The organism is Streptomyces carminius, assembly GCF_002794255.1.
GTDB lineage: Bacteria > Actinomycetota > Actinomycetes > Streptomycetales > Streptomycetaceae > Streptomyces > Streptomyces carminius.
Genome location: NZ_PGGW01000069.1, coordinates 427421 through 484004 on the forward strand (window position 1 = coordinate 427421; position 56584 = coordinate 484004).

The window sequence follows — 56584 nt, forward strand, 5'->3', positions numbered from 1 at the left end:
TCGGGTTTCAGTGCCACCAGGTCGGTGAATCCGTCACCGGTTGCGTCGGCTGCGATGATGCGGTCGAAGTTGTTCCAGCCGTGGCCGATTTGGCGGCCGCTGCCGTATGGTGCGCCGTCGTCGCGGATGAAGTTGTTGGAGTACAGCCACATTGTGCCGTCGGGTTTCAGTGCCACCAGGTCGGTGAATCCGTCACCGGTTGCGTCGGCTGCGATGATGCGGTCGAAGTTGTTCCAGCCGTGGCCGATCTGGCGGCCGCTGCCGTACGGCGCGCCGTCGTCACGCAGGAAGTTGTTGGAGTACAGCCACATCGTGCCGTCCGGCTTCGACGCCACCAGGTCGGTGAAGGAGTCACCCGTCACGCTGTGAGTGGTCCTTCCGGGCTCCTCCCACTGCCACCAGCTTGTCTGCTTGCGGGCACCAGCCCAGCTGAGACTGAAGTGGATGTGGTCCCTGTGCGGATTGCTGCCGTTGTACTCCCGCCACCCGTCCGCGGCTCGGCTCGACGACCAGATCTGGTCGTTCCAGATCAGGTACATGATCCCGAGCCGCCGGGCGTTGGCGTGCTTGTTGCCGTGCCTGTCCGTCTTCAGCAGCCAGGTGAGGATGTCCTCGGCGACGGCGCGCTCACCGGAGTCGTGGTAGTTGAGCATGTAGTCCAGCGCACGGCCTTCCTTGTGCTCACTCGTGCCACCGTCGTCGCAGGCGCGGGTGAAGTAGGAAGTGTGAGAGCCGTACGCCTCGTTGAGCAGGTCCCGGAGACCCAGAGCGCCCGGCTTGACTGTCGGATCACAGGTGTCCTGGGGGTCGTTGGCGGCATACGCGTCGATGGCCGGCCCGAAGTCCGGGGTGGACGGCGCGGCCAACGCGGGCGTCGCCACGAGGATCGTCGCCATGGCGACGACGAGCCCCACCATCCAGGCTCTCAGCGCGGTGGCCGGCCGCCACCGGCTCCATGGGCGCGGACCGGCGGACGGTATCGAGTCCGCCTGGGGTCTTGCTCTCGTTCTGAACACGGCACTCCTTCGGTCGAGTTTCCCGGGAGGGCGTGCCGGCCGGTTCGCTACGCCCTGGTTGGTGATGTGCACGGTGCCCCTGTTGAGCTCGTTGCCTTGGTTCTGTGCTGACGCGCTCGTCGCCATGGACCCGGCTGCTGACTGCGCGACTCGCCGTGCACCGGCCTTGCGGCATCCGACGGCACAGTCTGGGGCGCTTTCGTCGCGTGGAGTACCTGTAACTTTTCAGGGTGCTTGCCGTCGCGTGGAGATCGGGGTGCTGACCGTCCGCGGGCGCATGCGGCCAGACGGACAAAGAACGATCCCGCGTTCGCCGGCGGCCCGAATGAGGGTGGTGAACTCCGTGGCCGTGCCCAGAGCGCACCAACCAGCTCCGCTCCTCAGGTCCAGAAGCAGGTTTTGCTGCCGGCTGTCGCCGGAGTGATCTCCAGTACGCCGCCGATGTCGGGAACGACGCAGCGTGTCCTCATGCGTGCTCGCCTTCCGTTCCGTGCCGGACGGGGCGGGGACCGGGCACGGTCCGATGCGGGCCTGCCCGTCGGCCTGCTGTTGGCAGGGGTTGTTGCCGCACATGCCGGCCTCGCCTCGCCCGACTCAGCCGGGTCCGCCGGCCGACGGGGCCTCGCGGGTCATGGGCAGGGTGGGCATTCTTCCTCGCCAGAGGTAACGCTCACCCGCGATCTCGAAGCCGTGGCGCCGGTAGAACCGGATGGCGCGTTCGTTGTAGTCGGCGACTCCCAGGCGGATGCGCGCAGGTCCTGCCCAGGCGAGGAACTCGGTCATCATGCGGCCGCCGAGCCCGTGGCCCTGGGCGTGGTCCAGCAGATACATCGGTCCGAGGGTGACCGTCTCCTCCCGGTGGCCGCGGAGATAGCCGACGATCTCCGGCCCGGACCGGACGACACGGCAGAAGCGCAGGTCGGGGTACCGGCTCGTCCCCTCGATGAACTCCCGCCACTCCGCGATGCCCTCCGTCGTGGCGGACGAACCGCGATGCTCCCGGATCCAGGACTCGTCGATCCCGGCATCCGGATTGAGGTAGGTCCGCAACCAGTTCCGCAGGTGCAGGGGACCCAGCGTCTCGGCGTCCTCGGGGCGAGCGTCAGTGATCACGTAGGCCATGTCGGATGGTACTGCCGACCGGCCGGGCCGCCGTACGACTGCTCCGGCGGGCTCCTCGGCCCCGGTCCGGACCGTACGGCGTCACGGGCCGGGGGTGACGAGGGTGATCGCCCGGCTCGGGCAGAGGTCCGCCGCCCGGCGGACGGCGGGCAGCAGGTGTTCGGGCGGCTCCGGGCGGCGCAGCCGTACGCTGCCGTCCTCCCCGGACTGGTCGAAGACCTCCGGCGCGGTCAGTACGCACATCCCCGAGCAGCAGCAGCGCTCCGGATCGACGTGCACGAACGCCGCCGCGCGCCCCGTCACCAGGTGACCGGCAGTGTGTTGGGGCCGGCTACCACCGCCTGGTCGTGGATGACGATCTCCTCCGGCACGGCGGCCAGGCGCAGACCCGGGAAGCGGCGCAGCAGACCGCCCAGCGCCACCTGGAGCTCGACCCGGGCCAGGGCCTGGCCGATGCACTGGTGGATGCCGTAGCCGAAGCCGACATGGCCGCGGGGATCGCGGTGCGGATCGAACCGGCCGGGCTCGGGGAAGACCTCGCCGTCGTGGTTGGCGCCGCACAGTTCCACGATGACGCCCTCGCCCGCCGCGACCACCGTGTCGCTCAGCCGGACGTCCGCGGTGGCCACCCGGGTGATGGCGTTGCGCACGACGCTGAGGTAGCGCATCAGCTCCTCCACCGCCGGCCGGAGCAGCTCCGGTGCGGCGCGCAGCTCCTCGGCCCGCTCCGGCTCCCGCAGCAGGGTCAGCACGGACATGCCGATCATGTCGGCCATCGTCCCGTGCCCCGCCACGAGCATCAGCCGGGCCATGGCGATGATCTCCTCGTCGGTGACCGCCGCGGCCTTCTGCTGGGCCAGCACCAGGCTGATCAGGTCGTCGCCGGGGCGGGCATGCCTGGCCGCAAGCAGCTCCGCGAAGTACCGCTCCATGCGGTCGGCGGACGCGAGAGCCGTCTCCTGGGGGATGTCCGTCGCCGTGATGTTCCGGCTGTGCTCCTGGAACATCGGGTGGTCCTCGTAGGGCACGCCCAGCAGGCGGCAGATGACCAGGGAGGGAAGCGGCAGCGCGAAGCACTCGACGAGATCCGCCGGAGGGCCGCTCTCCGCCATGGCGTCCAGCAGTCCGTCCGTGACCCGTTCGACCTCGGGGCGCAGCGTCTCGCTGCGGCGGACGGTGAAGTGCGCGGTCAGCGTCCGCCGCAGCACGGTGTGGCGCGGCGGGTCCATCCGCAGGAAGGACAGCCAGCCCGGAGCGGGCGGCAGCGAGATGATGCGGGGGAAACCGGGCCGCTGGTCGTCCGCGGAGAAGCGGGGGTCCGACAGGACGGTGCGCACGTCCGCGTAGCGGCTGACCACCCAGGGCCGGCTGCCGTCCGGGAGGGTGACCCGCGTCGCGGGGCCGGGGAGCCGGGGCGTGAACCGCGCGGCGGTGAGAGGGGATTCGGCCATGGGTGTCCCTTCGCTGCGGGTGCCGGTGCGGGGTGCGGTGGGTGTCCGGGGCGGACACGCCCCGGACAGCGAAGCAGCGGACCGGGCCGGGCGCACCCGGAGCCCCGGGGGCGTACGGAAGCAGAAGGGCGTGCACCCCGGGCGCGCCCGGCGGGATGCGCTCATATCGCCCTGAGGGCGCCGAGGGCGTTCTCGACGAGGGTGCGGGAGGCGGCGGGGCTGTGGGCCTGGGCGCGGAGGGCGGCGTAGCGCTGCTGGAGGGTGCGGACGGTGGTGCGGTTTGTGGTGAGGCGGCCGCCGGTACGGGCGACGGTGGCGTGTGCGCCGACCGGTTCCAGCAGGGTGAAGGGGCCCTCGGCGGCGGCGTGGTCGGTCACGGCGGTGGGGAGGATCTGCACCTCCACATGCCGCTGCCGGGCGGCCTCCAGCAGGTGGGCGAGCTGGTCGCGCAGGATGCGGGGGCCGCCGCAGGGGCGGTGCAGGACGGCCTCCTCCAGCACACAGCTCAACTGTGCGGCCGGGGGCCGGGCGGACTGGGCGGCCGGCGCTGTTCGATGGCGGGCTCGTCCAGCAGGGGACGGACCATCTCCAGGACGGCACGGGCGTAGGCGGGGGTGCGCAGCGGCTCGGGGACGGTCAGAGCGGCGTACTCCTGCCGGACGGCCACCTGTTCGGGCTCCCCGCTGACGGGGCTGCCGATGCGGAGGTACGCGACCAGGTCGGTGACGGCGCCCAGCGCGCCGCCGGTGTCCAGGGCGGCGTCGGCACCGGTGAGGAACTCCGGCTGTGGGACGCGCCGCCCCAGTTCGACGGCGGCGACCTGGGAGGCGCTGTAGCCGATCTTCTCGCCCAGCTCCTGGCGCTCCAGCTTCGTGCGGCGGCGCAGCGCCTTGACCTGCCGTCCGAGGCGGCGCAGCACCTCGTCCCCGGGAACCTCGCCGGAGACGGCCGGCGGTGTGGGGGCGGTCACCGGTCGGCCTCCCGGCGCTGTCCGGGCTGCCGCCCGTGCCGGTCCCGCTGCTGTGCGCGGTAGTGGTGGAGCAGTGTGCGGCAGTCCCGGGCGAGCGCGGTGACCTGGGTGTGCGCGGAGACCAGTCCGTCGCCCAGACCGTGGGCGAGGCGGACGCGTACCCCGTCCAGCCAGGCCCGGCGCCGGTACCGGTCCACCGCGCCGCGCGGCAGCCGCGTAGTGGCCGCCGCCACGTGCGGCAGCAGCGCCTCGATGTGCCCGCACAGCGCCCGCTCCAGCGCCGCGTACTCCTCGTGCCGCCGCAGCGGACCCTGCACCGGCGCCCGGTCGATCACCCGCCGCACAGCGGCCACATCAACGGGGGCGGTGTCCGGGGAGGGACCGGTCTCGTCCGGTACTCCGGTCCGCATGCGTTCATCAGCGTTCATGCGGTGACCGTACGGTTGCTCCGTGTCGCGTCCAATGGCACTTCGACGGATCTCGGATCGAGGTGCCAGTAGCTGTTACAGCGGCACGCCGATCGCGTCGGCCAGCTCTCTCGTCTGCGGCGTCAGGGTACGTCGCCGGTTGACGACGCGGCTCAGGATGTCCCGGGCATAGCGCTGGTTCGGCAGCCACTGCGGAGACGCGGCGTGGAGACCGGTGAGAACATCGACTGCCTCGGCGTACTGCCGCATTGCGGTGTGCGCGTTCGCCACGTCCAGCAGATGCCTGTTGCGGTTGTTGGAGGTGGTCCGCATACCGTTGACCGGGATGGCCGCGGCGAGCTTGAGGACCTGATCCGGCCGGTCCGTGACCGAGGCGTTCTCCGCCCGTTTGAAAGCCACCGTCATCGGGCCGAACGTGCGCAGGAAGTCACCGGCGGGGGTGTGCTCATGGCCGAGCGCGGCCGCTGCTGCCCGGGCCAGACGCAGGGCGTCCTCGGCCTTGTCGGGGCGGTTGTCCCGTACCGCCGCGGCGGACAGCCGCAGCAGCAGCCAGCCCCAGGTGCTCAACTCGGATGGAGTGGCCCGGGACAGGCGCGGCTCCAGATCATCGGCCCACCGGGCGGCCAGGGCACGTGCCTGATCGAGCTGCCCCTGCCGGAGCAGCAACCAGCACCGGGTGCTGACGGTCGTCGCGGCCTGCAAACGGTCGTCGCAGATCTCCAGAGAGCGCTCCAGTGCCTGCGACGCGGCCGCGTACTGGCGGTTCTGGGTGAGCAGCCAGCCGGTCAGCTGCAGCAGACGGCTCCGCGCGGCGCGCGCGCTCCCATCAGCCTCCGCAAGGGCTTCGGCATCGTGCAGCAGCGGGGGCAGGACCTCGGCGAGTTCGGCGAACCGGTCGTCGGTGAACAACGGCATCGCGGCTTGGAGCGTGTCGCATACTCCCCGCGCCGTGGGCTCCTCGTCCGGCTCGGCGGACGGGGCGGGACTCGTCAGAGCCCGCCGTACGGGATCCCACCGGTCGGCCGTGGCGGCGTCCGCGCGGTCCGCGTCGCGGACGATGAGCCGCGAGGTGGGGACATGAAGCGCGACTGCCAGCCGCCGGGCGGTCTCCAGGCGGGTGGCCCGCAGCTCCCCCTGCTCCAGCTTGCGGATCAGGGACAGGGAGACACCGGAGGCGGCAGCCAGCCTTCGCTGCGTGAGACCGCGCCGCTTCCGCACCTCGCGCAGTCGGCTGCCGATGTACGTGTCCGCGTCTCCAGCCATGATGACCCCACCCGTTCTGAACGACCCTGACCCTCAGAACGGTATTCCCGCCATTGCGGTGACGCAGCGATCGCGGGTCCGCTCACCCGGCAGAGGGAACACGACGCCGCCGTGCCGCGCTCAGCGGCGCAGGGACGCGGTGTCGCCCATCACCACCACCGGGTTCAGGTCCGGGTCGAGGGCGCGCAGCAGCTCCTTCATGTGGGTTTTGGCCAGGCTGACGCAGCCCTTGGTGGGGCCCTCGTGGTCCACGTGGATCCAGATGCCGCCGCCCTTGTGCGCGCCCAGGGGGCGGGTCCAGTCCAGTGGGGAGGTGCCCGGTGCGCGGTTGTAGTCGATGGCCACCACGTAGTCGAAGGAGCCCGCCAGCGGCTCGCCCTCGAAGCCGGTGCCGTCGATGGTGAAGGCGCCGGAGCGGTCGTACGGCAGCTCGGTGCCCGGGTCCGGGAGACGGCCGCCGGCGTCGCTGAGGGTGAACACGCCGATGGGGGAGCGCAGATCGCCCAGGCGGTGGTCGTCGGTCCAGCCCTTCAGCGCGTTGTGCGCGGGCCACTCCTTGCCGGCCCGCCAGCCGTCGGCGGTGCGCTCGTAGAGGACGACGGCGGACTTCGGCGAGTCCCGGTCCTCGCCGGTCACCACCACGGCCTGGCGGGTGTCCGCCGGCACCTGGGCCAGGGTCTTCGGACCCAGGCCGGGCAGTTGCCGGTGCAGCCGCTCCGCCTCGGCCGGGGCGGAGCCCGCGGATCCCCCCTCGGCCGGGACGACGGCGGACAGGGGCCGGTCCTGGACCGCGGCGTCACTGTCGCCGCTGCCGCAGCCGGACAGCAGGCCCAGGGCGGCCGCGGTCAGCAGAACGACGGGGACACGTGCGGACATAGCGGACATCGATGAGGTGCCTTTCCGGAGGAGGGGCGAACGAGTGGTCGGTCGGGGGATCGGTGGGAGGGGAAGAAGGGCGTCAGCTGTTCTCCACCCCGGGAGGGGCGATTGTGGGGGCGTTGGGGAAGGTGGCGCCTCCCTCGGGCGGAACGGGTGCCGGGACACCGTGGAAGGTGGCGGTGGCGAGGATCTTCCTGACCTCGGCGAGCGTCCTGTCCGACGCGCCGCCGAGGCAGACGCGGGCCTGGAAGAGGGCGGGTTCGTCCGCGCCGGTGAGGACCTCGGCCCAGGCGGTCAGCTCCCGGTCGCCGCCCAGGACACGGCAGTCCTTCTCGGGTGGGCGCGGCTCCCCGGCCGTGAACGTCCCCTTCGGCGCCACGTCCTCGCCGCCGGGCGGCGCGGTCATCTGCTGGAAGGCGATCAGTGCCCCGTTCGGGGCCAGTGCGGGGACGGGGGCGCAGTCGAGTACGTAGGCGCGGGCGGCCGGGCAGGGGCCGCCACCGCTCAGCGGCCGGTCGGCGGCGAAGCCCAGCGCCGCCCGGGTGCCCGGCACCGTCCCGGCGTGCCAGCCGCCGGGCAGCCGCAGCCGCAGCTCGAAGGTGCCGGACAGGCGGAGCGCCGCCTCCCCGGCACCGGCCGACGAGGAGGCGGCCGGCGCCACCCGATCGTCCGGCACCCCGTCGGTGACCACCGGGCGCAGCGACACGGCGAGCACGACGGCCGCCGCGGCGCTCGCCGCGGCCGTCAGCACCGCCACCCGGCGGCGGCGCCGCAGCGCCACCCGCCGGCGTACCCGTCCCATCCGCTCCGCCGGTGCGGCCGGCTGCGGGACCCCGCGCTCCAGCAGCAGCCGCAGCTCCCGTTCCGCGCCCTCGGGCGGCTCCGGATCAGCGCCGTGCACAGCGGTCACCGCCTTCCGTGTCCGAGGTGGCGCCGGTGCCCAGGTGCGGGGCCAGCCGGCCGTGCAGGACGCGCAGGGCCTTGGCGGCCTGACTCTTGACCGTGCCCGGCCGGCAGCCCAGCAGCCGCGCGGTCTCGGCCACGCTCAGGTCCTCGAAATAGCGCAGCACGATCACCGCCCGCTGTCGAGGCGGCAGCAGCCGTACGGCCGCGGCCAGCGAGTGCTCCAGATCGACCGCCGCGAAGGCGTCGTCCGCGGCCCGTTCCGGCAGCTCGCCGTGGGGCAGCTCGCCGTGCCAGCGGCGCTGCCACCACGAGGTGCTGGTGTTCACCAGGGCCTTGCGGGCGTACGCCTCCGGGTTCTCGTCCGCGATCCGGTGCCATCTGGGCCACATCCTGGCCAGCACCGTCTGCAGCAGGTCCTCCGCCAGATGGGCGTCGCCCGTCAGCAGCCAGGCGACCCGCAGCAGCCGGGGGCCGCGCGCCGTGACGAACTCCTCGAAGCCCGGCGCCGCGTCCGTCACCACGGTGTCCCCGGCTGTGTCCCTGCCATCGCGTTCCTGTCCGTGCGGTCCCTCTCACAACCGGTTCAACAGGGTGGGGTGGGGGTGGGGTTGCCCTCCGGGGCGGAGAAATCCAGTGCGATTTTCCGCGCCTCACTCCTTCGGGTGAGGCGCGATGCCTCACCCCCGGTGGCACAGCGCCTGGTTCGCCGGGGCGGCGCAGGGCAGCAGGCCGTGGGCGCGCAGGATGTTCTGCGCGGTGCCGCCGCCCAGGTAGTCGAGGAACTTCGAGGTCAGCGAGTCGGCGGGCGGCTGGGTGTAGGTGTGGGCGTACTCGACCTCCCAGTAGGGGTACGGCTTGCCGCCCGCGTCCTGGCTGTCCCGCCCGCCCTGTGCGCCCTGCCGCCGGTTCGGGCCGATCGCCCCGGTGTCCGGCGCGGTGCCGTCCAGCCGGAGCAGGGTGACGCCCTCGGTGCCGGTGGCCGCCCGGAGCTCGGCGTAGCCGATCGCCCCCGGCACCCGCCGTACGGTCTCCAGCACCTGCCGGGTGTCACCGCGCTCGCAGCGGAGGACCCTGGCGCGGGGGTCGTCCCGGCGGCGGCAGTCGCCGGAGGAGACACCGGGCTCGAAGCCGTCGAGCACCCGCCGCTGGAAGGCGCTCCGGGTGCCGGACTCCGAGTCCCGGCTGACCAGGCTGACCGGGAGGTCCGCCCCGCCGACCTCCCGCCAGTTGCGGACCTCCCCCGAGTAGAGGCGGCGCAGCTCGGCCGTGGAGATGTCCCGCACCCCGGTCCGCTCGTTGACCACCACCGCGAACACGGTCACCGCCACCGGGTGCGCGCGCAGCCGCGGGTAGCCGTCCGGGGCGGGGCCGTCGGACAGCGCGACGGCGGGCGGGGCGCCGTCCTTCGCGGCGCGGCCGAGGGAGTCGAGCCGGCGTATGCCGCCGAGGCTGCCCTCGGCCGCCACGGTGATCCCGGCGCCCTCGCAGTCCTCCTCGTACGCCCTGCCGACCTCCGCCACCACCGGGGCGAACGCGGTGGAGCCCAGCACGGTGAGCTCGCCGGTGGTGCACTCCAGTGGGGGAGGCGGGCCCTCCAGTTGCATCCCGGTGCCGACGCCGGTGATCAGGATGAGGAAAGCGGCGAGCCCGAGGTAGAGGGCGCGCGGACCGCGGTACTGGCGGTTGGGCCGGATGCGGCCCTCGTTGACCGTGCCCTCCAGCCGTACGTCGCCGTCCAGTCCGCCGCCGGTGAGCAGGACCAGCAGCTTGAAGTGGTCCCCGGTGTTCAGCGGGACGTTGGGGACACGGACCCGGCCGCCCTCGTAGCGCAGGCCGTTCTCGGGAGTGAGCCGTTCCATCAGCCCGGGCGGGCTGGGATCGGTGACGGCGACCCCGAGCACCCGGCGGCCGGTGAACACCGCGCACAGCGGCACCTCGTAGTCGGCCCGGGCGATGTCCTTGACCCCGTCGTTCTCGATGCGCAGCAGCACCAGGGTGGCGTCGGTCAGCTCCCGGTCGTCGCCGAACAGGCCGAGCCGGGCGCCGGCCCGGCCGGGGCGGGTGTCGGAGCCGATCGCGGTGTCCATCTGGACGCGGTAGCCGATGCGGCGGCGGCCCGGCCGGAGCCGGTCGTAGGCCATGACGGTGACGGTCGCGACGATGCCGAGGGTGCCGAGCACGGTCTCGGCGGACAGCCACTCCACGGGGTACCTCGCACTGGTGGTCGGAAGGGGGAGTGGGGGGCGGGACGGGGGTGAGGGGAATGTACGTCCGCCGGTCGCCGTGGAAACCGGGGTGCCCCAGGCTTCACCGGGGGTTCACCGGAGGGCCGGGCTCCGTCACCGGCCCGTCGCCCGGCAAACCGTTTCCCGGCCCGGGGGACGGTGTGCCAGGGTCGGAGGGTGGAATCGTCCCGACGTGATCTGCTGCGCCGGCAGTTCGACCTGACCTGGGCGCTGCTGGAGTACCACCTGGAGCGGCTGGTGGAGGAGGACTTCCGGTGGGAGCCCGCGGCCCACTGCTGGACGGTGCGCCGGGATCCCGGGGGCCGCTGGGTGCCGGACTGGGCGGAGACCGAGCCCGATCCCGTACCGGTCCCCACGATCGCCTGGCTCAGCTGGCACATCGGCTGGTGGTGGGGCACGGCCGCCGACCACGCGGCGGGGCGGACGCCGCGGGAGCGGACCGAGGTCGTCTGGCCGGGGAGCGGGCGGGCCGCCGTGGAGTGGCTGCGCGGCCTGCGCGCGGAGTGGCTGGTGGTGCTGGACCGGCTCACCGACGCGGAGCTGGACGCCACCGCCCCCTTCCCCTGGCAGGGCGACCCCGCTCGTACGGTCGCCGACACGGCGGCCTGGGTGAACGCGGAGCTGATGAAGAACGCCGCCGAGATCGGCCAGCTCCGGCTGCTGCGCGCGGCGTCCGCCGGGACGGGCGCACCGGGCGGGACGGGGGAGCGGGGCTGATCCGGACGCGCCGCTCCTCGCGCGGCGCGCCCGGGTCAGTCCCGTTCCAGCCAGCCCTCGTACTCCGCGGCGAGGGCGTCCAGCCCGGCCGGGTCGTACGCGCCGCCGGGGTCGTCGAGGACGAGGAGCCACTGGGCGTCCTCGGCGTCGTCCTCGCCGGCCAGCGCCTCGCGTATCGGGCGCGGTTCCTCCGGCAGGCCGAGCCGGTCGGCCAGTTCCCCGGCCGCCTCCTCGGCGGTGTCGCGGTCGGGGAGCACCAGGATGTGTCGTACGGGTCGGGTGTCGCTGCTCACCGCGCCATTGTGGGACAGGGCGTGGCGCCGCCGAGGTGCGGGGCCGCCGGGGCGTGGGATGCTGTCGGCGATGGCAGCCAGAACATCCAGGAAGTCCGTATCCGGCGATCCGCTCGCCCCCGTCACGCTCGCGGTGGGCCAGGAGGACCTGCTGCTCGACCGCGCGGTGCGCGAGGTGGTCGACGCGGCCCGCGCCGCCGACGCCGACACCGACGTGCGCGAGCTGGCCTCCCCCGACCTGCGGCCCGGCACCCTCGCCGAGCTGACCAGCCCCTCGCTGTTCGCCGAGCGCAAGGTCGTGGTCGTGCGGGACGCGCAGGATCTGGCGGCGGACACCGTCAAGGACGTCAAGGAGTATCTGAAGGCCCCGGCCGAGGAGATCACCCTGGTGCTGCTGCACGCGGGCGGCGCCCGGGGCAAGGGGTTGCTGGACGCCGCGCGCAAGGCGGGCGCCCGCGAGGTGGCCTGTCCGAAGATGACCAAGCCCGCCGACCGGCAGGCGTTCGTGCGGGGCGAGTTCCGGGCCTTCGGCCGCTCGGCCACCCCCGAGGCGTGCCAGGCGCTGGTGGACGCCCTCGGCAGCGATCTGCGCGAGCTGGCCGGCGCCTGCTCCCAGCTCGTCGCCGACATCGAGGGCACCATCGACGAGGCCGTCGTCGCCCGCTACTACAGCGGCCGGGCCGAGGCGTCCAGTTTCACCATCGCCGACCGGGCGGTGGAGGGCCGGCTGCCCGAGGCGCTGGAGGCGCTGCGCTGGTCGCTGTCCACGGGGGTCGCCCCGGTGCTGGTCGTCAGCGCCCTGGCGCAGGGGGTGCGGGCCATCGGCAAGCTGCTGGACGCCCCGCGCGGCATGCGCCCCGGCGATCTGGCCCGGGAGCTGGGCATGCCGCCGTGGAAGATCGACCGGGTCCGCCAGCAGTTGCGCGGCTGGTCGGCGGACGGGGTGGCCGTGGCGCTGCGCGCGGTGGCGGAGGCGGACGGGGCGGTCAAGGGCGGCGGGGACGATCCGGAGTACGCCCTGGAGAAGGCGGTCATGGCCGTCGCCCGGGCGGCACGCTCCCGCTGAGGGCGCGCCCCGCGGGCGAGGCCGCGCCCCGCCTGGGGACGAAGCCCCGGCGGGACGCGCCCCCGGCGGGACGCGCCCCCCGGCGGGCGCCCTCAGACGCCGGGCGCCCGCAGGTCGAGCCGGGCGAGGCGCTCGGGGTCGGTGAGGGAGTCGATCGCGGTGATCCTTCCGCGCGTGACCGTGAACGCCATGACGGAGACCGGCCGTCCCTCCGCGACCGCGACGAATCCGGCGACCCCGTTGACGAGCGCGGGGTACGCGGCCCGGGCGAACCTCGCGTAGGTGACCGCCTGTCCGGCCACGGCCGCCGCGCCGCGGACCGGACCACCCCGGTCGGACCGGGCCACGACGTCCGGGTCGAGGACCGCGACGAGCGCCTCCAGATCGCCGCCGCGGGCGGCGGTGAGGAAGGCGTCGACGACCTCGCGCTGGCGGACGGGACCGGCGTCGGGTGCCGGAGCCTCGCCCCGCACGCGCCGCCGGGCGCGGCTGGCGAGCTGCCGGGCCGCGGCCGGGCTGCGGCCGACGACGGGTGCGATCTCGTCGAAGGGCACGGCGAACAGGTCGTGGAGGACGAAGGCGAGGCGCTCGGCGGGTGACAGGGACTCCAGGACCACGAGCAGTGCCAGACCGACCGAGTCGGCGATCAGCGCCCGGTGCTCGGGATCGGTGCCGTCCGGGCCGTCGACGACGGGGTCGGGCATGCGCACCCCCATCGGCTCCTCGCGCCGCGAGGAGCGCGAGCGGAGCATGTCCAGACACACCCGCCCGACCACCGTCGTCAGCCAGCCGCCCAGGTTCCCGACGCCGTCGCCGCCGGTGCGGCTGAGCCTGAACCAGGCCTCCTGGACGGCGTCGTCCGCCTCGCTCAGCGAACCGAGCATCCGGTAGGCCACCGCCCGCAGGTGGGCGCGGTGCTCCTCGAAACGCCGGGCCAGGAGTTCGTCCTCGCTCACCGGTACCGTCACCGTCCTCTCGTCGTGCCGGGGCCCGTGCCGGGTGCGGGCCCGCGCCGGATCAGGACTGCTCCCAGGACTGCTGTCCGGCCGTCTGCCGGGTGACGGCGTTGAGACGGTTGAAGAGGTTGGTCACGCCGATCATGAGGACGAGGGAGGCCAGTCCCCGCTCGTCGTAGTGCCGGGCGGCCTCGTCCCAGACCGGGTCCGGCACCGGGTCGGCCGTGTCGCCGAGCCGGGTGGCGGCCTCCGCCAGCGCCAGCGCGGCACGCTCGGCGCCGGTGAAGAAGGGCGTCTCCCGCCAGGCCGCCAGCGCGGCGAGCCGGTCCTCGTCCACGCCCGCCTTCCGGGCACTGCGTACGCCTCCCACCACGCAGACGCCGCAGCCGTTGATCTGGCTGGCGCGCAGGTGCACCAGTTCCAGGGTGCTCTGCGCCACTCCTCCCGACCCGATGGCCCGCATCAGCGCGGGAACGGCCTTCCCGGCCTCGGGGATGACCACGGCCGGGTTCTTCATACGTGTCCGCACGATCTCTCTCCTTACGCGTCGCCGTGTCGCGACGCTTTCGGATACCGCCGCTGATCGCGGTGGCGCGGATGTCATCCGCCGTCTCTCTGACGTACGGGAGTGCGGGAGTGTGACCGGGTGGGGGGAGGGCGGGGGCACGAAACGCGTACCGCCCGCCGTGGGGGATCACGGCGGGCGGTACGGGCGGGCCCTTCGGCCCGGTGCTCTGTGGTGCGCCGCACCCGCGTGGCGAACGCAGGCCGCGTGCGGCGCGGGGTGGGCCGGTACGGAGCGGTGAGAGGGTCCGCTGAGATCCGTACGGCCCCGGGCCGGGAAGGCCGGTCCCGAGGGGCCCCGAGGAATCAGCCCTGGAGAGCGGAGACCTTCTGGGCGAGCGCCGACTTCTTGTTGGCGGCCTGGTTCTTGTGGATGACGCCCTTGCTGGCGGCCTTGTCGAGCTTCCGGCCCGCCACGCGCGCGGCCTCGACGGCCTTCTCCGCGTCACCGGCGGCGATCGCCTCACGGGTGCGGCGGATCGCGGTCTTCAGCTCGGACTTGACCGCCTTGTTGCGCTGGCGGGCCTTCTCGTTGGTCTTGATCCGCTTGATCTGGGACTTGATGTTCGCCACGAAGGAGCCTTCTCAGAAAAGTGGGTTGGGTGTGGTGCGGTGCCCTGGCACGGTGGCCGCGCCCCTCCCGTCCGGCCGTCTCCCGGCGCGTCCTGCCGCACCGGAGCCGGTGCCGCGAGGGCACAAGACACAGTGGGTCAGGCTACCAGCAGGCCTGATCGCCGCCCAAACCGGACCGGACGCGCCGCTCGTGGGACGATGGGGGAGACGTATCGACCCGAGCCATGACCCGACAGGACCCTGCGTTGCCCGCGACCCCTTCGAACGTGCCGGAGCCGAGCCGTACCGACCCGGCGCTGATCCGCAACTTCTGCATCATCGCGCACATCGACCACGGCAAGTCGACTCTCGCCGACCGGATGCTCCAGCTCACCGGCGTCGTCGAGCAGCGCCAGATGCGTGCCCAGTACCTCGACCGCATGGACATCGAGCGTGAGCGCGGCATCACGATCAAGTCCCAGGCGGTCCGTCTGCCGTGGGCGCCCTCCGAGGGCGAGGACAAGGGGACCACCCACATCCTCAACATGATCGACACCCCGGGACACGTCGACTTCACCTACGAGGTGTCCCGCTCGCTGGCCGCCTGCGAGGGATGCATCCTGCTGGTGGACGCCGCCCAGGGCATCGAGGCCCAGACGCTGGCCAACCTCTACCTGGCGATGGAGAACGACCTCACGATCATCCCGGTCCTCAACAAGATCGACCTGCCGGCCGCCCAGCCGGAGAAGTTCGCCGCCGAGCTGGCGCACCTCATCGGCTGCGACCCGGCGGAGGTGCTGAAGGTCTCCGCCAAGACCGGCGAGGGCGTCGAGGCGCTGCTGAACGAGGTCGTCCGGCAGGTCCCGGCCCCGGTCGGCGTCGCCGACGCCCCCGCCCGCGCGATGATCTTCGACTCGGTCTACGACGCCTACCGCGGCGTGGTGACCTATGTGAAGGTCGTCGACGGGAAGCTCTCCCGGCGCGAGCGCATCAGGATGATGTCCACCAACGCCACCCACGAGCTGCTGGAGATCGGCACCAACAGCCCGGAGATGCTGCCCGCCGACGGGCTGTCCGTCGGCGAGGTGGGCTATCTGATCACCGGGGTGAAGGACGTCCGCCAGTCCAAGGTCGGCGACACCATCACCCAGTTCTCCAAGGGGGCCACCGAGGCGCTGGGCGGCTACAAGGACCCCAAGCCGATGGTGTACTCCGGGCTGTACCCGCTGGACGGCTCGGACTACCCCGAGCTGCGCGACGCCCTGGACAAGCTCCAGCTCAACGACGCCGCGCTGGTCTACGAGCCGGAGACGTCCGCCGCGCTGGGCTTCGGCTTCCGGGTGGGCTTCCTGGGCCTGCTGCACCTGGAGGTGATCCGCGAGCGGCTGGAGCGCGAGTTCGGCCTCGACCTGATCGCCACCGCGCCCAACGTGATCTACCGCGTGGACATGGAGGACGGCACCGAGCACGTCGTCACCAACCCCAGCGAGTACCCCACGGGCAAGGTCGCCCAGGTGCACGAGCCGGTGGTCCGCGCGACGGTCCTGACCCCCAACGACTTCGTCGGCGCGGTCATGGAGCTGTGCCAGTCCCGGCGCGGCAACCTGCTGGGCATGGACTACCTCTCCGAGGAGCGCGTCGAGCTGCGCTACACCCTCCCGCTGGCGGAGATCGTCTTCGACTTCTTCGACGCGCTCAAGTCCAAGACCCGCGGCTACGCCTCGCTGGACTACGAGCCCACCGGGGAGCAGACCGCCGACCTGGTGAAGGTCGACATCCTGCTGCACGGCGACAAGGTGGACGCCTTCTCGGCCATCGTCCACAAGGACAAGGCGTACAGCTACGGGGTCAGGATGGCCTCCAAGCTGCGCGAGCTCATCCCGCGGCAGCAGTTCGAGGTGCCCATCCAGGCCGCCATCGGCTCGCGCGTCATCGCCCGCGAGACGGTGCGGGCCATCCGCAAGGACGTGCTCGCCAAGTGCTACGGCGGCGACATCTCCCGCAAGCGGAAGCTGCTGGAGAAGCAGAAGGAGGGCAAGAAGCGCATGAAGGTGGTGGGCCGGGTGGAGGTCCCCCAGGAGGCCTTCATCGCCGCGCTCTCCTCCGACTCCGACGGCGGCGGCGGCGACAGCAAGGGCAAGAAGTAGCGGAGGGCGGGCGGCGGACGCCGTACCGGGGCCGGGCCGGGGGCACCGGCGCGGGGCACGGATCCGCCCGCCGGCGGCAGGCGCCCGTTCGCCCGGAAGGGCGAGCGGGCGCCTTCGTACGGTGGCCCGCACCCCTCCGACCGGGCAGACCATCGGGTATGCCGGGTATGTATCGCGGAGGTCACGGCTTCGGGGAGGCCGCGCGCGGGCTCTTTCACGGTGCGGTCTTCCCGCTTAGGCTGACCATCCGCTCGGTGGTTACTCGTGAGTCACCTCAGTGCGCGGCACGGACCCCGTACAGAACCCATACCGACCCCTTCACCGCACCCCGGTACTCCGGGTACACCGAGCCTTGGAGCCACCCCCCTGCACCGTCGCGGGCCCCGGAGGATGTTGTGAGCGACAACCAGTCCCTGATCGAGAACCGTCCGCCCTCGGTGGCGAACCTCTTCCTGGAGCGCGTCGAGGAGACCCCGGACGGCGAGGCGTACCGCTACCCGGTGCCCTCCGCCTCCGGCGAGGGGCCCGACGACTGGCGCTCCTACACCTGGGCGGAGGCCGCACAGCGGGTCTTCGCGGTCGCCGCGGGACTGATGGACCTGGGGGTGCGGCCGGAGGAGCGGGTGGCCATCGCCTCCAACACCCGGGTCGACTGGATCCTGTGCGACTTCGGCATCCTGTGCGCCGGAGCGGCCACCACCACCGTCTACCCCACCACCAACGCGGAGGAGACGGCCTACATCCTCGCCGACTCCGACAGCCGGGTGCTGATCGCCGAGGACGCCGAGCAACTGGCCAAGGCGCGCGAGCGCCGCGCCGAGCTGCCCGACCTGGCCCATGTGGTCGTCATCGAGGCCGCCGACGCGGTGGCCGCCGAGGACGACCCGGAGGACTGGGTGCTCTCCCTGGACGAGTTGCGGCGGCGCGGCGCGGCGTACCTGGAGAAGAACCCCGAGGCCGTCCGCAAGAGCGTCGCCGCCCTCCGCTCCGACCAGCTCGCCACCCTGATCTACACCTCCGGCACCACCGGCCGTCCCAAGGGCGTGCGGCTGCCGCACGACGCCTGGGCCTACATGGGCAAGGCCATCCCCGCGACCGGTCTGGTACGGCCCGACGACCTGCAGTACCTGTGGCTGCCGCTGGCGCACGTCTTCGGCAAGGTGCTCACCGCGGCGCAGATCGAGGTCGGCCACGCCACCGCCGTGGACGGCCGGGTCGACAAGATCATCGAGAACCTGCCGGTGGTGCGGCCCACCTACATGGCCGCCGTGCCCCGGATCTTCGAGAAGGTCTACAACGGGGTCTCGGCCAAGGCCCGGGCGGGCGGCGGCGCCAAGTACAAGATCTTCACGTGGGCCTCCGCGGTGGCGCGCGAGTACGCCAGGACCACCCAGGACAACTTCCGCCGCACCGGGACGGCCTCCGCCCCGGCCGGGCTGCGGGCCAAACACGCGGTCGCCGACAAGCTCGTCTACGCCAAGATCCGCGAGGCGTTCGGCGGCAGGCTGCGCGCCTGCATCTCCGGCTCCGCCGCCCTCGCCCCGGACATCGGCTTCTTCTTCTCCGGGGCCGGTATCCACGTCCTGGAGGGCTACGGCCTCACCGAGTCCAGCGCCGCCAGCTTCGTCAACCCCGGCGAGGCGTACCGCACCGGCACGGTCGGCAAGCCGCTGCCCGGCACCGAGGTGCGGATCGCCGAGGACGGCGAGATCCTGCTGCGCGGCCCCGGCATCATGCAGGGCTACCACGGGCTGCCGGAGAAGACCGAGGAGGTCCTGGAGCCGGACGGCTGGCTGCACACCGGGGACATCGGCGAGCTGTCGGCCGACGGCTACCTGCGGATCACCGACCGCAAGAAGGACCTGATCAAGACCTCGGGCGGCAAGTACATCGCCCCGGCCGAGATCGAGGGCCAGTTCAAGGCCGTCTGCCCGTACGTCTCCAACATCCTGGTGTACGGCGCCGACCGGAACTACTGCACCGCGCTCATCGCGCTCGACGAGCCCGCCCTGATGGGCTGGGCGGCCGAGCACGGGATGGAGCAGCGCGGCTACGCGGAGGTCGTCGCCTCCGAGGAGGTGCGCGAGCTGGTCGACGGCTATGTGCGGCAGCTCAACGAGGGACTCCAGCGCTGGCAGACGATCAAGAAGTTCCGCGTCCTGCCCCGCGACCTGGACATCGAGCACGGCGAGCTCACCCCGAGCCTGAAGCTGAAGCGGCCCGCGGTGGAGAAGAAGTTCGGCCACCTCATCGAGGAGATGTACGAGGGCGCCCGCGAGAAGTGAGCCGGGCGGCGGCGCCCGGCGCGGGCGCCGCCGCGTCCAGCCCCGCGCCGGGCGCCGCCGCCCCTCAGCCGATGGTGACGACACGGGCCCAGGACGGCGGGGCGCCCGGGACGTACTCGGGGTCCTCCTCGTCCACGGCGGGGGAGGGACGGGGGAAGAGGCCGACGACGGTACGGCAGGGCGGTCGCGCGGAGGGCCACGGCGTCTGGCCGTCCGTCAGGGCGACGACCACGTCCGGGCGGGGCCGGGAGCGGAGCGCCCGGGTGAAACCGGAGCGCAGGTCCGTTCCGCCGCCGCCGACCAGTTCGATGTCCTCGGCGCGGCAGAGCGGGACGGCGATCCCGGCCGCCGCGTCGCAGGAGATCACCGAGACCAGGTCGCGCCGCCCGCCCACCGCCCGTGAGATCGCCGCCACCTCCAGCAGCGCGCCGCCCAGCTCGGCGTCACTCACCGACCCGGAGGTGTCGATCACGACGCAGACCCGGGGCGGCGTACGGCGCAGGCTCGGCAGCAGCACCCCGGGGACGCCGGCCGAGCGCCGGGACGGACGCCGGTAACTGTGGTCCTCGCCCGCCCCCGGCGCGCCCATCGCCGAGCGGACCGCCGCCCCCAGCAGCTGCCGCCACGGCTGCGGCGGGTGGAACGCCTCGTCCGCCCACCGGCGCCAGCCCTCCGGGGCGTCGCCCGGCCGGCCCCTGATCCCCTCCGCGATCCGGAAGCGGACCGCGTCCCGCTGCTGCCTGCTCAGCCCGTGCGCCCCGGCGGGCCCCAGGTCCCACGGCCGGTCCTGCCCGTCGGCGCCGCTGCCGCAGTCCAGCCAGGCCGGCTCCGCGGTGAGCCCCGACAGCGACGCCGTCCGCAGGTACTCCTCCATCAGCAGCCCGTCGGAAAGCCCCAGCAGCGACGGGAGCACCGCCCCGGTGGGCAGGGGCAGGCCGTCGCCGTAGATGTCGTCGTTGATCTCGAAGTCGGCGGCGATGTTCCGGCGCAGCCTCCCCTGGTCCCCGGCCGGGGGGATCCCCGGCCCGCCCCGACCGCCCGGTCCCTGCTCCCGGTGCTCCCGCGCGTACCTCTCGCCCCGCCCGTGGTGGTCCCGGAGCAGATGGGAGACCTCGTGCACCCAGACGCCCGCCAGCTCCTCCACCGGGGTGCGCGCCACGAAGCCGGGGGAGACGTAGCAGCGCCAGTGCGCGTCCACCGCCATCGTCGGCACCGACCGGTCCGCCACCACGTGCAGCGCGAAGAGCGCGTCGGCCAGGTAGGGGCGGACCGTCACCGCGTGCAGCCGGGCGGCCAGCAGCTTCTCCGTGTCCAGCGGGAGGCCGGTCCCGGCGGGGCGGCCGGAGCCGGCCGGTTCCGGTACGGCGGCCCGCACCGGGCGCGGCGGCGCGGGACGGGGCACCGGGCGCGGCAGCGGGCGCTCCGCGGCCCCCGTCACCGGCGCACCCCCGCCGCGGGCCCGGTACCGGACGCCGCCACCCGCTCCACCGACCGGTCCGCCCGCCGGGCGAGACCGACCACGCCGGCCAGCCGCTCCACCGCCTCGGGCACCTCCCAGTCGTCGCGCCGCAGCGCGGCCAGCGCCTTCGCCGGGGCGACCAGCAGATCCGGGGCACCGGTCTCCAGGGCCCGGACCAGCACCGCCCAGCCCGCCTCCCACCGGGCCCGCTCCGGCCGCGCCCCGACGGCGGCCACCACCGCCTCCAGCGCCGCCTGACGCAGGTCGCCCCGCGCCGGCAGCTCGGCGGCGGCCGGATCGGCCAGCAGCGACTCCGGGTCCGGCAGATCCATCCGGTCCAGGTGGGCGAGGAGTTCGAGCCCCGGCCCGTCCCCCACCGCGCCCCGCACCAGCAGTGCCAGCACCTCCCGGGAGACACCGGCCGCCGTGGCGAAGGCCAGCAGGGTCAGCGCGGCTTCCCAGCTCCGGGGGGAGGGCCAGGCACCGCCGCGCCGCGCCTCGGTGCCCGGCAGTCGGTGGATCAGCGTCGGCCGGACCGTCAGGAAGCCGCAGACCGCGCGCCGGGCGAAGGCCACCGCCTCCGGCAGCCGCTCCGGCACCAGCCGGGGCAGCTCGGCCCGGGGCCAGACCCCGCCCAGCCCGCGCACCACCACCTCCCGGTCGTGCGTCCAGTGCAGGTGCACGAACCGGTTGGCCAGCGGCGGGCTCAGCTCCCACCCGTCCGCCGCCGACGCGGGCGGGTTGGCGGCGGCCACGATCCGGACGCCCGGCGGCAGCCGCAGCGCGCCGACCCGCCGCTCCAGGACGACCCGGAGCAGCGCGGCCTGGACCGCGGGGGTGGCGGTGGAGAGCTCGTCGAGGAAGAGCAGCCCCCGCCCGGCCCGCGCGAGCTCCACGGCCCACTGCGGCGGTGCCATCGGCACCCCCCGTACCGCCGGGTCGTCGCCCAGGACGGGCAGCCCGGAGAAGTCGGACGGCTCGTGGACGCTGGCGATCACGGTCGTCAGCGGCAGACCGAGGGAGGCGGCGAGCTGCGTCAGGGCGGCGGTCTTGCCGATGCCCGGCTCGCCCCAGAGCAGTACGGGCAGGTCGGCCGCGACGGCCAGGGTGAGTGCTTCGAGCTGCTCGTCGGGGCGCGGCTCGGTGGTGGTCGTCCGCAGGAGGGACAGGAGGCCGTCGGAGACGGCGAGACGGGTGCCGGTCCCGGACGGGCCGGCGGCCGGAGCCGGGACCGGGGCGGACAGGGGCGTGGGTGTGCTGGAGGACATGGGCATCACCTGGGGCGGGAGGGGGGACGGGGCAGCCCGTCCCGGACGTCATGGGGGTGTGCGGCGCGGAAACGCGCGGCGCGGGAGAGGGGTTCGGGTGGAACGGGTGGCCGGTCAGCGGGTCAGGCCGGTGCGGGGCCGGGCCCGGCTGCTCCGCTTGCGGCGCGGCGCGGAAGGCGTACGGCGGTCGGGCCGGGGACGGCGGCCCGCCGCCGAGCGCCCCGCCCCCGGGGCGTTCCCGCCTCCCGGTACGGCGGCACCGGGATGCACGGTGACCAGCCCCGAGCGGAAGAGTCCGTGGTCGACGCGGCGGGCCGCGGCCGACTCCAGTTCCTCCCGGAGCGGCCCGTCGCGCAGGACCGCATCGGGGCCGAGCAGCCCTTCGACCACGGCCAGCGCCCCGGCCACGTCGCCGTGGCGGAGCCGCTCCCGGACCGCCGGCAGCGCCTCCGGGCTGCGGTGCGCCGCGTCGATCACCCGCAGGCAGGGCAGTGCCGGTCCGCCGAGCGCCACCAGCAGTTCCTCCCGGCGCAACTGGGCCGGGTCGTGGTCGACCGCCGTCAGCACCCCGTGCCGGAGCGCGATCCGGTGGGTCTCGCCCCGGCACTCCACCCGGTGCGGATCGCCGGGCCCGGGTGCGGTGCCGGTGACGGGGCCGGCCGCAGGTGCCGGGCCGTGTGGTGCCAGTGCCGCGGCGACGAGCGGATGCAGCCGCCCGGCCGTGACCAGCCCGGCCCGCAGCAGCTCCAGGTCCGGCGGCACCCGGGCCGCCGCCTCCGGCAGCACCGGAAGCGCCGCGGCCTCCTGCGGAGGCAGTGCCTCCCGCGGCGGCCGGAACACCGGGGCATGGCTGTCGTCCGGGGCGGTGAGTTCGAACACGGCGCGCCTGCGCGTACCGAGCCGCACGGTGAACGCTCCGCGCGGCCGTCCCTCGGCCCGCAGCAGCAGCTCCGCCTCGGCGGCCCAGCGCGCCACCGCCCACGGGGAGTCGTGAACGGGAAGCCGGCCGGGCGGGCCGGGCGGTGCCGCGGCCGGCGGTGCCCCGTCCGCACCGCACCGTCGGGCCAGTTCGCCGCTCCGCGCGGAGTCCCAGAGGTGCCGGTGCAGGTCGAGCCGGAAACGCCGGTCGGGGTGCGGGTGCGGATGGTGCCCGAAGGGGCCGTTCCCGGGCCCCTCCCACAGGGTCAGGGACATCCGCTGCCCGGCGTCCGCCCAGGCCGGCGGCGTCCGCACCACCAGTTGCGGCGGCGTGGCACCGGGGTCCCGGTAACGGGCCAGGCAGACGGTGAGGCCGGGCCGCAGCCGCCCGTCGGGCGCGATCCGGGGCATGTGCCAGCGCAGCAGGTCCGGCGCCAGCCGGCGCAGGTCCGCACGGAGCCGGGTGAGGACATCGGTGCCGTGGCGGTCGCGCACGGCGCGCAGATCGAGATCGACGTCGATCCGGGCGGCGGCGCAGGCCCCCGCCCAGTCGCCGACCGCGCGGCGCGCGGTCGCTTTCTCGATCATGGACGGTGGCACGGCGTACTCACGTACGCGCCGCCACATCGACAGGCGGGTCGGAATCCCGTTCGCGGGGTGAGGTGCCATCAGCACTCACCCTGAGCGAACGATTCCCCCAATCCACACGAGGAGAAGTTCTTCATCCCCGGCATCGTAACCACACCGGCGGTGATCTGTCAGTCGCCCCGGACCGCTCACCGTCCTTCCCCGGCGCGCGCCGCGACGCCCGGGACCGGGCCTCGGGCGTCTTCTTCCGGCCCGCCCGCGGTCCGGATGAGACCGGACGAGAACCGTCCGGTACCGCGACCGGCGGGGCCTGTCGGTCAAGGAGCGGCGTCCGGTGCCGGAGTCCCCCGCCCGGAGACCGGGAAGGTGATCGCAAGACGGCCGGAAGCACTCGTGACGGGCCTGCTCGCGCTTCCGGCCGACATGGCACGGGGCACACCCCGGTGGGGGCCGGGAAGCCCGCGCCGGGGGCGTCCTCCGGCCCGTCCGCGGTACGGGCGGGGCCGGGCGGGCGTGGTCAGTCCACCAGGTCGCGCACCACCGCGTCGGCCAGCAGCCGGCCGCGCAGGGTGAGTGCCGCGCGGCCGCGCTCGTAGGCGTCCGGGCGCAGCAGTCCGTCGGCCAGCGCCCGCCCGGCGGCCCGGGCACCGGCCGGGGCGAGTACGTCCAGCGGCACGCCGTCCACCAGCCGCAGCTCCAGCAGGATCCGCTCCACGCGCCGGTCGGCGTCGTCCAGCACCTCGCGGCCCGCGCCCGGTGAGCGGCCCTCGGTGAGCGCCTGGGCGTACGCGCCGGGGTGCTTGACGTTCCACCACCGGACACCCCCGACGTGGCTGTGCGCCCCCGGGCCCGCGCCCCACCAGTCGGCGCCGGTCCAGTACAGCTCGTTGTGGCGGCAGCGGGCGGCCTCGCCGGTCGCCCAGTTGGACACCTCGTACCAGGCCAGACCGGCCGCCGACAGCATCTCCTCGGTGATCAGATAGCGGTCGGCGTGCACGTCGTCGTCGGTCATGGGCACCTCGCCGCGCCGGATGCGGCGGGCCAGCGCGGTGCCCTCCTCGACGATCAGGGCGTACGCCGAGACGTGGTCCGGCCCGGCGCCGAGCGCGGCGTCCAGGGAGGCCCGCCAGTCGTCGTCGCTCTCGCCCGGGGTGCCGTAGATCAGGTCCAGGTTGACGTGCTCGAAGCCCGCCGCGCGGGCCTCGGCCACGCACGCCTCGGGGCGGCCGGGGGTGTGGGTGCGGTCCAGGACGGCCAGGACGTGCCGCCGGGCGCTCTGCATGCCGAAGGAGATCCGGTTGAAGCCCGCCTCGCGCAGCGCGGCCAGGTACGCCGGGTCCACGGACTCCGGGTTGGCCTCCGTGGTGATCTCGGCGCCCTCGGCCAGCCCGAACTCGGCACGGACCGCGGCGAGCATCCGCCCCAGGTCGGCGGCGGGCAGCAGGGTCGGCGTGCCGCCCCCGACGAAGACCGTCTCCACCGGCCGCGGATCGTCCCCGAGTACCTTGCGGGCCAGCCGCACCTCCTCGGCCAGGAGGTCCGCGTAGTTCTCCCGGGAGGCCAGCACGCCGCCGGTGCCGCGCAGCTCACTCGCGGTGTAGGTGTTGAAGTCGCAGTAGCCGCAGCGCGTCGCGCAGTACGGCACGTGCAGGTAGAAGCCGAGCGGGCGGTCGGCGGCGCCCGCCAGGGCGGACGCGGGCAGGGACCCGTCGGCGGGGACGGGCTCGCCGTCGGGCGGTGCGGAGGGCATGCCGTCCATTGTCCGGCATCCGCTCCGGTACCGGGCACCGGCGCCGGGCGGCGCGGGGTCACGGCCCGGCGGGACCGCCCACCGTGACGTGGTCGATCAGCCGCTCCACCGGGCCGAGCAGTCCCGGCTCCAGATCCGTGTAGCTGCGCACGCACCCCAGGATCCGCTGCCAGGCCGCGCCGGTGTTCTCCGGCCAGCCCAGCGCCCGGCACACGCCCGTCTTCCAGTCCTGGCCGCGCGGGATCACCGGCCAGGCGTCGATGCCCAGCGCGGACGGCTTCACCGCCTGCCAGACGTCGACGTACGGATGGCCGACCACCAGCACGTCCTCGCCGGTCACCCGCGCGGCGATCCGCGACTCCTTCGAGCCGGGCACCAGATGGTCCACCAGCACCCCCAGCCGGGCGTCGGGGGTGGGGCCGAACGCCTCGACGACCGCCGGCAGGTCGTCGACGCCCTCCAGGTACTCCACGACGACCCCCTCGACCCGCAGGTCGTCGCCCCAGACCTTCTCCACCAGCTCCGCGTCGTGGCGCCCCTCGACGTAGATCCGCCCGGCCCGCGCCACCCGGGCCCGGGCGCCGGGCACGGCGAGCGAGCCGGAGGCGGTGCGCCGGGGCGCGGCCGGGGCGGGCGGGGCCGCCGCCCTGGGCCGCACCAGGGTGACGGCCTTCCCCTCCAGCAGGAAGCCGCGCGGCTCCATCGGGAAGACCCGGTGCCTGCCGAACCGGTCCTCCAGCGTGACGGTGAGGCCCTGCGCCGTCTTCTCGCAGCGCACCACGGCCCCGCAGAAGCCGGTGGTGACCTCCTCCACCACCAGGTCCGGCTCGGCGGGCACCTCGGGCGCGGGACACCTCCGCTTCCAGGGCGGGGTCAGGTCGGGACCGTACTGTCTGCTGCGCATGCGGTCATTGTGTTACGCGCGCGGCCTCACGAAACGCCGAAGCGCCGGGCCAGTCCGTCGCGCTGGGCGCGCACGAAGGCGGCGTCCACCACCGCGCCGTGTCCGGGCACGTACACCGCGTCCTCGCCGCCCAGCTCCAGCAGCCGGTCCAGGGCGGCGGGCCAGTGCACGGGATGGGCGTCCGGGCCGGCCTGCGGCTCGCCCGACTCCTCCACCAGATCGCCGCAGAAGACCACCGGCCGCCCGCCGGGGCCGGCGGGCGGCACCAGGACGGCCAGGTCGTAGGCGGTGTGCCCGGGCCCGGCGTTGACCAGCAGCGCCTCCCGGCCGCCCAGCGGGACGGTCAGCTCGCCGGGCACCCGGTGGTGCGGGCACACCAGCACGTCGACGGCCTGGGCGGTCTCCTCCCGGTCCGCACCGTGCCGCACCGCGTCGTCCCGCAGCTCGTCCCGCGAGCGCGCCAGCCACTCGTCGCACCCCACCGACCCGTAGACCTCCACCCCGGCGAAGGCGGCCGTGCCCAGGACGTGGTCGAAGTGCGGATGGGTCAGTGCCACATGGGTCGCCGGACGGCCCAGCAGGCCGCGCAGCTCCCGCCGGATCCGCGCGCCCTCGCGCAGCGAGGCCCCGGTGTCCACCACGAGCACCCCCTCGGCGCCCGCGACGGCGCCGACCGTGTGGTCCCAGCCGGGCAGACGGTGACGTACGACTCCCGGTGCGAGCTCTTCCCATCCGGCGTCCATACGGCGACGCTAGCGCCACCGGGCCGGTCGTGCCCGCCGGGCGGCGGGGGCGGGCCGCTCCGCTCCGTGCCCGGCTCGGCCGCCGCCCTTGCCCTGGCCGTGGTCACCGGCCGTACACTGGCTCAGGGGAACTGGCACTCACCTGCCGAGAGTGCCAGAGAAGCAATCGGAAAGACGGCCGGACGGGAGGTGCGCCGAAGTGCTCAGCGAACGCAGACTCGAGGTGCTGCGCGCCATCGTCCAGGACTACGTCGGCACCCAGGAGCCGGTGGGTTCCAAGGCGCTGACCGAGCGGCACAACCTGCAGGTCTCCCCGGCCACGGTGCGCAACGACATGGCGGTCCTGGAGGACGAGGGCTACATCGCCCAGCCGCACACCAGCGCGGGCCGCATCCCGACCGACAAGGGGTACCGGCTGTTCGTCGACCGGCTGGCGGGGGTCAAGCCGCTGTCCAAGCCGGAGCGGAGGGCGATCCAGAACTTCCTGGAGGGCGCCGTCGACCTCGACGACGTCGTCGGCCGCACGGTGCGGCTGCTGGCGCAGCTCACCCGGCAGGTGGCGGTCGTCCAGTACCCCTCGCTGACCCGTTCGACCGTGCGCCATGTCGAGCTGCTGCTGCTCGCCCCCTCGCGGCTGATGCTCGTGCTGATCACGGACACCGGGCGGGTCGAGCAGCGCGTGGTGGACTGCCCCGCCCCCGTCTCCGAGGCGTCCCTGGCGGATCTGCGGGCCCGGCTCAACAGCCGGGTGGTCGGCCAGCGCTTCTCCGAGGTGCCCAGGCTGGTGCAGGACCTGCCGGAGTCCTTCGACGCCGAGGACCGGGGGACGGTCTCCACCGTGCTCGCCACGCTTCTTGAGACACTGGTGGAGGAGACCGAGGAGCGGCTGATGATCGGCGGCACCGCCAATCTGACCCGCTTCGCGCACGACTTCCCCCTGACGATCCGGCCGGTGCTGGAGGCGCTGGAGGAGCAGGTCGTGCTGCTCCGACTGCTGGGAGAGACCGAGGACTCCACCATGACGGTGCGAATCGGTCATGAGAACGCACACGAGGGGCTGAACTCCACGTCGGTCGTCTCGGTCGGTTACGGTTCGGGCGACGAGGCGGTCGCCAAGCTCGGTGTGGTCGGACCGACCCGCATGGACTACCCCGGAACGATGGGAGCGGTACGCGCAGTGGCACGTTACGTCGGACAGATCCTCGCGGAGTCGTAAGTGGCGACGGACTACTACGCGGTCCTGGGCGTGCAGCGCGATGCCTCGCAGGACGAGATCAAGAAGGCATTCCGGAGGCTCGCGCGCGAGCTCCACCCGGACGTGAACCCGGATCCGAAGACCCAGGAGCGGTTCAAGGAGATCAACACCGCCTACGAGGTGCTCTCCGATCCGCAGAAGAAGCAGATGTACGACCTGGGCGGCGACCCGATGGGCGGCGCCGGGGCGGGCCGGGGCGGCGGCTTCGGCACCGGGTTCGGGAACTTCTCGGACATCATGGACGCCTTCTTCGGCGCCGCCACGCAGCGCGGGCCGCGGTCCCGCACCCGGCGCGGCCAGGACGCGATGATCCGGCTCGACATCGAGCTGGACGAGGCCGCCTTCGGCACCACCAAGGACATCCAGGTGGACACCGCGGTCGTCTGCACGACGTGCAGCGGCGAGGGCGCGGCCCCGGGCACGACGGCGCAGACCTGCGACATGTGCCGCGGCCGCGGTGAGGTCTCGCAGGTCACCCGCTCCTTCCTGGGGCAGGTCATGACCTCGCGGCCCTGCCCGCAGTGCCACGGGTTCGGCACGATCGTGCCGAATCCGTGCCCGGAGTGCGCGGGCGACGGGCGCATCCGCTCCCGGCGCAGCCTGACGGTGAAGATCCCGGCCGGGGTGGACAACGGCACCCGCATCCAGCTCGCCGGCGAGGGGGAGATCGGCCCCGGCGGCGGTCCGGCGGGTGACCTGTACGTGGAGATCCACGAGGTCCCGCACCCGGTCTTCCAGCGCCGCGGCGACGACCTGCACTGCACGGTCACCCTCCCCATGACGGCGGCGGCGCTGGGCACCAAGGTCCCGCTGGAGACGCTGGACGGCATGGAGGAGATCGACGTCCGGCCCGGCACCCAGTCCGGCCAGTCGGTCCCGCTCCACCAGCGCGGTGTGACGCATCTGCGCGGCGGCGGCCGGGGCGACCTGATCGTCCATGTCGAGGTCCAGACCCCGTCGAAGCTGGACGCGGAGCAGGAGGAGCTGCTGCGCAGGCTGGCCAAGCTGCGGGGCGAGGAGCGGCCGCTGGGCCAGTTCCAGCCGGGGCAGCAGGGTCTGTTCTCGCGGTTGAAGGATGCGTTCAACGGGCGGTGACGGGCCGTACGCCCGTGCCGTGCCCGTGCCCGCCGCCTTGCTCACCGGCGTGTTCACCACCGCCGTGTTCACCGGTGGGCCCGCCGCCGTGTCCGCCGACGCGCCCGTCCGCCCGGAGGCCGTGTGACCGCCCCCGTCTTCGTCGCCGGCCCCGGCACCCTGGTCGGGGCCGCCCCCGGCGCCGTCCTGGCGCTGGAGGGGCCCGAGGGGCGGCACGCCGTCTCGGTGCGGCGGCTGCGCCCGGGTGAGGAGGTGGTCCTCACCGACGGCGCGGGCACCGGGGCGTTCGGCACCGTCACGGCCGTCACGGGCAAGGAGCGCCTGGAGGTCACCGTGTCCGGGGTGCGCACCGAGCCGGAGCCGCGGCCCAGGATCACCGTCGTCCAGGCGCTGCCCAAGGGGGACCGCGGTGAGCTGGCCGTGGAGACGATGACCGAGACGGGTGTGGACGCCGTCGTGCCCTGGACGGCGGCGCGCTGCGTCACCCAGTGGCGGGGGGAGCGCGGGGCGAAGGCGCTGCGCAAGTGGCGGGCCACGGCCCGGGAGGCGGGCAAGCAGTCCCGCCGGCTGCGCTTCCCCGAGGTCGCCGAGCCGGCCGGCACCCGGCAGCTGCTCCCGCTGCTGTCCGCCGCCGCGTTCGCGGCCGTCCTGCACGAGGAGGGTGCCGAGCCGCTGGCCGCGGCGGAGCTGCCCGCGGACGGGGAACTGGTGCTCGTCGTCGGCCCGGAGGGCGGGATCACACCGGAGGAGCTGACGGCCTTCGCCGGGGCCGGGGCGCGGCCGTACCGGCTGGGGCCGAGCGTGCTGCGCACCTCCACGGCGGGGACGGCCGCGGCGGCGCTGCTGCTGGGACGCACCGGCCGCTGGTCCTGACGCCCGCCGCGCCCGGGGCGCGGTACGATCTTCGGCGCGTACCGGCTTCGCCGCGTACCGACCGATCCGGACCGTCCACAGCGGGAGGCGCCACCGTGGCGGAGGAACCGCAGTCCGACTGCCTGTTCTGCAAGATCGTGGCGGGGGAGGTCCCGGCGGACGTCGTCCACGAGACCGGCACCACGCTCGCCTTCCGGGACATCAACCCGCAGGCCCCCACCCATGTCCTGGTGATTCCCAAGGCGCACCACCCGGACGCCGCCGCGCTGGCCGCCGCGGCCCCGGAGCTGGCCGCCGACGTGCTGCGCGCGGCGGGCGAGGTCGCCGCGCAGGAGCGGATCGCCCCGCCCGGGGGCGCGAGCGTCGGCTACCGCATCGTGTTCAACACCGGGGCGGGCGCCGGGCAGACGGTCTGGCACGCGCACGCCCACCTCCTCGGCGGCCGCGGCCTGAACTGGCCCCCCGGGTAACCCGGCCGGAGCCGTCACCCCGTATGTCCGTACGCGAACTGGTCGTGCTGGGCACCGCCAGCCAGGTGCCCACCCGGCACCGCAACCACAACGGCTACGTCCTGCGCTGGGACGGCGAGGGAATCCTCTTCGATCCCGGCGAGGGCACCCAGCGGCAGCTGCTGCGCGCGGGCGTGGCCGCCCACGACCTCACCCGGCTGTGCGTCACGCACTTCCACGGCGACCACTCGCTGGGCCTGGCCGGGGTCATCCAGCGCATCAACCTGGACCGGGTGCCGCACCCGGTCACGGCGCACTACCCGGCGAGCGGGCAGCGCTTCTTCGACCGGCTGCGGTACGCCACCGCCTACCGCGAGACGGCCGAGCTGCGCGAGGAGCCGGTCACCGGGGACGGCACGCTCGCCGTCACCGGCGCCTACACCCTCTCCGCGCTCCGGCTCTCGCACCCGGTGGACTCCTACGGCTACCGCCTGACCGAGCCGGACGGGCGCCGGATGCTGCCCGGACGGCTCGCCGCCCGCGGCATCACCGGGGCGGACATCGGCCGTATCCAGCGGGAGGGCGAGCTGCGCGGCGTCGCCCTGGAGGAGGTCAGCGAGCCCCGGCCCGGGCAGCGGTTCGCCTTCGTGATGGACACCCGGCTGTGCGAGAACGTCCACGCGCTCGCCGAGGGCTGCGACCTGCTGGTCATCGAGTCCACCTTCCTGGACCGGGACACCGCGCCGGCCGAGGAGTACGGCCATCTCACCGCCGGCCAGGCCGCCTCGGTGGCGGCGCGGGCGGGAGTGCGGCACCTGGTGCTGACCCACTTCTCGCAGCGCTACGACGACCCGGCCGAGTTCGCGCGCGAGGCGCGGGCGGCCGGGTACACCGGAGGGCTGACGGTGGCCGAGGACCTGGCACGGGTACCGGTGCCGCGGCGGCGCTGACCGCCGGCCGGCCGACCCCGTCCGTCCTCCCCCTTCCCTTCTTCTTCCCTTCTTCCCGGCCCCGGCCCCGGCCCCGAGTCCGGGGCCGCTCCGCCGTCCTTGTCGGACGCCCGGCGGGGCGGGTCCTTCTTCCGGAAACTGTCGGCGTTCTTGACGCACTTCTGTTCGCATCCCTAGTCTCCGTCTGCCAGCGTGGACAGCATTCGTATACGTGAACGGCATGTGTGAGTGCCGAGGGTGTGCCGTCCCGCCGGTCCCAGCGCCGCCCGCCTCCGGCACCGATCCGACAGGAGCCGTCCGATGAAGGACCTGACCGTCACCGAGGTACGCCTGACCCCGATCCTCGTCGCCGACCCGCCGCTGCTCAACACCCAGGGCGTTCACCAGCCCTACACCCCGCGCCTGATCATCGAGGTGGTCACGGCGGACGGCGTCACCGGGCTGGGGGAGACCTACGGCGACACCAAGTACCTGGAGCTGGCCCGGTCCCTCGCCGGACGGCTCCCCGGACACCCGGTCAGCGACCTGAACGGGCTGTTCACCCTGGCCGGCTCCCTCGACACGGAGGGGCACAGCACGGACGGCACGGCGGACGTGGGCGGCCTGCGCGGCGTCCAGACCGCCGACAAGCTGCGGCTGTCGGTGGTCTCCGGCTTCGAGGTGGCCTGTCTGGACGCCCTGGGCAGGGCGCTGGAGCTGCCCGTGCACGCCCTGCTCGGCGGGAAGGTGCGCGACAGCGTGGAGTACAGCGCCTACCTGTTCTACCGCTGGGCGGACCACCCGGAGGGAGTGGCGGGCGAGAGCGACGACTGGGGTGCCGCCCTCGACCCCGAGGGGATCGTGGCCCAGGCCCGCCGCTTCGTGGCCGACCACGGCTTCGGCTCCTTCAAGCTCAAGGGCGGCGTCTTCCGCCCCGAGGAGGAGATCGCCGCCGTCCGGGCACTGGCCGAGGCGTTCCCCGGCCACCCCCTGCGCCTGGACCCCAACGGCGCCTGGTCGGTGGAGACCTCCCTGAAGGTCGCGGCCGAGCTGCGCGAGGTCCTGGAGTACCTGGAGGACCCGACGACCGGTACGCCCGCGATGGCCGAGGTCGCCGCCCGCGCCGGCGGGCTGCCGCTGGCCACCAACATGTGCGTGACCACCTTCCCCGAGATACCCGAGGCGTTCACCACGGGCGCCGTCCAGGTGCTGCTCAGCGACCACCACTACTGGGGCGGGCTGCGCAACACCCAGCAGCTCGCCGCGCTCTGCCGCACCTTCGGCGTCGGGGTGTCCATGCACTCCAACACCCACCTGGGCATCAGCCTCGCCGCCATGACCCATGTCGCCGCCACCGTGCCGAACCTGCACCACGCGTGCGACACCCACTACCCCTGGCAGCACGAGGAGGTGCTCACCGAGCGCCTGACGTTCACCGGGGGCCGCCTCACCGTCCCCGACGGGCCCGGCCTGGGCGTCACCCTGGACCGCGACCGGCTGGACCGCCTGCACCGGCGCTGGCTGGACGACGACGGCTCGATGCGCGACCGGGACGACGCCGCCGCCATGCGCCGGGCCGACCCCGCCTGGACGTCACCGGCCGTACCGCGCTGGTGACGTTCCGGCGGAGCCGGGGTACGCGCGGGCGCGGTCGGGCACACTGGGCCGCATGCTCGACCCGCTCGCCGCGCTCCGCACCCCCGACGACCCGCCCTGTGACGTCTACCTGACCGGAAGCGTCTTCCTGGACATCATCTTCACCGGCCTGGACTCCGCGCCCGTACGCGGCACCGAGTCCTGGGCCCGCGGCATGGGGTCGAGCCCCGGCGGCGTCGCCAACATGGCCACCGCCCTGGCCCGGCTCGGGCTGCGCACCTCCCTGGCCGCCGCCTTCGGGGACGACAAGTACGGCGAGTACTGCTGGGAGTCGCTGGAGCACGGCGAGGGCATCGACCTGTCGCTGTCGCGCACCGTGCCGGGCTGGCACTCGCCGGTCACCGTCTCGATGGCGTACGAGGGCGAGCGGACGATGGTCACCCACGGGCACGAGGCACCGCCGGAGGAGTCCGCGCCCTGCGACCCGCCCCTGGCCCGGGCCTGCGTGGCGGCCCTGCGGCCGGGCGAGGGCCAGGGGTGGATCGCCGCGGCGGCCCGCCGCGGCAGCCGGGTCTTCGCCGACGTCGGCTGGGACGAGACCGGCCGCTGGGACCCGGGCGACCTCGCCGACCTGGAGCACTGCGAGGCGTTCCTGCCCAACGCCGAGGAGGCGATGCGCTACACCCGCACCGACTGCCCCCGCGCCGCCGCCCGCCGCCTCGCCGAGAAGGTGCCGTTGGCGGTGGTCACCATGGGGTCCGAGGGCGCCTGCGCGGTGGACGGCGGCAGCGGCGAGAATGCCGAGGTGCCCGCCGTCGCCGTGGAGGCGCTGGACCCCACCGGCGCCGGGGACGTGTTCGTGGCCGGCTTCGTCACCGGCACCCTGGCCGGCTGGCCGCTCGCCGACCGGCTCGCCTTCGGGTGCCTGACCGCCGCCCTGTCGGTGCAGGAGTTCGGCGGCTCGCTGTCGGCCCCCGGCTGGGCCGAGGTCGCCGCCTGGTGGCAGCACGTCCGCTCCTTCGACGACCAGGGCCGGGCCGCCCTGCGCCGCTACGCCTTCCTGGACGCCCTGCTGCCCGGCCCCGCCCGCCCCTGGCCGCTGCGCCGGGCGGTGCCGACCATCGGTTTCCGGCGGGTGTGACGCCGGCACGGAAGCCGGCGGCCGTAAAACCCTACTGACCTGTCAGCCGCACGGCGTACTCTGGAGGCCAGGCGCACAGCAGCGACAGAGAGAGGGACGCGCAGGCTCCAGCAGCCGGCCCATGACTCAGACACAGACAGACCAGGCACGGTCCACCCCAGCGAGTGCCCGTTTCACCGTTCCGGCCAAGCACCCCATGGTCACGGTGCTCGGCTCCGGTGACTCCCTCCTCCGCGTCATAGAGAAGGCCTTCCCCGCGACCGACATCCATGTCCGCGGGAACGAGATCAGCGCCACCGGTGACGCGGCGGAGGTCGCTCTCATCCAGCGGCTCTTCGACGAGATGATGCTGGTGCTGCGCACCGGCCAGCCGATGACGGAGGACGCCGTGGAGCGTTCGATCGCCATGCTCCGGGAGTCGGAGGGCGGTGCCGGAGCGGGCTCCGAGACCCCTGCCGAGGTCCTCACCCAGAACATCCTGTCCAACCGCGGCCGTACGATCCGCCCCAAGACGCTCAACCAGAAGCGCTACGTGGACGCGATCGACAAGCACACCATCGTGTTCGGCATCGGTCCGGCGGGCACCGGCAAGACCTATCTCGCCATGGCCAAGGCGGTGCAGGCCCTGCAGTCCAAGCAGGTCAACCGCATCATCCTGACCAGGCCCGCCGTCGAGGCGGGGGAGCGGCTGGGCTTCCTGCCCGGCACCCTCTACGAGAAGATCGACCCGTATCTGCGACCGCTGTACGACGCGCTGCACGACATGCTCGACCCCGACTCGATCCCGCGGCTGATGGCCGCCGGGACGATCGAGGTCGCGCCGCTGGCGTACATGCGCGGCCGGACGCTCAACGACGCCTTCATCATCCTGGACGAGGCGCAGAACACGAACCCCGAGCAGATGAAGATGTTCCTGACCCGGCTCGGGTTCGACTCCAAGATAGTGATCACCGGCGACGTCACCCAGGTGGACCTGCCCGGCGGCACCAGGAGCGGCCTGCGCCAGGTCCAGGAGATCCTCGAAGGTGTGGAGGACGTGCACTTCTCGCGGCTCACCAGCACCGATGTCGTCCGGCACAAGCTCGTCGGCCGTATCGTCGACGCGTACGACCGCTACGACGTGCGCGGCGACGCGGCCGAAACCCGCGGCGGCGCGGCCGACCGCGGCGAGCGCCGGAAGTGAGCGAGCGGCGGAAGCCGCCCGGAGCGTCCGAACACCCGAGCACCGAGAGCAACGGAAAGCATCCCAGCACTCCCATGTCGATCGACGTCAACAACGAGTCAGGGCGGGAGATCGACGAGCGCGCGATCCTCGACATCGCCCGCTACGCGCTGGCCCGGATGCGCATCCATCCGCTCTCGGAGCTGTCGGTGATCGCCGTCGACTCCGAGGCCATGGAGCAGCTGCACCGGCAGTGGATGGACCTGCCCGGCCCCACCGATGTCATGTCCTTCCCCATGGACGAGCTGCGCCCGCCCGCCAAGGACGACGAGGAGCCCCCGCAGGGACTCCTCGGTGACATCGTGCTCTGCCCGGACGTCGCGGAGAAGCAGGGCGCCGAGGCGGCGACGAAGCACTCCATGGACGAGGAGCTGCGGCTGCTCACCGTCCACGGGGTGCTGCACCTGCTCGGCTACGACCACGAGACCCCCGCCGAGCGGGCCGAGATGTTCGGCCTCCAGGCGGCCATCGTCGACGGCTGGCGCGCCGAGCGCGGTCTGGACGGGCCCTCCCCGGCTCCGACGACGACATGAGCGGTCAGCTCGTCGCCGCGGCGGTCGTCCTGGTCTGCGTGGCCTGGCTGGCCGCCTGCGCCGAGGCCGGGCTGGCCAGCACCACCAGCTACCGTGCCGAGGAGGCCGTACGGTCCGGGCGGCGCGGCGGCGCGAAACTGGCCGCCGTCGCCGCCGACCCCACCCGCTACCTCAACCTGGCCCTGCTGCTGCGCGTCGCCGCCGAGATGGCGGCCGGGGCCCTGGTCACCTACGGCTTCGTGCACACCGTCGAGGAGACCTGGCAGGCGCTGGCCGCCGCCATCGGCACGATGGTGCTCGTCTCCTACGTGGCGGTGGGCGTCTCGCCGCGCACCATCGGCCGCCAGCACCCGCTGAACACCGCCACGGCCGCCGCGTACGTCCTGCTGCCGCTGGCCCGGGTGCTGGGCCCGCTGCCGCAGTTGCTGATCCTGCTGGGCAACGCGCTCACCCCGGGCCGGGGCTTCCGCAAGGGCCCGTTCGCCACCGAGGCCGAGCTGCGGGCCATGGTGGACCTGGCCGGGCGCGAGGCGCTGATCGAGGACGAGGAGCGCCGCATGGTGCACTCGGTCTTCGAACTGGGCGACACCCTGGTGCGCGAGGTGATGGTGCCGCGCACCGAACTGATCTCCATCGAGCGCTTCAAGACCATCCGCCAGGCCCTCACCCTGGCCCTGCGCTCGGGCTTCTCCCGTATCCCGGTGACCGGGGAGAACGAGGACGACGTCGTCGGCATCGTCTACCTCAAGGACCTCGCACGGAAGGTCCACATCAACCGTGGCAACGAGACCGAGAAGGTCTCCACCGCCATGCGCCCGGCGGCCTTCGTCCCCGACACCAAGAACGCCGGCGACCTGCTGCGCGAGATGCAGAAGGCCCGCAACCACGTGGCGGTCGTCATCGACGAGTACGGCGGCACCGCCGGGATCGTCACCATCGAGGACATCCTGGAGGAGATCGTCGGCGAGATCACCGACGAGTACGACCGGGAACTGCCCCCGGTGGAGGACCTCGGCGCCGGCCGCCACCGGGTCACCGCCCGGCTCGACCTCGGCGACCTGGGCGAGCTGTACGGCCTGGACCTGGAGGACGAGGACGTGGAGACGGTCGGCGGACTGCTGGCCAAGCTGCTGGGCCGGGTCCCCATCGCGGGCGCCAAGGCCGTCGTGGACGTCTCCGGGGCCCGCGCCGACCGCACCGCCGATCCCTCGCTGCGGGGTCTGCGGCTGACCGCCGAGTCCCCGGCCGGCCGCCGCAACCGCATCGTCACGGTCCTGGTCGAACCGGTCCGTGCCACCGCCCCGGAGACGGAGGGCGCGCCGGCCGCGGAGAGCGGGAGCTGATCCCTCCGCCCCGGCCTCCCGTCCCGTTCCGCTCCCATCACGCTCCCGCACCACATACACCACACGCGCCCCCACCGCCCCGCCGGCCGTACCGGCGGGGCGGTTCCGCGCCTCCCACATTTCCGGGCACGCCGGAGCGGGGACAGGCGCTCGACCAGTGCTTCGGAAAACGATCGCGGGCAATAGCGGGCATCCTGTTTCGCCCCGGCGGATCCGAGTAAGGAGGACCACCGCACATCGCTCCCGATGAACCGAGGAATCGCGCATGGTGAGAAGAACAGCCCGCAGGACCCGTACCGCGGCGGTGGTGTTCGCGGCGGCCGGTGCCGTCGCGGCGGCCCCCGTCCAGGCCGTCGCCGCCCCGCAGGACGCGCCCCGGGACGGCGCCCGGCACTGCATCGCGGACCTCCGCACCGGGGCACAGGAGTGCTTCGGGACCTTCACCGAGGCCGTCGAGGCGGCCTCCGGCGGCCGCATCGACGACGCCCCCGCCTCCGCGCGGAGCGCCGCCCAGGACCCGGCGTTCCGGAAGCGGACGAAGGAACTGGCCACGGCCGCCGAGACCGCCCGGAACGGCGATCTCATCCAGGGGACGCTTTTCGAGCACGAGAACTACGGCGGCGCCACCTTCACCGTCTACGGCGAGGCGCCCTGCCCGGACAACGGCAAGGTCGACTACAGCATCGACCTGCCGGACGACTGGAAGGACATCGTCACCTCCGTGCAGCCGTGGGCGAACTGCTGGATCTGGCTCTACCCCGAGCCCGGGCTGAACGGCGACCGGGACGGTCCGTTCAAGGAGAACACCCCCTACGTCGGGTCGTTCATGAACGACCGCACCGAGTCCGTCGGTTTCAGCTGACCGCCGGGCGCACCGCGCCCGCTCCCCGCGGCGCCCGTCCGACTCCGGGCGCGCCGCAGGCCATCCCCCACAACACATGGAGTCACCGATGACCGGAAGAGTCCGTCCTACGGTCCTGTTCGCGGCGATCGCGACCGCCGCCGCCACGGCCCTGGTGCCGACCACCGCCCACGCCGACCACGGCGAGAACCCGACCATCCGCCAGCTGCTCGACAAGTGCAACAACGGCACCGACAGGTGCGTCTTCCACCCCGACGGCCCGCCGGAGACCTTCATGGGCCCGACCCGCCGGGTCGGCGAGGAGGTGTACAACTGCACCGACGATCCGCAGCGGTTCTCCGTGGGCTGGTCGGACACCGTCGGCGAGTCGAACAGCGTAGGGGTCTCGCTGACCACCGAGGCCGGCTTCGCCGAGGTCTTCAAGGTCAGCCTCGAGGTCAGCTACAACCACACCTGGTCCAGCTCCCACACCAAGAACCAGAGCACCTGGGTCGAGGTGCGCCCCGGTGAGATCGGCTGGGTGACCCGGGCGGCCGAGATGCAGCGCTTCAGCGGACGGTACGAGATGAACTTCCCGGACCGCTACTACGGCCACTACTACTGGTACGCGCCGTTCACGGCGGAGGGCCCGGCGCCCAGCGGACGCGACACCATAGCCCAGCACACCCGGCCGATGACGGACCAGGAGAGGTCGCAGCGCTGCTGACACCCGCTCCCGGCCCCGCGGCCCCGTCCGGACCCACCGGTCCGGACGGGGCCGCCCCCGGTACGGCCGACCGCATATGCTCACCCCCATGAGTGAAGCCGCCGGCCTGGACCCCGAAGACCGCAAGATCATCACCCTCGCCCGCAGCACGCGGGCCCGCAACGGCGTGCCCGAGGGGGCGGCCGTACGGGACGAGACCGGACGCACCTACGTGGCCGGCACCGTCGCGCTGAAGTCGCTCAGACTCAGCGCCCTGCAGACCGCGGTGGCCATGGCGGTGGCGTCCGGGGCCAAGTCGCTGGAGGCCGCGGCGGTGGTCTCCGAGGCGCCCGCCGTGCCCTCCGCGGACCTGGCCGCCGTCCACGAGCTGGGCGGACCGGCCACCCCCGTACTCCTGGCCGGCCCGGACGGCGCGGTGCGCTCCACCGTCACCGCCGGCTGACCGGCCGGCGTCGCGCGCCGGACGACCGCCGTCCCGGCTCCGCCCGGCGGCATGATCCGGCCGGGTCCGCGGGGGCCCGGGGATCGGGGAGAATGACCCCCATGAGTGACCGTTCCCCCTCCCCCCGGCCCGTGACACAGGCGGAGCCCGCACCGCACCGGTCGGGCTTCGCGTGCTTCGTCGGCCGCCCCAACGCGGGCAAGTCGACCCTCACCAACGCCCTGGTGGGAACGAAGGTCGCGATCACCTCCAACCGTCCCCAGACCACCCGCCACACGGTGCGCGGGATCGTCCACCGGCCCGACGCGCAGCTGGTGCTGGTGGACACCCCCGGCCTGCACAAACCGCGCACCCTGCTCGGCGAGCGGCTCAACGACGTGGTGCGCACCACCTGGGCCGAGGTCGACGTGATCGGCTTCTGCCTGCCCGCCGACCAGCGGATCGGCCCCGGCGACCGGTACATCGCCAAGGAACTGGCGGCCATGAAGCGCACCCCGAAGGTCGCGGTGGTCACCAAGACAGACCTGGTGGACTCCAGGGCCCTGGCGGAGCAGCTCGTCTCCGTCGACCGGCTGGGCAGGGAGCTGGGCTTCGAGTGGGCCGAGATCGTGCCCGTCTCGGCCACCGCCGGCGACCAGGTGGGCCTGCTGGCGGACCTGCTCGTCCCGCTCCTCCCCGAGGGGCCGCCGCTCTACCCGGACGGCGATCTGACCGACGAGCCCGAGCAGGTCATGGTCGCCGAGCTGATCCGGGAGGCCGCGCTGGAGGGCGTACGTGACGAACTGCCGCACTCCATCGCCGTGGTGGTCGAGGAGATGGGGCCGCGCGAGGGCCGTCCGGAGGGCCGGCCGCTGCTGGACATCCACGCCAACGTGTTCATCGAGCGGCCCAGCCAGAAGGGCATCGTCATCGGGCCGAAGGGCAGCCGGCTGAAGGAGGTCGGCACCAAGTCCCGCAAGCAGATCGAGGCCCTGCTCGGCACGCCCGTCTACCTCGACCTGCACGTCAAGGTCGCCAAGGACTGGCAGCGCGACCCCAAGCAGCTGCGCAGGCTCGGTTTCTAGGGCGGGTCCCCGCCGCCGGGCGGCTCGCCGCCACAGGCCGGGGCAACGGCGTTCCCGCCCCGGACACCCGGGCGCGCGGAGGCCCGCCGCCGTCCGCGCGGTGTGCGGACGGCGGCGGGCGGGGCGCTCCGGTCAGGCCCGGGCCGGTTCGGCGGTCTCCGTCTCCCCGGCCGGCTCCGGTGCGGCACCCGCGTCGGTGCCGAGTTCCACACCGGGTTCGGCACCGGCACCGGCACCGGCACCGGAGTCGGCGTTGGTGTTGGACAGCACCTTCTCCGGCAGGAGGAAGGCCAGCACCAGGCTGACGAGGAACAGCGGCAGCAGATAGCCGAAGACCGGTGTCAGCGCGTGCTGGTACGAGGCCACCACCGCGTCCCGCACCGGTTCGGGCAGCGCGCGGACCAGGGCCGGGGTGAGGGACTCGGGGTCCCCCACGGCCCCGGCCGCCTGAGGCGGGATGCGCTCGGCGAGCTGGTCGCTCAGCCGGTGGGTGAAGACCGCGCCGACCGCCGCGGTGCCCAGGGTGGCGCCGATCTCGCGGAAGAAGTTGTTCGCGGAGGTGGCGGTGCCCACGTCCGAGACGGGGAAGGCGTTCTGCACGGCCAGCACGAGGTTCTGGATCATCATGCCCATCCCGGCGCCGAGCAGGAAGAAGTACCCGCACAGCACGGGCAGCGGGGTGTCCACCTCCAGGGTGGACATCAGCACCACCGTGACGCTCATCACGGCCACCCCGAGGATCGGGTAGATCTTGTAGCGGCCGGTGCGGCTGATCAGATGCCCGGAGGGCATCGCGGTGCCCATGATGCCGACGACCATGGGGATCAGCAGCAGCCCGGACTCGGTGGCGCTGACCCCGTACACCATCTGCAGATAGGTGGGCATGTAGCCGATGACGGCGAACATGCCGACACCGATGGCGATCAGACCGATCAGGGTGGCGATGTTGAAGATCCGGCTGCGGAACAGCCGCAGCGGGATGAGCGGTTCGGCGGCCCGGCCCTGGACGAGGAAGAACAGCACCCAGGCGGCGACCCCGCCGGCGGCGAGCGCCAGGATCACCGGGTCGGACCAGGCGTAGTCGGTGCCGCCGAAGTCGGCGACCAGCACCGTGCAGGTGACGGCCGCGGCCATCAGCACGAACCCGGCCCAGTCGAAGGAGACCTTCACGGCGCGGCGCGGCAGCCGCAGCGCGAACGCGCAGACGGCCAGGGCCAGGAAGCCCAGCGGGAGGTTGACCCAGAAGGCCCAGCGCCAGTCGTGGTGGTCGGTGAACCAGCCGCCCAGCAGCGGACCCGCGACGGAGGAGAGGCCGAAGACGGCGCCCATGGGGGCCATGTACTTCGCACGCTGCCGCGGCGGTACGAGGTCCGCGACGATCGCCTGCGAGGTGATCATGAGGCCGCCGCCGCCCAGCCCCTGGATCGCCCGGCCGGTGATCAGGGTGCCCATGTCCTGGGCGATGCCGCCCACCACCGAGCCGACGATGAAGACGGCGATCGCGGACAGGAACAGGCGCTTGCGGCCGACCAGGTCGCCCAGCCGCCCGTAGACGGGCATGGCGACGGTGGCGGCGAGGATGTAGGCGGTGGTCACCCACGCCATGTGGCTCACGCCGCTGAGCTCGCCGACGATCGTGGGCAGCGCGGTGGCGACGATCGTCTGGTCGAGTGCGGCCAGCAGCATGCTGACCATCAGGCCCGCGAATATCAGGCCGAAGTGGGGCGGCAGAGCCGGCGGCGCCGGCTCCTCGTGCTCCGCCGGGGCGGCGGCATCGGACATCGGTTACTCCAGGAAGGGACGGTGCGGGACGTTCCGGGCGGCGGGCGGGGGCGCCCGCACGGAACAGGGACGGGGAAGACAGGGGAGGGGGCCGTACGGGAGCCCGGCCGGGCGGGGGCGCCGGAGCCCCGGCGCCTCAGGGGGTCAGCAGGGCGCGCAGCAGCGCCGCCGAGTGTTCGACGTACGGCACCGGGGAGTCGTCACTCCGCGGTGCCGCGCTCTTCCAGCGCTCCAGACCGGTGCGGACGGCGGCCATGGCCAGGGCGGCGATGAGGGCGGCGGTCTCGTCCGGCTCGCCGGGCCCGCCGTCCGTACCGCCCTCGCCCCCGCCGCCCCCGTCGCCCAGCCGCCGGGCCACGGCCCCGGCCAGCGTGCGCTGGAAGTCGTCGAGCTGGGCCAGGAACGCGGCCGCCACCCCCGGGGTGGTGCGGCTGATCTCCATGACCGCGTGCAGTTCGGCCCGGAGCGGCGGGTTCTTTGACAGGTCGGCCGTGATCAGGGCGGCCAGTTCGGCCAGCACCTCGCGCGGCTCGGCCGGCCCGGCCGCGGCGAACGCCTCCAGGGCCCGCGGGTCCGGGCCGGCCGGTCCCCGGGCGACGGCGGCCTCCTTGCTGCCGAAGTAGTTGAAGAAGGTCCGCGGCGAGACGCCGGCCTCCTCGCTGATCATCTCCACGGTGACCTTGTCGAAGCCGTGCGCCAGGGCCAGCCGCAGCGCCGCGGAGTGGATGCTCCGCCGTGTCTCGCGCCGTCTGCGCTCACGGAGTCCTTCGGCCGGTTTCACCATGGGGATATTCTTGCACAGGCTGCAAAGTGTGCACGGCGTGCATGCTTCAGTGCTCAAGGGAGAGCGGGCACGGGAAGACAGGACTTCTCGCATGCTGATACATGCCGCTGTGCACCCCCGGCTTCGGTTACGCTGGCCCGGCCATGCGTTTCGGGCTGCTCCTCCTTAGCTGCCGCGGCGAGGGCCTGTAGTCATACGGCCGACCCCCTCCCCGCGGAGTTCGGTGTTGCCGTCGTCGGCCCCGTCCACAGCCACTGAAGCCACTCTCCGTCATCCAGGAGCCAAGCCCGCCATGAGTGATTCCCCCTCCCGTATCGGCCGCCCCACGCCCGTCACCGCGGCGACCGTCGCCCAGCAGCCGTCCGGTATGCCGATCCACCGCTACCGCGGCTACGAGGCCGTCGACCTGCCCGACCGCACCTGGCCCGGCAAGCGCATCACCACCGCCCCCCGCTGGCTCTCCACCGACCTGCGCGACGGCAACCAGGCGCTGATCGACCCGATGTCCCCGGCGCGCAAGCGGGCGATGTTCGACCTGCTGGTACGCATGGGCTACAAGGAGATCGAGGTCGGCTTCCCCGCCTCCGGCCAGACCGACTTCGACTTCGTGCGCTCCATCATCGAGGAGGGCGCGATCCCCGAGGACGTGACGATCTCGGTGCTGACCCAGGCCCGCGAGGACCTGATCGAGCGCACCGTGCAGTCCCTGGCCGGCGCCCACCGGGCCACCGTCCACCTCTACAACGCCACCGCGCCGGTCTTCCGCCGGGTGGTCTTCCGCGGCTCGAAGGACGACATCCGGCAGATCGCGGTGGACGGCACCCGGCTGGTGATGGAGTACGCCGAGAAGCTGCTGGGCGACGAGACGGCCTTCGGCTACCAGTACAGCCCGGAGATCTTCACCGACACCGAGCTGGACTTCGCCCTGGAGGTCTGCGAGTCCGTCATGGACGTCTGGCAGCCCGAGGAGGGCCGCGAGATCATCCTCAACCTGCCGGCCACCGTCGAGCGCTCCACGCCCTCCACCCACGCCGACCGCTTCGAGTGGATGTCGCGGAACCTGTCCCGGCGCGAGTTCGTCTGCCTGTCCACCCACCCCCACAACGACCGCGGCACCGCCGTGGCCGCCGCCGAACTGGCGGTCATGGCCGGCGCGGACCGGGTGGAGGGCTGCCTGTTCGGGCAGGGCGAGCGCACCGGCAACGTGGACCTGGTCACCCTGGGGATGAACCTGTTCAGCCAGGGCATCGACCCGAGGATCGACTTCAGCCGGATCGACGAGATCCGCCGCACCGCCGAGTACTGCAACCAGATGGAGATCCACCCGCGCCACCCGTACGCGGGAGACCTGGTCTACACCTCCTTCTCCGGCTCCCACCAGGACGCCATCAAGAAGGGCTTCGAGGCGATGGAGGCCACCGCCGCCGAGCGGGGGAAGGCGGTGGAGGAGATCGAGTGGGAGGTGCCCTACCTGCCCATCGACCCCAAGGACGTCGGCCGCTCCTACGAGGCGGTCATCCGCGTCAACTCCCAGTCCGGCAAGGGCGGCGTCGCCTACGTGCTGAAGAACGAGCACAAGCTGGACCTGCCGCGCCGGATGCAGATCGAGTTCTCCAGGATCATCCAGGCGAAGACCGACGCCGAGGGCGGCGAGGTCACCCCGAAGCAGATCTGGGACATCTTCCGCGACGAGTACCTGCCCAACCCGGACAACCCCTGGGGCCGCATCCAGGTACGCACCGGCCAGACCACCACCGACACCGACGGCGTGGACACCCTCACCGTCGAGGCGGCCGTCGACGGCACCGAGACCGTGCTGTCCGGCACCGGCAACGGCCCGATCTCCGCCTTCTTCGACGCGCTGGCCAGGACGGGCATCGACGCCCGACTGCTGGACTACACCGAGCACACCCTGAGTGAGGGCGCCTCCGCGCAGGCCGCCTCGTACATCGAGTGCGCCATCGAGGACAAGGTGCTGTGGGGCATCGGCATCGACCCCAACACCACCCGCGCCTCCCTGAAGGCGGTCGTCTCCGCCGTCAACCGCGCCTACCGCTGAGGCCCGTGACATGACATGACGCGGCCCGGCCGGGGTGTCCCCGGCCGGGCCGCGCGCCGTCCGCCTGCGGTACGGAACGTGTCAGCGGTCCCCGGCCCGGAACCCGGGGGACAGCACCTCCGCGAGGGCCTCCGCCGCCACCTGGTAGCCCGCGGCGGAGGGGTGGAAGCCGTCCTCGGCGAAGAACGCCGGGCGGTCGGCCGCCATCGCCTCCATCGGCAGGGGCACATGGTGGATCCCGTACTCGCGCGCCACCTTCACCAGCACCCGGTCCAGCTGCCGGGCCCGCAGACCCAGCACCGTCCGCAGTGGCTGCGGCAGCACGGGGAATTCGTGCACCGGCGGCAGTCCGCAGAACGCGACGGGCACCTCGTCGCCGAGCCGGGCCCGCAGGTCGGACATCAGCACCCGCAGCGCCCGCCGCCACCGGCCCAGCGAGCCCGGCCGCATCAGCTCGTTGACGCCCGGGGAGACGACCACGGCGTCGGGCTCCCAGCCGTTCAGCGGATCGCGGCACTGCCGCACCGGGTTGTCCAGCGTGTACCGGACCGTCGCCCCGCCGCGCGCGGCGACCCGCCACCGCACCTCGCCGCCGGTGTGCCGGGCGAGCAGCCGGCCCACCCGGCCGGCCAGTCCGTCGTCGTTGTGCGCCACCCCGAAACCGGCGGCCACCGAGTCGCCCAGCACCATCAGCCGCAGCGGCGGGCCGTCCGCCGCCCCACCGGGCCCGGGGCAGGCCCCCTCGTGTCCGTCCGCCGCCGTCAGCCGGGGGATGTCCCGTCTGGCCCGGGCTCCCTGCCAGGCGAGCAACGGCGCCAGCAGCAGGCTCGCGGGCTGCACGGCCCGTATCGCGTAATCCGTCAGCCCCCTTTCTACGCCGCTCCGGGGCCGCCGGGGCGGACAAGCACCACTTCGGTCCCGCACCTCACCGGGGCGCACGCCGTCTACTGGACACACCCCCGGGGCCAACGGCCTGAGCACCGTATTAACAGTCGTCTCAGGTTCGCTCGCTAGGAAGTGGCATCCAGATAAGCGATGCAACCCGTATGTAGGAGGCTAGTGATGGCAGTCGACGCAGCGCCGTCCGGACAAGCGCCGGCCGGTCGGTTGGCAGGCCGGTGGGTGCCATGGTTGGTGATTGGCTTGTGGCTGGTGCTGGCGGCGGGCATGGTGCCGCTGAGCGGAAAGCTGAGCTCGGTCACCACCGACAGCGCCGTGGACACCCTGCCGGCCAGTGCCGAGTCCACCAAGGTGGCGGCGCTGGACGACAGTCTCCCCGGCGGTGACGACAACACGTTCGTCTTCGTGTACCACCGCGCCGACGGCATGACCGACGCCGACCGCGCGACGGTCGAGCGCCACTACAACACCCTTGCCAAGCGGTACCCGCCGAAGGAGACGGCGGCGGCCGGCGAGGACGACGAGGGCTCACCGACGAGGCTCTCCACCGACCGCAAGGCGATGGTGTTCACCCTCGAGGTGAGCACGGACTACGGCCCACCGGAGGAGATCGTCGGCCCGTTGCGTGACGCCGCGAAGGACCGCCCCGCCGGCCTGGAACTCGACGTGACCGGCCCGGGCGCGATCGACGGCGACATGGATGCCGTCTTCGACGGCATCGACGAGCAGGTCCTCATCACCACCATCGTCGTCGTCACGCTCCTGCTCATCCTCACCTACCGCAGCCCGGTGTTGTGGATCATCCCGCTGGTGGCCGTCGGCGCGGCCGCACTGACCTCGATGGGGACCGTCTACCTGCTCGTCAAGGGCTTCGGCATCGTGGTCAACGACCAGAACTCGGCGCTGCTGACGATCCTGGTATTCGGCGTCGGCACGGACTACGCGCTGTTGCTCATCGCTCGATATCGGGAGGCACTGCACCACCATGAGAACGTCCGGGTCGCGATGGTCCACGCGCTGCGCGGCGCGGCGCCGGCCATCGTCGCGTCCGCGGCCACCGTGGTCGCCGGCCTGCTCTGCCTGCTCGCCGCGGACCTGAACAGCACCAGCGGCCTGGGCCCGATCGGTGCGGCCGGCATCCTGTGCGCGCTGGTGGCCATGCTGACGCTGTTCCCGGCGGTGCTCGTGGTGCTCGGCAGGCGGATCTTCTGGCCGGCCATCCCGCGGTTCAGCACGGCCGCCGTGGAGGAGAAGCCGGGGCTGTGGGGACGGCTCGGCACCGCCATCAGCCGCCGCCGGTGGGTGGCGACGCTCGGCTCGCTCGGAGTCCTCGGCGTGCTCGCCCTCGGGCTGGCGGGCAACACCAACGCCCTGCGGGAGCAGGACCAGTTCCTGTCCGCGCCGGAGTCGGTCACCGGCTTCACCGTTCTCGGCCAGCACTTCCCGGAGCTCGGCGGCCAGCCGATGACGATCTTCACGCGGCCGGCGTACCAGGAGCGGGTGCTCGACATCGTCAAGGACACTCGCGGTGTGGCCCAGGCCATCCCGGAGCAGACCAGCGGTGACTGGGCCAACATCTCCGTGTTCCCGAAGGCCGCGCCGGACACCGCCGCGGAGTACGACACGATCAAGCGGGTGCGCACCGCCGTGCACGCGGTGAGCGGGGCGGAGGCGATCGTCGGCGGGCCGAGTGCGGAGAACCTCGACACCGAGGTGACCACCAAGCGCGACGAGAAGCTGGTGATCCCGCTGGTGCTCACCGTCGTCCTGATCGTCCTCGGGCTGCTGCTGCGCGCGATCCTGGCCCCGCTGGTCCTGATGGCCACCGTGATCGTCTCATTCGCCGCAGCCTTCGGCGGCAGCGTGTTCGTCTTCGACACGATCCTCGGGTTCAAGGGTATCGACTACTCGGTGCCGCTGCTGGCATTCCTGTTCCTGGTGGCACTCGGCATCGACTACAACATCTTCCTGACCAGCCGGGCCCGGGAGGAGACCGTGCGTCTCGGCACCAGAGAGGGCATGCTCAAAGCCCTCTCGGCCACCGGTGGCGTCATCACCTCGGCAGGCCTGGTCCTGGCGGCCACGTTCGGGGTCCTCGTCACACTTCCGCTGGTGATGCTGGTCGAGGTCGGGTTCCTGGTCGCCTTCGGCGTGCTGCTCGACGCCCTGCTGGTGCGGTCGGTCCTGGTGCCCGCCCTCACCTTGCTGATCGGCCGGCGGATGTGGTGGCCGAGCCGGCTGTCCCGTCCAGCGGCGGAGCCGACGGACGGTCAACAGCCGCTCGCCGACGACAAGGAGCCCGCGCTGCAACGGTGAGCGCGGCGGCACGGACGAGATCCGGGACGGGGACCCAGACCCGTCCCGGATCCTTTTTCACGGGCCCGACGGTCGCCGCCCTCTGGTCCTGCGCCACGCGCCGGGGCTGGGGTCGGCGCATCGCGGTGTCCTGCCCCGACGGTGAGCCGCGCGGGGCCATGCCCGAGGGCCGCCGTCCCTTGTCCTGCGCCGCGCCGCCGGGGCGGGTCAGCGCATCGCGGTGTCCTCCCCGGCGGTGAGCCGCGCGGTCGGGGCGGGCGGGGCCGCGGCCGGAAGGTCGACCCGAAGCAGCGCGCCACCGCGTGCGGAGCGGGCGACGGTGGCCCGGCCGCCGTGGGCGTCGACGACCCGCTGCACGATCGACAGCCCCAGACCGGATCCCGGCAACGCCCGGGCGCTGTCGGCACGGTAGAACCGGTCGAACACCCGCGGCACGTCGGCGGCGTCGATGCCCGGCCCGGCGTCGTCGACCTCAAGCACCGCCGACGCGCCCTCGGCACGGAGCCGGACCTGGACCGGCTGGTCCGCGGGGGACCACTTACCGGCGTTGTCGATGAGGTTGAGCACCGCTCGTTCGAGCGCGGCGGGACGCCCGTTCACCCACACAGAGGTCACGTCGAGCGTCACCTCGACGTCGGGGGCGCGGGAATCCGCCCGGGTCGCGGCGGCCACCACGACGTCGGCGAGGTCGAGCACCTCGGTGCTCTCGTCGCTGACGTCACCGCGCGCCAGGTCGGTCAGCTCGGCCACAAGGGTGCTCAACTCGTCCACCTGGGCGCCGAGATCGTTGAGCAGCCGGGTCCGGCTCTCCGCCGGCAGTGCGCTGTCCAGGGTGCCGCGCCGATCGAGCCGGATCAGCAGCTCGGTGTTGAGGCGCAGGCTGGTGAGCGGGGTCTTGAGCTCGTGGGCGGCGTCCTCGGCGAGCAGCCGCTGCGCCCGCCGGGAGTCCCGGAGCGCGGCGAGCATGTCGTTGATCGACTGGATCAGCCGCCGGATCTCCCCGCCGCCCTCGTCCGGGATGTCGGCGTCGAGATCCCGGGTGTGCGCGACACGTACCGCGGCGGCGGTCAGCCGGTCGATCGGTGCCAGCCCGGTCCGCGCCACGGTCCGCCCGACCAGGGCGCCGCCGACCACGCAGAGCAGCCCGATCAGCAGCATGCCGAATCCGAACTCGTTGACCGGGCCGTCGTCGACGACGTGGGCCACCTGGACCGCGCCGTCGCCCGCCCGCAGCGTGTAGATGACGTGGCCTTCTTCGTCGCTGCCGTTCGACTCCAACAGGTCGGCCGACGCGCCACGCGCCACGCGCCCGGCCTGCTCGCTGACCGGGGGCAGCGAGGGTTGGCCGGCCGGCGTCCGGACCGAGCCGTCGTGCAGGATGACCCGCACCAGCCGACCGGATCCGGAATACGGCGGTAGCTGGACCTGCGCCAGACCGGCGTGCTCCGCGTTCGTCGCCAGGATGCGGGAGTCGGCGCGCAACTGATCCTCGGCGGTGTCCCGCAGCTCCCACTCCAGTAGCTCGCTGGCCACCTGGAAGGCCACGAACACGCTGACCGCGATGGCCGTCGCCGCGATCACCGTCAGCCTGGTCCGCAGGGACCGCCGGCGCCACCATCGGGTCAGCCGGCGCGGTTCCCGGCCGGCGGGCCCGCTCACGGAGGAGTCTCCCGCAACGTGTATCCCAGGCCGCGCAGCGTGTAGATCAATCGCGGCTCACCCTCGGCCTCCATCTTGCGGCGCAGGTAGCTCACGTATACCTGGAGGTTGTTGGCGGTGGAGCTCATGCCGAAGCCCCAGATCGCCTCGAACAGCGCGTCGCGGGTCAAGACCCGGGTCGCGTTGCACAGGAGGACCTCCAGAAGGGAGAACTCGGTCCGGGTCAGGCGCAGCGGCCGCCCGCCCCGCCACGCCTCGAACCTGTCGGGATCGAGCCGGACGTCGGCGAACGACAGGATCTGCGACTCCTCGTCGGTCGGCGTGCGCCGGCGCAGCAGGGCCCGCACCCGGGCCAGCAACTCCTCGGTGGCGAACGGCTTGGGCAGGTAGTCGTCGGCGCCCGCGTCCAGCCCCGCTACCCGGTCGGAGACCTGGTCACGGGCCGTCAGCATCAGCACCGGCAGATCCCGACCCGCGGCCCGCAACCGCCGGCAGGTCTCCAACCCGCCGAGGCGGGGCATCATCACGTCGAGGAGCAGCAGATCCAGCGTGTCACCGCCGGCCCCACCGACCCCGTCGAGCACGGCGAGACCGTTGGCGACGGTGCTGGTGTCGTAACCCTCGACCTGGAGCACCCGCTCCAGCGACTCACGGATGGCCGCGTCATCATCCGCGATCATGATCCGCACGCCGCCCCGCCCCCTTCCAGTCGATGTTTTTGCCGCTCATTGTCCCCGACCAACCTGAGACCAGGATTAGAGCGTCGCCGGGGACCGCGGAAGTCAGTTCCGCTGCCGGCGGCGGGCCAGGCGCTCCCGCAACTGCTCGACGCTCACCTCCACCAGCCCGGAGCCGGTGATCTTGAGAGCCCAGGGGCCCTCCCGCCCGGCCGCCTCGCGCAGCTCGCCGAGACAGGCGACGAACCTTTCGGCCTGCGCGCGACCCGTCATGTTGTTGTTCGCGAAGACCACGTAGCGTGCGCGGTGTTCCAGTACGGCGGCGATCTCCAGCTCGTTGCTGAGGATCATCTTGTCCGCCCCTACACAGATCCGGCCCTCGGCGGTGGCCTCCGCCAACCACTGTCCGTCCTGGACGTGCTCGGCGGGCCGCACCCCGTACCGTTCGCCGATCGTGACCACATCCGGGACATGGGTGCGGACGATCTCGGCGAACCGCCTGGAGTTGGTGCTGCGGTCGAGGAAGAGCCTCAGCTCGGGGACGTCGGGGCCTGGTGTCATGCCGCTCCGTGCGCATGGCGATCGGCCACCTCGGCCACGTGGTCCTCGGGAATGCCGAAGTCGTCGGCGACCTCCGCAACGCTCTCGCCCGCGTCCAGGCGCCCGCTAACGACGTACAGCGGGGTCCCGGTGGCGGTGAAGTAGGGGCGGCCGAAGTTCACGGTCGGTTCGGCGGCGACCTCCGCCACGTCGTAGCCGGGCAGCAGGAGCCGGTCGGCGTACTCGCCCTCGTCGTAGCGGATCTTGCGCAGGTATTCCTCCACGACCTCGCGGAAGACGTACTGTCCGTCCTTCAGCACGATCAGCCTGCGCGCCCCTTGGCGGTGCGCCCGTTCCAGGGAGTCCTCCTCGCTCACCTCCCACAGGAGCTGGGCCCCGCACAGATGCAGCCGCTCGGAGGCCAGGGCGTGCTCCACGCCGAGCCGGTCGCGGACGAGTTCGAGGGCGGGCCTGATCTGTTGCATCGGTACGCCGGCCCGGCGCAGCGCGGAGAGGAACATCCCCTCGGCGAGCCCGATGAAGGGAATGGACGGCTGAGGGGAGCCGGTCTCGCCGAGATGGGTGATCAGCGGAGCCCCCTCGACCGCGGGGCGGTCGCGGAAGGTGTTGCGGTAGCCGCGAGCCCAGGAACGCAGAGTCGTGGGAGGCATGTCCAGGTAGTGCGCAGCCTCGGTCTGGGTGTAGATCGGGACGCTGAACCGGACATCCTGGCCTGTGCTGGACACCGTGACCACCTCCTTCCCCAGTCTCCCAAGCACGCGGCTCCGGACGGTACTCGGCGCGGACCGCCCCGGGGCCGGGATATGCGCTGGTTCACCCGAACGAGTCGCCGAGGAAGTTCTGGCGCCGGAGGCGGCCGGAGCCGGGCCGCGCGGGGAGGCGCGAGCACCTCCGCGCCGGGCGCGCAAGGGCCGGAAGGGACCGGCATATGTCCGACGAGGGTACTGACGGCACCTCACTACTGTGGTTAACATCACGCCACGCGGCAAAGGCGCTGGAGCGTGACGGAGGTACGGCGGTGGTGCACTCCCCGAACAGGGACGGCCGGAGACTGCGTCTGGCGGGCATCCGCACGGCATGGCGCACGGTCGACGACGGTGAGTTCTTCTGCCCGTCGTGCGGCGGCGACCGCAGCTACCGGCGCCGCACCGGACGCCGGCTGCTCGTCGTGCTGGGTGTCCCCGTCCTGCCGCGCGGCGCGGCCGGGCCCGTGGTGGAGTGCGCCTCCTGCCGGGAGCACTTCGGCACCGACGCCCTCGACCACCCGACCACCACCCGGCTGGGCGGCATGCTCCGCGACGCCGTGCACACCGTCGCGCTGGCGGTGCTCGCCGTGGGCGGCTCGGAGGCGCGGGCGACCCGCGAGGCGGCCGTGGGGGGCATCCGGACCGCCGGTTTCACCGGCTGCTCCGAGGAGCAGCTCGTCACCCTGCTGGCGGCGGTCGCCGCCGACAGCGTCACCATGGAGATCGAGCTGCACGAGGCGCTGGCCCCGCTCGCCCCGCACCTCGCCGCGCCCGGCCGCGAGAACCTGCTGCTCCAGGGCGCCCGCGTCGCCCTCGCGGACGGCCCCTACACCCCCGCCGAGCGCCAGGTGCTGGTGGCCGTCGGACGGATCCTCCGGCTGTGCGAGGAGGACACCGCCCGGCTGCTGGACGCCGCCCGCACCACCCTCTCCTGAGCCTTCGGTCCGGGGTCCGTCCCGGGCGCCCCCGCGGGGGAGCGGCTGGGGGAGAATGAGGGAATGAGCCTGTTCCGCGACGACGGCGTCGTCCTGCGCACCCAGAAGCTGGGCGAGGCCGACCGCATCATCACCCTGCTGACGCGCGGGCACGGCAGGGTGCGGGCGGTGGCGCGGGGGGTGCGGCGCACCAAGTCGAAGTTCGGCGCGCGGCTGGAGCCGTTCTCGCACGTGGACGTCCAGTTCTTCGCCCGCGGCAGCGAACTGGTCGGCCGCGGGCTGCCGCTGTGCACCCAGACGGAGATCATCGCGCCGTACGGCCGGGAGATCGTCGCCGACTACGCCCGCTACACCGCCGGGACGGCCATGCTGGAGACGGCCGAGCGCTTCACCGACCACGAGGGCGAGCCGAACGTCCAGCAGTACCTGCTGCTGATCGGGGCGCTGCGCACCCTCGCCGCCGCGGCGCACCGCCCGGACCTGGTGCTGGACGCCTTCCTGCTGCGCTCCCTGGCCGTCGGCGGCTACGCGCCCAGCTTCGCCGACTGCGCCCGCTGCGGGCTGCCCGGCCCCAACCGGTTCTTCTCCGTCGCCGCGGGCGGTGCGGTGTGCGGCGACTGCCGGACGCCGGGCAGCGTCCTGCCGTCCCCCGAGGCGCTGCGGCTGCTGGGCGCGCTGCTGACGGGCGACTGGGCCACCGCCGACGCCGCCGAGAACCGGCACGTACGGGAGGGCAGCGGGCTGGTCTCGGCCTATCTGCACTGGCACCTGGAGCGGGGGCTGCGCTCCCTGCGCTACGTCGAGAAGGGCTGAGCGGCTACGCTCCCGTACGTCCCCGCCCGCCGGGGCCCACCGAGTCCGTATCCGGCGCGGCCGCCGCGGCCCGCCCCACTGGAGATGAGAGCCACATGGCACGGCGCGGAATGCTGTCCCGGCAGCGTCGCGAGTACCTCGTACCCGAACCGCACCCCTCCGGCGCGCGCCCGCCGGAGATCCCCGGTGAGCTGGTGCCGAACCATGTGGCGATCGTCATGGACGGCAACGGCCGCTGGGCCAAGCGGCGCGGCCTGCCCCGCACCGAGGGGCACAGGAGGGGCGAGGCCACCGTCCTGGAGGTCCTCAAGGGCTGTCTGGAGATGGGGGTCGGGAACCTCTCCCTGTACGCCTTCTCCACCGAGAACTGGCGGCGCTCCCCCGAGGAGGTCCGCTTCCTGATGAACTTCAACCGCGACGTCATCCGCCGCCGCCGCGACGAGATGGACGCCATGGGCATCCGCATCCGCTGGGTCGGCCGGATGCCCAAGCTGTGGAAGTCGGTCGTCCAGGAGCTCCAGGTGGCGCAGGAGCAGACCGTGGACAACGACGCCATGACGCTGTACTTCTGCGTCAACTACGGCGGCCGCGCGGAGATCGCCGACGCGGCGGCGGCCATCGCGGCGGACGTGCGGGCCGGGCGGCTGGACCCGTCGAAGGTGACGGAGAAGACCGTCGCGAAGTACCTCTACTACCCGGACATGCCGGACGTGGACCTCTTCGTGCGGCCCTCGGGCGAGCAGCGCACCTCCAACTACCTGATCTGGCAGAGCGCCTATGCCGAGATGGTCTTCCAGGACGTGCTGTGGCCGGACTTCGACCGCCGTCACCTGTGGGACGCCTGTCTGGAGTACGCCCGCCGCGACCGCCGCTTCGGCGGCGCGAAGCCCAACCAGGTGCCCGACCCCGGCGCCCCGGACACCCCCGGTACCCCGGACGCGACGGCCTGAGCGGACCGGCCGGAGACGGCGGCGGCCTTGTACACCCCACCCGGGGTGTACAAGGCCGCCGCCGTCTCCCGCGGACGCCGTCAGCGCTCGGCGCGGGCGGCGGCGCACTCGCCGCAGGTGCCGAAGATCTCGATGGTGTGGGCCACGTCCACGAAGCCGTGCTCCGCGGCGATCGCGTCGGCCCACCGCTCCACGGCGGGGCCCTCCACCTCCACGGCCCGGCCGCAGTGGCGGCAGACCAGGTGGTGGTGGTGCTCGTCGCTGCTGCACCGGCGGTAGACGGACTCGCCCTCGTCGGTGCGCAGCACGTCCACCTCGCCGGCGTCGGCCAGCGCCTGGAGGGTGCGGTAGACGGTGGTCAGCCCCACCGAGTCGCCGCGGTGCTTGAGCATGTCGTGCAGCTCCTGGGCGCTGCGGAACTCGTCGACCTCGCTGAGCGCCGCCGCCACAGCGGCGCGCTGCCGGGTCGACCGGCCGCGTACGGGGGGACCTGCGGTCGCCACCATTGCCTCCTCACGTCGGCGCTACGGCGCTGCCTCGCGTAGCTGATCGGCCATTGTGCCAGGTGCGGCGGTGCCTCCCGGCCCGGCCGCCGGGCGCGCCCCCGGCCGGCGGCCCGGTCCCGCCGGCGGGACCGGGTCACCGCACGACCGTAGCGCCCCCGGGCACCTCCCGGCTCCCCTCCTGCTCCTCCCGCGCCTCCCGGCTGAGCACCGGCCCCTTCGGCGCCCCGCGCCCGGGCCGGGCGCGGAGGCGGGCGAGCAGCGGGGCGAGCGCGGCGAGGACCGTGAACAGCGCGATGGCCAGCAGCACGATGGTGGCGCCGGGCGGCACGTCGGCGTAGAAGGAGGTGGCGGTGCCGGAGACGGCCACCAGCACCCCGGAGGTCACCGCCAGCGCCAGCGTGGTCGCGAAGCCGCGGGTGATCTGCTGGGCGGCGGCGACCGGCAGCACCATCAGGGCGCTCACCAGCAGCAGTCCCACCACCCGCATGGCCACGGTCACGGTGACCGCCGCGGTGACGGCCAGCAGCAGGTTGAGCAGCCGCACCGGCAGCCCGGTGACCCGGGCGAACTCCTCGTCCTGGCAGATCGCGAAGAGCTGCCGCCGCAGCCCCAGGCAGACCGCCAGGACCAGGACCGACAGCACCGTGATCGCCACGAGGTCCCCGGGGGCGACGGTGGTGACCGAGCCGAAGAGCGGGGAGATCAGATCGGTGGTGGAGCCGCCCGGCGACAGGTTGATGATCATGACGCCGCCCGCCATGCCGCCGTAGAACAGCATCGCCAGGGCCACGTCGCCGCGCGCCCTGCCGTACCAGCGGATCAGCTCCATGGCGACCGAGCCGAGCGAGGCGACCGCCACGGCCGTCCACACCGGGCTGGTGTTCAGCAGGAAGCCCAGCGCCACACCGGTGAGGGCCACGTGTCCGAGGCCGTCGCCCATGATGGCCTGGCGGCGCTGGACGAGGTAGATGCCGACGGCCGGGGCGGCGACGCCGACCAGCAGCGCGGCGAGCAGCGCGCGCTGCATGAAGGGGTAGTCGAGGAGCTCGATCACGTCAGCAGTCCGGTCCGGGTCGGTTCGGTGTCCGCGTCGGCGTGCGGGTGGCACGCCTGGTCGTGGAGGTGGACGGTGCCGTCCACCCGTTCGACCCGGCCGTCGTGGAGGACGACGCTGCGGTCGATCAGCGGGGCCAGCGGTCCCAGCTCGTGCAGCACCAGCAGGACGGACACCTGGCGGGCGACCTGGTCGCGCAGCGCCTCGGCGAGGACGCGCTGGCTGAGCAGGTCCACTCCGGCGAGCGGCTCGTCCATGACCAGCAGCTCGGGCTCGCAGGTCAGCGCGCGGGCTATCAGCACCCGCTGGTGCTGGCCGCCGGAGAGCGCCTCCACCGGGTCGCCGGCCCGGTCGGCGAGTCCGACCAGTTCCAGGGCCCGGTGCACGGCCGCCCGGTCGCCGCGGCCCAGCGGCCGCAGCCACCGGCCGGCCAGCCGCCCGGAGGAGACCACCTCGCGCACGGTCGCGGGGACCCCGGCGGCGGCGGTCGAGCGCTGCGGCACGTAGCCCACCCGCCGCCAGTCGCGGAAGCGCCGCAGCGGGGTGCTGAACAGCTCCAGCCCGCCGTCCGCCGGCACCTGGCCGACGGCGGCCCGCACCGTGGTCGACTTGCCCGAGCCGTTCGAGCCGAGCAGCGCGACGACCTCGCCGCGCGCCACCTCCAGATCGATGCCGCGCAGGACCTGCCGCCCGCCGAGTGAGGCGGTCACGCCCCGCAGGGACAGCACCGGCGGTGCGGTGGTGGGCTCGTCTGCCATGGGTGCCTCCTCGGAGGGGTCGGCCGGGCCGGTCCGGGTCACCGCGCGCCGAGCGCCTTGCGCAGTGCCTGGAGGTTGGCCCG

Annotated in this window: 56 protein-coding genes (1 of these 56 only partly in view); 23 read left to right on the forward strand and 33 right to left on the reverse strand. The window is 73.4% G+C overall.

Translation table 11 applies throughout. From position 1 onward, the window contains the following. The 12 genes from CUT44_RS28845 to CUT44_RS28895 all read right to left on the reverse strand — a co-directional run. On the reverse strand, window positions 1-1016 hold a 1016-nt coding region (locus CUT44_RS28845; RefSeq protein WP_146252318.1), incomplete at its 3' end, for an FG-GAP repeat domain-containing protein. Window positions 1017-1610: 594 nt separating this feature from the next. Next, window positions 1611-2129: a GNAT family N-acetyltransferase gene (locus CUT44_RS28850; RefSeq protein ID WP_158239680.1), complete on the reverse strand. Its 519-nt coding sequence runs from the start codon at window positions 2127-2129 to the stop codon at window positions 1611-1613. Window positions 2130-2219: 90 nt separating this feature from the next. Continuing rightward, entirely contained in the window at window positions 2220-2441 is a 222-nt protein-coding gene (locus CUT44_RS28855; RefSeq protein ID WP_146252319.1) for a ferredoxin, read from the reverse strand. Beyond that, window positions 2438-3589, reverse strand: coding sequence for a cytochrome P450 (locus tag CUT44_RS28860; protein WP_233221733.1), 1152 nt, complete (start codon window positions 3587-3589; stop codon window positions 2438-2440). Before CUT44_RS28860 ends, CUT44_RS28855 begins: the two co-directional genes overlap by 4 nt. 161 nt (window positions 3590-3750) lie before the next feature. Further along, window positions 3751-4098: a Scr1 family TA system antitoxin-like transcriptional regulator gene (locus CUT44_RS28865; protein ID WP_332888297.1), complete on the reverse strand. Its 348-nt coding sequence runs from the start codon at window positions 4096-4098 to the stop codon at window positions 3751-3753. Next, complete coding sequence (locus CUT44_RS33270; protein ID WP_158239681.1) at window positions 4095-4559, reverse strand: helix-turn-helix domain-containing protein; 465 nt, start codon at window positions 4557-4559, stop codon at window positions 4095-4097. Before CUT44_RS33270 ends, CUT44_RS28865 begins: the two co-directional genes overlap by 4 nt. Continuing rightward, the gene (locus tag CUT44_RS33275) at window positions 4556-4987 is read right to left on the reverse strand and encodes a DUF6415 family natural product biosynthesis protein (protein WP_158239682.1); all 432 of its coding nucleotides are present in this window, start codon (window positions 4985-4987) and stop codon (window positions 4556-4558) included. The genes CUT44_RS33270 and CUT44_RS33275 overlap by 4 nt, the downstream gene beginning before the upstream one ends. Window positions 4988-5062: 75 nt before the next feature. After that, the gene (locus tag CUT44_RS28875; RefSeq protein WP_100204895.1) at window positions 5063-6250 is read right to left on the reverse strand and encodes a helix-turn-helix domain-containing protein; all 1188 of its coding nucleotides are present in this window, start codon (window positions 6248-6250) and stop codon (window positions 5063-5065) included. A gap of 120 nt (window positions 6251-6370) precedes the next feature. Next, a complete protein-coding gene (locus tag CUT44_RS28880) occupies window positions 6371-7135 on the reverse strand; it encodes a L,D-transpeptidase family protein (RefSeq protein WP_408646807.1) in 765 nt (254 codons plus the stop codon). 73 nt (window positions 7136-7208) lie between these two features. Continuing rightward, window positions 7209-8039, reverse strand: a complete 831-nt coding sequence (locus CUT44_RS28885; RefSeq protein WP_146252320.1) for a hypothetical protein — start codon at window positions 8037-8039, stop codon at window positions 7209-7211. Continuing rightward, the gene (locus tag CUT44_RS28890; protein ID WP_100205259.1) at window positions 8017-8553 is read right to left on the reverse strand and encodes a SigE family RNA polymerase sigma factor; all 537 of its coding nucleotides are present in this window, start codon (window positions 8551-8553) and stop codon (window positions 8017-8019) included. The genes CUT44_RS28885 and CUT44_RS28890 overlap by 23 nt, the downstream gene beginning before the upstream one ends. Before the next feature lie 159 nt (window positions 8554-8712). Further along, on the reverse strand, window positions 8713-10239 hold the full coding sequence (locus CUT44_RS28895) for a substrate-binding domain-containing protein (protein ID WP_100204898.1): 1527 nt from the start codon (window positions 10237-10239) through the stop codon (window positions 8713-8715). Between the two features lie 198 nt (window positions 10240-10437). Between CUT44_RS28895 and CUT44_RS28900 the strand changes: the two genes are divergently transcribed. Next, entirely contained in the window at window positions 10438-10998 is a 561-nt protein-coding gene (locus CUT44_RS28900) for a DinB family protein (RefSeq protein ID WP_100204899.1), read from the forward strand. 35 nt (window positions 10999-11033) lie between these two features. Here CUT44_RS28900 and CUT44_RS28905 read toward each other — a convergent pair whose 3' ends face one another. Then, complete coding sequence (locus CUT44_RS28905) at window positions 11034-11291, reverse strand: hypothetical protein (RefSeq protein ID WP_100204900.1); 258 nt, start codon at window positions 11289-11291, stop codon at window positions 11034-11036. A 70-nt stretch (window positions 11292-11361) separates the two neighbouring features. On the opposite strand from CUT44_RS28905, the gene holA reads away from it, so the two are divergent. Further along, on the forward strand, window positions 11362-12357 hold the full coding sequence (holA, locus tag CUT44_RS28910) for a DNA polymerase III subunit delta (RefSeq protein WP_233221734.1): 996 nt from the start codon (window positions 11362-11364) through the stop codon (window positions 12355-12357). Window positions 12358-12449: 92 nt separating this feature from the next. Here holA and CUT44_RS28915 read toward each other — a convergent pair whose 3' ends face one another. The 3 genes from CUT44_RS28915 to rpsT all read right to left on the reverse strand — a co-directional run bounded on the left by CUT44_RS28915 (window position 12450) and on the right by rpsT (window position 14450). Beyond that, a complete protein-coding gene (locus CUT44_RS28915; protein WP_100205260.1) occupies window positions 12450-13313 on the reverse strand; it encodes a sigma-70 family RNA polymerase sigma factor in 864 nt (287 codons plus the stop codon). A 61-nt stretch (window positions 13314-13374) separates the two neighbouring features. Further along, the gene (locus tag CUT44_RS28920; RefSeq protein WP_100204902.1) at window positions 13375-13842 is read right to left on the reverse strand and encodes a carboxymuconolactone decarboxylase family protein; all 468 of its coding nucleotides are present in this window, start codon (window positions 13840-13842) and stop codon (window positions 13375-13377) included. Between the two features lie 341 nt (window positions 13843-14183). Next, window positions 14184-14450 (reverse strand): 30S ribosomal protein S20, encoded by a 267-nt coding sequence (gene rpsT / locus CUT44_RS28925; protein WP_100204903.1) that lies wholly within the window; start codon window positions 14448-14450, stop codon window positions 14184-14186. Window positions 14451-14695: 245 nt separating this feature from the next. Between rpsT and lepA the strand changes: the two genes are divergently transcribed. Together lepA and CUT44_RS28935 are read left to right on the forward strand one after the other, a co-directional pair. Then, window positions 14696-16576 (forward strand): translation elongation factor 4, encoded by a 1881-nt coding sequence (gene lepA / locus CUT44_RS28930; protein ID WP_100204904.1) that lies wholly within the window; start codon window positions 14696-14698, stop codon window positions 16574-16576. Window positions 16577-16971: 395 nt separating this feature from the next. Next, a complete protein-coding gene (locus CUT44_RS28935; protein ID WP_100204905.1) occupies window positions 16972-18861 on the forward strand; it encodes an AMP-dependent synthetase/ligase in 1890 nt (629 codons plus the stop codon). A gap of 64 nt (window positions 18862-18925) precedes the next feature. On the opposite strand, the gene CUT44_RS28940 is transcribed toward CUT44_RS28935, so the two are convergent. The 6 genes from CUT44_RS28940 to CUT44_RS28965 all read right to left on the reverse strand — a co-directional run bounded on the left by CUT44_RS28940 (window position 18926) and on the right by CUT44_RS28965 (window position 26491). Continuing rightward, the gene (locus tag CUT44_RS28940; protein ID WP_233221782.1) at window positions 18926-20176 is read right to left on the reverse strand and encodes a vWA domain-containing protein; all 1251 of its coding nucleotides are present in this window, start codon (window positions 20174-20176) and stop codon (window positions 18926-18928) included. Window positions 20177-20295: 119 nt separating this feature from the next. Further along, window positions 20296-21588 (reverse strand): AAA family ATPase, encoded by a 1293-nt coding sequence (locus tag CUT44_RS28945; protein ID WP_233221735.1) that lies wholly within the window; start codon window positions 21586-21588, stop codon window positions 20296-20298. Between the two features lie 114 nt (window positions 21589-21702). Then, a complete protein-coding gene (locus CUT44_RS28950) occupies window positions 21703-23175 on the reverse strand; it encodes a hypothetical protein (RefSeq protein ID WP_100205262.1) in 1473 nt (490 codons plus the stop codon). A 436-nt stretch (window positions 23176-23611) separates the two neighbouring features. Next, window positions 23612-24844, reverse strand: a complete 1233-nt coding sequence (gene hemW / locus CUT44_RS28955; RefSeq protein WP_100205263.1) for a radical SAM family heme chaperone HemW — start codon at window positions 24842-24844, stop codon at window positions 23612-23614. 58 nt (window positions 24845-24902) lie between these two features. Next, window positions 24903-25748, reverse strand: coding sequence for a DUF3097 domain-containing protein (locus tag CUT44_RS28960; protein ID WP_100204907.1), 846 nt, complete (start codon window positions 25746-25748; stop codon window positions 24903-24905). 26 nt (window positions 25749-25774) lie between these two features. Beyond that, a complete protein-coding gene (locus CUT44_RS28965; protein WP_100204908.1) occupies window positions 25775-26491 on the reverse strand; it encodes an MBL fold metallo-hydrolase in 717 nt (238 codons plus the stop codon). A 199-nt stretch (window positions 26492-26690) separates the two neighbouring features. Between CUT44_RS28965 and hrcA the strand changes: the two genes are divergently transcribed. The 14 genes from hrcA (at window position 26691) to era (ending at window position 40001) form a co-directional block, all read left to right on the forward strand. After that, complete coding sequence (hrcA, locus tag CUT44_RS28970) at window positions 26691-27707, forward strand: heat-inducible transcriptional repressor HrcA (RefSeq protein WP_100204909.1); 1017 nt, start codon at window positions 26691-26693, stop codon at window positions 27705-27707. Next, the gene (dnaJ, locus tag CUT44_RS28975; protein ID WP_100204910.1) at window positions 27708-28841 is read left to right on the forward strand and encodes a molecular chaperone DnaJ; all 1134 of its coding nucleotides are present in this window, start codon (window positions 27708-27710) and stop codon (window positions 28839-28841) included. A gap of 123 nt (window positions 28842-28964) precedes the next feature. Continuing rightward, window positions 28965-29714 (forward strand): 16S rRNA (uracil(1498)-N(3))-methyltransferase, encoded by a 750-nt coding sequence (locus CUT44_RS28980; protein WP_100204911.1) that lies wholly within the window; start codon window positions 28965-28967, stop codon window positions 29712-29714. Between the two features lie 95 nt (window positions 29715-29809). Continuing rightward, on the forward strand, window positions 29810-30184 hold the full coding sequence (locus CUT44_RS28985) for a histidine triad nucleotide-binding protein (RefSeq protein ID WP_100204912.1): 375 nt from the start codon (window positions 29810-29812) through the stop codon (window positions 30182-30184). A gap of 23 nt (window positions 30185-30207) precedes the next feature. Continuing rightward, the gene (locus tag CUT44_RS28990; RefSeq protein WP_100204913.1) at window positions 30208-31113 is read left to right on the forward strand and encodes a ribonuclease Z; all 906 of its coding nucleotides are present in this window, start codon (window positions 30208-30210) and stop codon (window positions 31111-31113) included. Window positions 31114-31413: 300 nt separating this feature from the next. Continuing rightward, window positions 31414-32709 (forward strand): glucarate dehydratase family protein, encoded by a 1296-nt coding sequence (locus CUT44_RS28995; protein ID WP_100204914.1) that lies wholly within the window; start codon window positions 31414-31416, stop codon window positions 32707-32709. 52 nt (window positions 32710-32761) lie between these two features. Continuing rightward, window positions 32762-33829, forward strand: coding sequence for a carbohydrate kinase family protein (locus tag CUT44_RS29000; protein WP_100204915.1), 1068 nt, complete (start codon window positions 32762-32764; stop codon window positions 33827-33829). Between the two features lie 121 nt (window positions 33830-33950). Continuing rightward, window positions 33951-35012: a PhoH family protein gene (locus CUT44_RS29005; RefSeq protein WP_100204916.1), complete on the forward strand. Its 1062-nt coding sequence runs from the start codon at window positions 33951-33953 to the stop codon at window positions 35010-35012. A gap of 74 nt (window positions 35013-35086) precedes the next feature. Beyond that, on the forward strand, window positions 35087-35584 hold the full coding sequence (ybeY, locus tag CUT44_RS29010) for an rRNA maturation RNase YbeY (RefSeq protein WP_100204917.1): 498 nt from the start codon (window positions 35087-35089) through the stop codon (window positions 35582-35584). Further along, window positions 35581-36927, forward strand: a complete 1347-nt coding sequence (locus tag CUT44_RS29015) for a hemolysin family protein (RefSeq protein WP_100204918.1) — start codon at window positions 35581-35583, stop codon at window positions 36925-36927. The genes ybeY and CUT44_RS29015 overlap by 4 nt, the downstream gene beginning before the upstream one ends. Window positions 36928-37192: 265 nt before the next feature. Beyond that, entirely contained in the window at window positions 37193-37789 is a 597-nt protein-coding gene (locus CUT44_RS29020; protein ID WP_233221736.1) for a hypothetical protein, read from the forward strand. A gap of 88 nt (window positions 37790-37877) precedes the next feature. Further along, window positions 37878-38495, forward strand: coding sequence for a hypothetical protein (locus CUT44_RS29025; protein WP_199185874.1), 618 nt, complete (start codon window positions 37878-37880; stop codon window positions 38493-38495). Window positions 38496-38571: 76 nt separating this feature from the next. Further along, on the forward strand, window positions 38572-38937 hold the full coding sequence (locus CUT44_RS29030; protein ID WP_199185875.1) for a cytidine deaminase: 366 nt from the start codon (window positions 38572-38574) through the stop codon (window positions 38935-38937). 92 nt (window positions 38938-39029) lie between these two features. Next, entirely contained in the window at window positions 39030-40001 is a 972-nt protein-coding gene (gene era, locus CUT44_RS29035) for a GTPase Era (RefSeq protein ID WP_199185876.1), read from the forward strand. A 132-nt stretch (window positions 40002-40133) separates the two neighbouring features. Here era and CUT44_RS29040 read toward each other — a convergent pair whose 3' ends face one another. Together CUT44_RS29040 and CUT44_RS29045 are read right to left on the reverse strand one after the other, a co-directional pair. Then, the gene (locus tag CUT44_RS29040; protein ID WP_100204920.1) at window positions 40134-41783 is read right to left on the reverse strand and encodes an MDR family MFS transporter; all 1650 of its coding nucleotides are present in this window, start codon (window positions 41781-41783) and stop codon (window positions 40134-40136) included. Between the two features lie 136 nt (window positions 41784-41919). Continuing rightward, complete coding sequence (locus CUT44_RS29045) at window positions 41920-42567, reverse strand: TetR/AcrR family transcriptional regulator (protein ID WP_100204921.1); 648 nt, start codon at window positions 42565-42567, stop codon at window positions 41920-41922. A 292-nt stretch (window positions 42568-42859) separates the two neighbouring features. Between CUT44_RS29045 and leuA the strand changes: the two genes are divergently transcribed. Continuing rightward, entirely contained in the window at window positions 42860-44626 is a 1767-nt protein-coding gene (gene leuA, locus CUT44_RS29050; protein ID WP_100204922.1) for a 2-isopropylmalate synthase, read from the forward strand. Window positions 44627-44707: 81 nt separating this feature from the next. Here leuA and CUT44_RS29055 read toward each other — a convergent pair whose 3' ends face one another. Continuing rightward, window positions 44708-45466, reverse strand: coding sequence for an SGNH/GDSL hydrolase family protein (locus CUT44_RS29055; RefSeq protein ID WP_100204923.1), 759 nt, complete (start codon window positions 45464-45466; stop codon window positions 44708-44710). Window positions 45467-45688: 222 nt separating this feature from the next. Between CUT44_RS29055 and CUT44_RS29060 the strand changes: the two genes are divergently transcribed. Beyond that, window positions 45689-47842 carry an MMPL family transporter gene (locus tag CUT44_RS29060; protein WP_100204924.1) on the forward strand — a complete coding sequence of 718 codons (2154 nt, stop codon included), beginning with the start codon at window positions 45689-45691 and terminating at the stop codon, window positions 47840-47842. A gap of 207 nt (window positions 47843-48049) precedes the next feature. Here CUT44_RS29060 and CUT44_RS29065 read toward each other — a convergent pair whose 3' ends face one another. From CUT44_RS29065 to CUT44_RS29080, 4 genes are all read right to left on the reverse strand, one after another. Further along, on the reverse strand, window positions 48050-49501 hold the full coding sequence (locus CUT44_RS29065; protein WP_100204925.1) for a HAMP domain-containing sensor histidine kinase: 1452 nt from the start codon (window positions 49499-49501) through the stop codon (window positions 48050-48052). Then, the gene (locus CUT44_RS29070; RefSeq protein WP_100204926.1) at window positions 49498-50190 is read right to left on the reverse strand and encodes a response regulator transcription factor; all 693 of its coding nucleotides are present in this window, start codon (window positions 50188-50190) and stop codon (window positions 49498-49500) included. Before CUT44_RS29070 ends, CUT44_RS29065 begins: the two co-directional genes overlap by 4 nt. Before the next feature lie 93 nt (window positions 50191-50283). Then, window positions 50284-50739 carry a PIN-like domain-containing protein gene (locus CUT44_RS29075; protein WP_100204927.1) on the reverse strand — a complete coding sequence of 152 codons (456 nt, stop codon included), beginning with the start codon at window positions 50737-50739 and terminating at the stop codon, window positions 50284-50286. Continuing rightward, complete coding sequence (locus CUT44_RS29080) at window positions 50736-51464, reverse strand: DUF433 domain-containing protein (RefSeq protein ID WP_158239683.1); 729 nt, start codon at window positions 51462-51464, stop codon at window positions 50736-50738. Before CUT44_RS29080 ends, CUT44_RS29075 begins: the two co-directional genes overlap by 4 nt. Before the next feature lie 203 nt (window positions 51465-51667). On the opposite strand from CUT44_RS29080, the gene CUT44_RS29085 reads away from it, so the two are divergent. The 3 genes from CUT44_RS29085 (at window position 51668) to CUT44_RS29095 (ending at window position 54183) form a co-directional block, all read left to right on the forward strand. Continuing rightward, window positions 51668-52420 carry a TerB family tellurite resistance protein gene (locus tag CUT44_RS29085; protein WP_100204929.1) on the forward strand — a complete coding sequence of 251 codons (753 nt, stop codon included), beginning with the start codon at window positions 51668-51670 and terminating at the stop codon, window positions 52418-52420. Between the two features lie 63 nt (window positions 52421-52483). Next, on the forward strand, window positions 52484-53233 hold the full coding sequence (gene recO, locus CUT44_RS29090) for a DNA repair protein RecO (protein WP_100204930.1): 750 nt from the start codon (window positions 52484-52486) through the stop codon (window positions 53231-53233). A gap of 95 nt (window positions 53234-53328) precedes the next feature. Further along, window positions 53329-54183, forward strand: a complete 855-nt coding sequence (locus CUT44_RS29095) for an isoprenyl transferase (protein ID WP_100204931.1) — start codon at window positions 53329-53331, stop codon at window positions 54181-54183. Between the two features lie 80 nt (window positions 54184-54263). Here CUT44_RS29095 and CUT44_RS29100 read toward each other — a convergent pair whose 3' ends face one another. From CUT44_RS29100 to CUT44_RS29115, 4 genes are all read right to left on the reverse strand, one after another. Beyond that, window positions 54264-54686, reverse strand: a complete 423-nt coding sequence (locus CUT44_RS29100; protein WP_100205267.1) for a Fur family transcriptional regulator — start codon at window positions 54684-54686, stop codon at window positions 54264-54266. Window positions 54687-54822: 136 nt separating this feature from the next. Beyond that, a complete protein-coding gene (locus CUT44_RS29105; RefSeq protein WP_199185904.1) occupies window positions 54823-55740 on the reverse strand; it encodes a metal ABC transporter permease in 918 nt (305 codons plus the stop codon). Next, a complete protein-coding gene (locus CUT44_RS29110; RefSeq protein ID WP_100205268.1) occupies window positions 55740-56501 on the reverse strand; it encodes a metal ABC transporter ATP-binding protein in 762 nt (253 codons plus the stop codon). Before CUT44_RS29110 ends, CUT44_RS29105 begins: the two co-directional genes overlap by 1 nt. A gap of 38 nt (window positions 56502-56539) precedes the next feature. Next, window positions 56540-56584 carry the 3' portion of a metal ABC transporter substrate-binding protein gene (locus CUT44_RS29115; protein WP_199185878.1) on the reverse strand. The gene runs 1014 nt beyond the window's last position, so the window shows 45 of its 1059 coding nt (coding positions 1015-1059); the start codon falls outside the window, past its right edge; its stop codon occupies window positions 56540-56542.

Excerpts from the sequence above, each read along its gene's own strand:
- CUT44_RS29020 (WP_233221736.1), top strand. The coding sequence starts at position 37,193 with ATGGTGAGAAGAACAGCCCGCAGGACCCGTACCGCGGCGGTGGTGTTC.
- ybeY (WP_100204917.1), top strand. The coding sequence starts at position 35,087 with ATGTCGATCGACGTCAACAACGAGTCAGGGCGGGAGATCGACGAGCGC.
- CUT44_RS29040 (WP_100204920.1), bottom strand. The coding sequence starts at position 41,783 with ATGTCCGATGCCGCCGCCCCGGCGGAGCACGAGGAGCCGGCGCCGCCG.
- CUT44_RS28945 (WP_233221735.1), bottom strand. The coding sequence starts at position 21,588 with ATGTCCTCCAGCACACCCACGCCCCTGTCCGCCCCGGTCCCGGCTCCG.
- CUT44_RS28995 (WP_100204914.1), top strand. The coding sequence starts at position 31,414 with ATGAAGGACCTGACCGTCACCGAGGTACGCCTGACCCCGATCCTCGTC.
- leuA (WP_100204922.1), top strand. The coding sequence starts at position 42,860 with ATGAGTGATTCCCCCTCCCGTATCGGCCGCCCCACGCCCGTCACCGCG.
- CUT44_RS29095 (WP_100204931.1), top strand. The coding sequence starts at position 53,329 with ATGGCACGGCGCGGAATGCTGTCCCGGCAGCGTCGCGAGTACCTCGTA.
- CUT44_RS29060 (WP_100204924.1), top strand. The coding sequence starts at position 45,689 with ATGGCAGTCGACGCAGCGCCGTCCGGACAAGCGCCGGCCGGTCGGTTG.
- CUT44_RS28875 (WP_100204895.1), bottom strand. The coding sequence starts at position 6,250 with ATGGCTGGAGACGCGGACACGTACATCGGCAGCCGACTGCGCGAGGTG.
- recO (WP_100204930.1), top strand. The coding sequence starts at position 52,484 with ATGAGCCTGTTCCGCGACGACGGCGTCGTCCTGCGCACCCAGAAGCTG.
- hemW (WP_100205263.1), bottom strand. The coding sequence starts at position 24,844 with ATGCCCTCCGCACCGCCCGACGGCGAGCCCGTCCCCGCCGACGGGTCC.
- CUT44_RS28880 (WP_408646807.1), bottom strand. The coding sequence starts at position 7,135 with ATGTCCGCTATGTCCGCACGTGTCCCCGTCGTTCTGCTGACCGCGGCC.
- CUT44_RS29025 (WP_199185874.1), top strand. The coding sequence starts at position 37,878 with ATGACCGGAAGAGTCCGTCCTACGGTCCTGTTCGCGGCGATCGCGACC.
- era (WP_199185876.1), top strand. The coding sequence starts at position 39,030 with ATGACCCCCATGAGTGACCGTTCCCCCTCCCCCCGGCCCGTGACACAG.
- CUT44_RS28960 (WP_100204907.1), bottom strand. The coding sequence starts at position 25,748 with ATGCGCAGCAGACAGTACGGTCCCGACCTGACCCCGCCCTGGAAGCGG.
- CUT44_RS28950 (WP_100205262.1), bottom strand. The coding sequence starts at position 23,175 with ATGGCACCTCACCCCGCGAACGGGATTCCGACCCGCCTGTCGATGTGG.
- CUT44_RS29030 (WP_199185875.1), top strand. The coding sequence starts at position 38,572 with ATGCTCACCCCCATGAGTGAAGCCGCCGGCCTGGACCCCGAAGACCGC.
- CUT44_RS28990 (WP_100204913.1), top strand. The coding sequence starts at position 30,208 with ATGTCCGTACGCGAACTGGTCGTGCTGGGCACCGCCAGCCAGGTGCCC.
- holA (WP_233221734.1), top strand. The coding sequence starts at position 11,362 with ATGGCAGCCAGAACATCCAGGAAGTCCGTATCCGGCGATCCGCTCGCC.
- CUT44_RS29075 (WP_100204927.1), bottom strand. The coding sequence starts at position 50,739 with ATGACACCAGGCCCCGACGTCCCCGAGCTGAGGCTCTTCCTCGACCGC.
- CUT44_RS29045 (WP_100204921.1), bottom strand. The coding sequence starts at position 42,567 with ATGGTGAAACCGGCCGAAGGACTCCGTGAGCGCAGACGGCGCGAGACA.
- CUT44_RS29015 (WP_100204918.1), top strand. The coding sequence starts at position 35,581 with ATGAGCGGTCAGCTCGTCGCCGCGGCGGTCGTCCTGGTCTGCGTGGCC.
- CUT44_RS29000 (WP_100204915.1), top strand. The coding sequence starts at position 32,762 with ATGCTCGACCCGCTCGCCGCGCTCCGCACCCCCGACGACCCGCCCTGT.
- CUT44_RS28860 (WP_233221733.1), bottom strand. The coding sequence starts at position 3,589 with ATGGCCGAATCCCCTCTCACCGCCGCGCGGTTCACGCCCCGGCTCCCC.
- CUT44_RS33275 (WP_158239682.1), bottom strand. The coding sequence starts at position 4,987 with ATGAACGCTGATGAACGCATGCGGACCGGAGTACCGGACGAGACCGGT.
- CUT44_RS28965 (WP_100204908.1), bottom strand. The coding sequence starts at position 26,491 with ATGGACGCCGGATGGGAAGAGCTCGCACCGGGAGTCGTACGTCACCGT.
- CUT44_RS29110 (WP_100205268.1), bottom strand. The coding sequence starts at position 56,501 with ATGGCAGACGAGCCCACCACCGCACCGCCGGTGCTGTCCCTGCGGGGC.
- CUT44_RS29005 (WP_100204916.1), top strand. The coding sequence starts at position 33,951 with ATGACTCAGACACAGACAGACCAGGCACGGTCCACCCCAGCGAGTGCC.
- CUT44_RS29085 (WP_100204929.1), top strand. The coding sequence starts at position 51,668 with ATGTCCGACGAGGGTACTGACGGCACCTCACTACTGTGGTTAACATCA.